Source organism: Acinetobacter boissieri (assembly GCF_900096955.1).
In the GTDB taxonomy this organism is placed as follows: Bacteria; Pseudomonadota; Gammaproteobacteria; order Pseudomonadales; family Moraxellaceae; genus Acinetobacter; species Acinetobacter boissieri.
On sequence record NZ_FMYL01000001.1, the window covers coordinates 288,358 to 346,028 of the forward strand.

Here is a 57,671-nt window from a genome sequence, read left to right on the forward strand (position 1 = left end):
AAAGCCATTATTAAAAAACAGTGTGCTCTTAAAAACGATAATCGAGCTTTAATGTCCCTTCATTACTGTGGCTTTGACTCGCAAACTGCCCTGCATAATTTAAACCAAAACTTAACTGGTTAGTCAGTTTTGTACTTACACCAACATCTACTTTTGCAAGATCTTGAGCAATTTCCGAGCCATTCACTTTATAGCTTGAAGCACGATTAAACTGTAAAGTGGTCTGACCTTGCGTATCTCCAAGGGCATGTTGCCAACCTAAACCGAATTGAGCAGTCACAGGTTTAGACCCCAAATTAAAATCGTAGTTTGCTTTCAAACCTAATGTAGTAAATGTCATGTTATTGGTTGACTTTGTACCATACAAGTTTGCAATGTCTGCACCTTGCTCTTGAAATGATTTTGTTTGCGTAACAACGTGAGCTAAGCGAGCATATGGGCTGATTGGCAATGCTGTTGGTTTAAACCCATATTCAGCAAATCCTTGCAAGCTATACACGTCTAGATTGGCATTTGCTTGGCTATTTAGGCCCGTACTATTGATTTGACGCTGAACAGATACATCACCCCAACGACCAAATAAGCCAAATATTGCATTCGAGTTTTCATCGGCATAACGACCATAAAGACCCAATTGACTATTGTTGTCTTTGGCCGTAAAGCCGTTATCTGCCACTTTAGCAGTACCTTTGCCCTGACCCAATACCAACCCAAGGCTGCTTTGATTGTTTAATGGTAATTCACCACCAACCACTGCACCATAGTTTTTATAACTTGAATCTGATACATCTACAGCGCGGTTATTAAACTGACGACCATAACTGTTCAGCCATAAATACGGCTGTGTCTGATACTTTTGTGCTGCCACAAAATCTGTAGTCGCTAACAAGTCTTGTGTTGCATTGACTGCTAAAGATGCATAACCTTCACCAGACAAGCGATTGTATGACTGCCGTGCTTGGTCACTGCTTTGTTTAGCCACAAGATTATATAAACTGTTGCCTAAACCTAGACTTTCTATGCTATTTGCCACTTGGTATTGGTTGGCTGTTTGTGCCACACTGTTAAAACGTTGATCATTTCTAAGCAATTGTAGTGTGACTGTATTTGCTGTATAGCCAATTTGAGGCGTCAGAAAACTATAGGCACTCTTCACTGTTGCAAAACGACCTGTCACCCCATTTGTGCTATTTAAAATGACATATTCAGACAGTAAGTTATATTCGCTACCTAAGCCCACTTGCAATACATTGGCTGCATTAATTTGAGTACGCCCGCTCACATCTATACCACTGCTTGTTGCACTATTGGCTTGTGTGAGTACTTTGAGTGTACCCTGATTTAAAGTCAAATCACCACTCACAGACAATCGGTTTAAAGACTGTGTTAAATCTATTGTACCACCTTGTAAAACCTGTAGGTTCTGTAGTTTCCCTGCACCTTGTAACGTACCAGAACTTTCAACAATGGTTGTACCATTCAAACGATTGGTCACATTTAACTGACCATTTTGCACGCGCGTTGTACCTGTAAACCCACTGCCATCGCCGGTATAATTCAATAACCCAGTACCTTGTTTATACAATGTACCTGACCCTGTCATGGTATTGGCCAAGCTTTCTGTAGTGTTATGGTTTAAAACTAAATTGGCCTGATTGAAAATGGCTCCCTGACCAAACGCACTGCCATTACTGCCAATAAGCGTACCAGCAAGTAATTGTGTACCACCAGACCACGTGTTACGACCTACCAAAGTAAGTGAGCCAGTGCCGGTTTTTTCAAGTTGTCCTTGACCTGAAATATCATTTAACCACACATCAGATGCAGACAAACCGCCATCTGTTGCATTCATATTGATCGTTGTTTTTTGATTAAATGCACCATAGCCATTGGCCGCTTTATATAAGTTTAACGTGTCATAACCCAAGCCATTATCTAACACACCCCCTCTTGCATTTGAGGTGGTTTGTAAAAGATCTCTACGTTGATTCGCCGTTAAATATGGGTAACGTGTTTCAATTAAGACTTCTGCATTGTCAGGAACTATAGGCGTTAGTGTTGTATCACCAATGGCAGTAAATGCATTGGCAAAGGTATATTTATCGTACAATGCTTTGTTTGTTTGATACTGTGTATAACGCTGATTTAAATCCGTTGAGTCATAACAGGCACTAACGGTACCACCACATTGCGTTGCAAAAAAAGATTGGGCTTGTTGGTAGGCATTACGTCTTAAGTCTGCATTATTAAGTAAGCCTTGAATCGTATAATACGTGGCATGCATACGACCACCAATCACATCGAGTGGTGAATGTATGCCAGCAAGTACACGGCTATAGCCCATTTCACCTGCACGTAATACTAAGTCTGCTTGTTGCTGTGGCACAACATAAGCCACGCTTAAAGCGGCAAGGTAACCTGCATTGGTATGGCCACTTGGGAAACCACCATCGCCTTGGCCTGTTGCAGGAACTCTCGCTACTAAAGATGGCTGTAAAATTGACTTTAAGTCTTGACCATCTAGCATTTGGCGAAATGGTCTTGGATAGTTATATGCATTTTTAGCAGGTGTGGTACTGGCAGGATAACGCACTGCATTCACAAGATTAACCAATTGCCCCAAATTATTATTGGTATTACCAAGCCCATTGCCTTTATCCGCTACAGACCCTGTATACGCTTCTTTAGGTATGCCATTGACGGTTGTAAATGCACCCGTTTCTTTTTTAAGTATCTGTTGTAATGGACCTAAAGCAGTAAGCACTGCATAGTTTGCGTCTTGCCGATCAATTTCATAGGCTTGTACTTCTTGTATGGCTGTTCTACTTCTTGCAACATCAACAGATAAGCGTACATTTTTATCTAATATTTGAGCACCTGTTGCAGTAGGCGTACCTGTATTCCAAGTTGCCCCTGGTTTCCACAGATTATTAAACCCAGACAATACATCTACCCCAGATTTCACAGATATTGTATCTGCAAAAAGTACTGTACTTTGTAAAGTAAGACCAATGGCAACAGTAAGTCGACTTAACTGAAATTTCATGTTTAAAGGCACATTGCAAAAGAAAGTGCCCTTAATATAAGCACCTTAAATGACATTACCTTTACTGAATATATATTTAAATCATATAAATTACTGTGCCAGTGCACCGAGTTGCGCATGTAATTTATCTTGCTCAAACTCACCTGTTAAGCGTAAATCTCTACGTTCTTGATGTGACGCATCTAAGAAAAGATAGGTTGGTGGCCCAAGTACCTGCCACTGGGTCAAAATATTTTGTTGCGATGTATTATATTTACTCAAGTCGAGCTTAATTAAATAATACGGCTGTAGGGCTTTTTGAATATTGGCTTGCTTTAAAATACCATGCTCTATGGGTTGGCATGCCACACACCAGTCTGCATAAACATCAATGACTATAGCTTGACCTTTTGGTGCACGGCTTAACAAGTCTTGAAAACTCTGCTCATCTGTTGCCACGTGCCAAACCACTTGACTACTGACTGCTTGTATTTGTTGCTGGTACTGCATTTGTTGTATGGCAAATGCAGTGACTACTGCAAATAACAATACGCCGTAACAAATTTTGAGTTTTAATGTGTATTTATAGATGGCATATAATGCATAAATTGCAAAAGCACCATATAACAGTTGAGTGAGCAAATGAAGCCAAAATACACTCAGTAAAGGTCTTAAAAAATACACTGCAAGACCAAGCATAATAAATGCAAAAATGATTTTGACTTGGTTCATCCATAAGCCAGCTTTAGGCAAAATTTTACTGCCTAAAATACTGACTAAAAGTAAAGGCATGCCCATGCCTAAACCCAATACAAATAACAGCAATGCCCCATGCCATTGATTTTGAGTTTGAGCAATAAAAAGGAGCGCACCTGCAAGTGGTGCAGTCATACATGGCCCGACAAGTAGTGCTGAAACACTTCCCATAACAATTGCACCAAGGTATGACCCCCCTTGTTGCTTAGCCTGTAATGTATCTAAACGTGCAGTTAAAAAACGAGGCAGTTGCAGTTCAAATAGACCAAATAAATTCAGCGCAAAGATCACAAATAACCCACTAAACGCCATTAAAGTTATGGGTTGCTGTAGCCAACGCTGAAAACCTAAACCTGCGTAAGACGCCAATACACCAAGCAAGGCATATATTGTGGCCATACTTAGTACAAATACCCCAGCAACCAACCATGCTCGTGCACCTTTTTTCTCTCGAATCACTAAAGAGCTCACAATTGGCAACATGGGTAATGAACACGGCGTAAAAGCCAATAAAAATCCAAGCCCTAAAAATAGCCCTAAGCCATAGCCTAATGAGTGATTTTCTAAACGAGAGGCCCAATGCTGATCAGATGCAGTATCTAATGTAGTAGTATTATTTGGATTTAATTGTGTTGTTGGCAGAGTGTTTTGTGGGGTAGGTTCATCATTTTGGCGAGTCAATGCTTGATCAAACACACTTCGCTGTGAAGCAATCTTATTTTCTGCCACCATCAAACCATCTGCATCAGTTTTGAACTGCATATGTTGTGGTGGATAACATAAACGATCTTTAGCACAGCCTTGCCAAGACACATCATAAACCGTATTCGGCTTAGCCTTTATGTTTAAATTGAGTCGATTAAAATAGACCCATGTTGTACCAAAATTTTCATCATGTTGTTGAGTGGCTTGCGGAAACTTGAGTAGAACATCTTGCTGATTGGCGTGTATCGTCACTTTATGTTGATATAAGTAATAATCAGGTGCAATTTGCCATGCCAATGCAATATGATTGCGATCTATTGCATCGCTACTAAAAACAAAAGCTTGATTGGCGGGTAATAAAGGTTCTTCTGCATGTAATGTGGCACTGATCCATGCCATCGTCAAAACCATCATGAACCACAGTATCTTACACAAACTACGAGACAGAAAAACCATAAATTACTCAAACATTTACTAGCTAAGGCTTAAAATAAAAATGACACACCTAAACCACCTTTATAATCTGGTACATCACCACCTAAACCTACGCCCACACTGGCATCGAGTTGCATGCGTGAGTTCACTGCATAAATGATTCCTGTTGCTAAAGAGGTTTGGCTGGCTTCACTCTCTTGCTTACGGTAAACAAATTCAGAGTATCCAGACCACTTTTTAGACAACTGATAACTTAAAGTCGGCACGGCAGTGACTGCAAAATCATGATTTTGCATTTCATAACGCATGGTAATACCGGTGGTTAAAATGTCATTTTGGGCATACTGTACGCTAGAAGACACTGCATAAATGTTATCTTCTGCTGTAAATTGGTCATTTCCTGTGGCAACCACCACCTGACCTAATAATGCCATGCTCATGCGGTTGTCATTTAAATCTACCGCATGCTTAATCCCCACACTCACATCACCTAAACCATGATCTGTGGTTTTTTTACCTTGTGATGTGGTTTTGATCCAACCTGGACCACCAAACCCCAATTGAAGCTCAGTATTTTTAGTTAAACCTGTACGAAACTCCATATCACCTTGTAGCGATACTATATTTTGTAAGCCGTTGTTAATTGTTGACTTACTATAGCTCACGGTAGGTAGACTTTGCTCCCAAGCTAAATGACCCACAGGAGTAATACTGGTACCAAAACCAGTACCAGGACGGTCAAAGGAAAAATCTTGGGCAAATACATGTGCACTTGTTAACGCCGAACAAATTACTGTGATTTTAAATATTTTTTTCATGGTCATACCCACTTTTAAAGACTCAATTCTTTAGACATTTTTGCACCATGCTCACGCAAGAGTTGCAGTGTTTGTTGCTCTTCTGGTAACGCTTGTGACCAATCTATTTCATCATAGTCACAGTCAAAAAAGAGTTGGCTAATCGATGACAAAATCGTAAGGTCTTCATCATCTTTAGTATTCGGATTAACTTTTAAGTCAAGTAGTCGTTGTACTGCAGGTACACAGGCTGCGCTTGAACAATCCCACAAAGGACCATAAAACTCTTCAGCATCCCACAAGTGAATATTTGCACCTGCTGCAATTAACGCATCTAAGATGTCTAAATGAATCTGTAATTTTTGCTGTTTTTGTTGTTCTGACCACGGTGTACCTTCAGTATAAGCTGTCGATACTGCTTCCCACCAAGCAAATATACCATCACACGCAATCGAAATGGGTAGACCTTTTTCAGGGGCAATAAAATTTACATCTAACCCTTGCGCTAAAGCCTGCTGTACGCCCTCTAAGTCTAAAGCTTCAATGGCTTCGATTAACTGTTGCTGTTGTGCTGTTAGCATCTTTACGCTCATGTCATATTTTTTTTAGTGTAACAAGAAAGCATGCTCTAGACGACAAAAAAGCACCGAAAAAGGTGCTTTTTTGTCGTACCACATGTAAATCAAATTAGAGTGGCTCAGGTGCAACGTCTAGTGGTTTCTGATCTCGTGGATTTTTTTGTTTTTCAAACAAATGTTCTAGGCTGTGTTTTAATCGCTCAACAGCACCATGAATTGCGGTATCAATGGTTGATGCTTTGTGCGAAACAGCGACTGGTTTTAAGCCTGCGGGACGTGCTTCAATCATACAACGCAGGTCGTTATCTCCGCCTTTTGCTGCATTTTCATCACTTAAATGTACTGAAAAATGGGTTATTTTCTCACCATGACGCTGAAATTTATCGCTAATTTCAGTCTGTACATAACTGATTAAACGCTCACTATTTTTAATGTTTTTATCTGTGCGGATTTCAATATTCATACATTATCCTCGCTTTTTGCTAATGTGGTGCAGAAAAAATACATCCATTTATTTGCACCTGGCTTTATTCACAAGATTCACCAAAATCGGTATAACTATAGAGCGCTATAACACTAAAGTTTTCTTGCTTTTAAAGTGTCCTTCTACTTTTAATATGATCTAACTTTTAAAATATGCAAGTATATTTTTAAAAAATTATCAAAAGGATAACAAATTGACAACTTCATATCTGCGTGGTCAAGCACTGGTTGACCATATTCAATCTGAGGCATATAGCCGTGACCTCATTGGCTATCATGGTGAAAATCCAAAGATTTCTTGGCCAAACAACGCCCGTGTGGCAGTACAGTTTGTACTTAATTATGAAGAAGGCAGTGAAAACCATGTAGAGCATGGAGATACAGGTTCAGAACAATTCTTATCTGACATCATTGGTGCCGCCAGTTTCCCAGATAAACATATGTCTATGGATTCAATGTATGAATATGGCTCACGTGCAGGGTTTTGGCGTATTCATCATGAATTTAAACAACGTGGCTTACCCATGACTATTTTTGGTGTAGGTATGGCTTTAGCCCGTAACCCCTACATTGTCGAAGCCATCAAAAATAGTAATTACGACATTGTGTCACACGGCCAACGTTGGATTCATTATCAAGACATGAGCATAGAGCAAGAACGTCAATATATGGACCAAGCCATTACTGTGATTGAAGCCTTATTTGGTCAAACACCGATGGGTTGGTACACAGGTAGAGATAGCCCAAACACCCGCAAGTTACTGGCAGAGTTTCCACAAATTAAATATGACTGTGATTACTATGGCGATGACCTGCCTTTTTGGACATCACTCCCAACCGAAAATAAGCAAACTCGCCCACATTTGGTGATTCCATACACTCTAGAAAGCAATGATATGAAGTTCTGTTCGCCAGGTGGCTTTAACAGCGGTGAACAGTTCTACCAATACCTGAAAGATGGTTTTGATGTGTTGTATGCAGAAGGTGAAACCGCGCCAAAAATGATGTCGATTGGTATGCATTGCCGTATTTTAGGTCGTCCGGGTCGGTTTCGTGCTTTACAACGTTTTTTAGACTATGTACAACAACATGAACAGGTCTGGGTTTGTCGCCGTAACGATATTGCAACGCATTGGTATGACCACTACAGCCAAACAAAGTAAGTAACAGCACCGATATTATTGTTTTTAAACTATTAGAGAATGTCATGCAACTTGTCGACTTTAACCAAGCTCGATCCACTGAAGTGGCACAGTTTTTACAAAGCTGTGTCAATATTGAATCATGGGTCGATCACATCCAACAAAAACGTCCATTTCCATCCAAACAGTCCTTAATATGCTGTGCTGAAAATCAAGCAAAAACATGGCAATGGGTAGAGATTGAATCTGCACTCAGTAAGCACCCACGTATTGGTGAAAAGCCTTCAACCACGCATTTATCTGCACAAGAACAGCAACATTCTCATGCAGAACAAGCCAATATTTCGCAAGATCAACGTACTCAAATGGCACTTCTTGCAGGCAATATTGCGTATGAAGAAAAGTTTGGTTTTATCTTTTTAATTAAAGCAGCAGGGTTGTCGAGTGAACAGGTACTCGAACAGTTAACAATCCGTTTAACACATGACACCAAAACCGAACAACACATTGTCAAACAACAACTGGCGCTTATTGCTTTACGCCGTTTAGATCAAAGAATTAACCCATGATTAGCACCCATATTTTAGATACCAACCGTGGCAAACCTGCCAGTGGCATACAGGTCAAATTATTTGATGCCAACAACCATACTCTGATTGGGCAAGGCATTACTGATACTGACGGCAGACTTAAAGATTTTAGTTTAGGTGAGCATGTGATCACTGAAGGTGCGTATCAACTTGAATACGATATCTTGCCATACTTTAAAGCACTCAAACAGGACACCTTTTTCCCAAAAGTGTGCTTACAGTTTTATATTGCCAATGCACATGAACACTATCATATTCCATTGCTAATGAGCCCCTATGCATACTCGACATATAGAGGAAGTTAGTACATATAAAAATTAAATAGTTAATAATAAAAGTTTTTTGTACGAATAATGGTTTTTTGTTTATTTTTTTTAATAAATTTTATAAAGTGTGGTGCATTTTTTGCTTGATAAGCCAATACGTGGCTTATCTCATTTTCTATCGTTCTGATATGAAAAATTTTGGGGTATTACTTAACTTGGTCAATATCAGACTACTTGGGGGCTTTACATGCTATTCAAACACCTGTCTAACTATAAAAAATCTGCAGTTGCCACCGCACTGTTATCTTCTGTATTGCTATCGACTTCTGCATCTGCACTTACTTGGAGCGACAACGCAATTGGTTGGCGCTATGGTACAGACTTTACAGAACCATTTAAAAATAACAGTGATGGTTCAAAAATTGACATCACTAAACAAATTTACTCGTTCACACATGCAAGTGGATACACTTACGGGACTAACTTTTTAAATGTAGATTTTTTACAATCTTCATCAGAGCCAAATTCAGCGCAATCAGGTGGTAAAGGCACTCAAGAAGCGTATTTGGTGTACCGTAATAGTATAGATATTGGTAAAGTATTTAAAACTGATCTTTCATCCCAGGGTATTCGTGGCTATGCATTAACTGCAGGCCTAGATTGGAATACTAAAAATGATGGCTATGCTTCTAAAAAACAAATGTGGGTGGTTGGGCCAACCATTAACTTCGATGTACCGGGCTTTTTAAGCTTAAGTGCATTAGTATTTTTTGAAAGCAACAAACCAGCAGCCATTAGTAGCCGTTATAGCTATGACCCACATGCTGCATTCCAACTGAGCTGGGGCATGCCAATTGGTAAAACACCATTATCTTTTGAAGGTTTTGCTTTATGGATTGATTCAAAAGGCAAAAATGAGTTTGGGGGTAAAACTGCACCTGAAACCAATATTGATGCAATGTTAATGTATGACTTATCTTCACTGTGGGGTAAAAATGACAAAACCTTCCGTGCAGGTTTTGAATACCAATACTGGCACAACAAATTTGGTAACCCAACTGCAGGTAACAAGGGTTCAACAGCAAGCACTCCAATGATCCGTTTAGATTACCACTTCTAATTAGCACTGACTGTTTTGGGGTCAACTGACCCCAAAATGGTTTCACCATTTCAGTACCCGATAGCTATTAAATAATACCATTAAATTTGTTTATTTTATTTTTCTATTTCTTATACTCAAGGCATTTACAAGACCTATTGTTTTTCATAGCAAAGCATGAGATAAATAATAAAAATTAAATATATAACCTCACTGAATTAAAAGTATTTTTAAATAAAAACGCCTAAATTTGAAACAGAACACCTTTATCTTTGCCCATTAGAACCCATCGATGCAGATCAGATCCAACTCAGTTTTCCTCAATGGGAAATTGTTCGCTATCTTGCCGCTAATTTCCCTTGGCCATACCCTAAAGATGGTGCATACCAATATGTCAATCACATTGCTCTTCCTGCATCAGAAAATGGAACAGCTTGGCATTGGACAATACGCCGTAAAGAAGAGTCAAGTATAATCATTGGAATGATTTCAGTCACAGACCGACAGGACGATCATCGAGGCTTTTGGCTCATGCCAAAATGGCAAGGCAACGGTTATATGACAGAAGCAAGTACAATAGTCACTGACTTTTGGTTCAATACACTCAATAGAAATATTTTACGCGTACCAAAAGCCACCATAAATGTTGCATCAAAAAAAATATCTATAAGCTCAGGAATGAGATTAATCGCAACCAGTAAAAAACAATATATAGAAGGTGAGCTTGACACCGAACTTTGGGAAATCACCAAAGAAGAATGGAATAAAAAACACGCATATTAAACATAATAAAAAGTTAAATAGAATGAGAGCCAATCGCTCTCATTTTTAGATGTGTCGTATGTGCTGTAATGTTAATTTTAGACATATCTAATACATGGTTTTACTCGGGCGAGAGTTTTGATCTATCAAGCCTTATCTGCCGTAGCGGCTCCAAATGGCATAAAACTCTTAATCAGCAAAAAGTCTTAGACATTGATTATAGTAACCAAATACTTTACACATAAAAAAATTGCACCCTATCTGATGCAATATAAATAAAGCAAATGTACTTTAAATTTAAGGATTAAAAGTTTTACCTAAAGATGCAGGCAAGTTCATTTTTAATAATTTTCTGTCACGTGAAATAATGACTAATACCACAATGGTCGCCACATAAGGCAGTGCTGAAAGAAACTCATTCGGTACATTCAGACCCAATGCCTGTGCATGGAATTGTAAAATCGTTACGCCACCAAACAGATATGCCCCCAACATTAAACGAGTAGGTTTCCACGTTGCAAAGACCACCAAAGCAATGGCAATCCAACCTCGACCTGCCACCATATTTTCAATCCACATTGGTGTATACACTGTTGACAAAAATGCACCACCAATGCCTGCCATTAAGCCACCAAATAACACAGCGCCATAACGAATAGCCAGCACGTTATAACCCATAGCATGCGCACTTTCAGGCGACTCACCGACTGCTTTAAGTAGTAGACCTAAACGAGTTTTTGCTAAAACCCACCACACCACTAAAAAAGCCAATATCGATAAATAAACCACATAGTTTTGTTGAAATAATATTGGCCCCAGTATAGGAATATCAGACAGAACTGGAATATTTAAATTATGTAGGCCCGGTAAAGCAGTACTCACATAGTTTTGCCCAATAAAAGCCGAAATTCCCATACCAAAAATGGTGAGTGCTAAACCACAAGCAGACTGATTGGTACTCATAGAGAGCGTAAAAAAAGCAAAAATGAGCGACATCGCCATGCCAGCAGCCCCTCCAACAAGAAGTGAGCTAAACACGCTGGCCTCATAATGTGAAGCAAAAGCAAACCCTGCAATTGCCCCCACTAACATCATGCCTTCGACACCCAGATTAATCACACCTGTTTTTTCGGCAACGAGCTCACCTAACCCTGCAAAAATTAACGGCGTTGCAGCTGCAATTGTACCTGCCAAAATTGCTGTAACTTCAATACTCATGCTGTTCTCCTGCCTGCATTTTTATCGGCATTAAATGACATATTAGGGTGTACTTACGGGTGTTGTTTTTATTTTTCTTTTGAAAAACCGATAGCGATTTTCAATAAATGCATCTGAAGCTAAAAGAAAAAAGAGCAATAAACCCTGAAAAACTCCAGTAATCGCAACAGGCAATTGCAGTTGCATTTGTGCCATTTCGCCACCAAGGTAAATCAATGCCATTAAGCACCCAGAAAGTACAATACCGATTGGATTTAAACGACCTAAATACGCCACAATAATGGCAGCATAACCATAGCCCGGAGAAATATTAGGGTTTAATTGACCAATTGGCCCTGCAACTTCACATAAGCCTGCAATACCTGCCATCAGTCCAGAAATACCCAAACTAAACCAAATGGCTTTTTTCGAAGAAAACCCTGCATACTTTGCAGCATGTGGCGCTTGGCCACTTACTTCAAGTTTAAATGCCGTCATACTTTTTCGTACAAATAGCCAAAACAGCACCACAGAAACACAGGTAATAAAAATAGAGATATTGATCCGTGTACCATCAATCACCAAAGGTAAAGTCGTGCTGTCACCGAACATGACTGATTGTGGAAAATTCATACCATCTGGGTCGCGCCATGGCCCACCCACTAAATACAGTAGAATAAACATTGCCACGTAATTCATCATAAGCGTTGTCAGCGTTTCTTCTGCATTAAAATGAGTTTTGAGTAATGCTGGAATTAAGCCCCAAAATGCACCGCCAATAGCACCCATCACAATCATGAGCGGTAAAATCCACCAACCGACTTGATCATGACATAAAATGGCAACGCCACCGCCAAAGATTGCACCCATGGTCAACTGACCTTCTGCACCAATATTAAAAAGTTTGGCACGAAAACCAACAGCAAGCCCTAATGCAATTAAAATAAGAGGACTCGCCTTGACAAACAGCTCACTTAAACTATACGTGCTGGTGAGTGGTTCAATAAAAAAGATATATAACGCTTGAGTTGGCTTTACACCCAGTGCTAAAAATAAAAAACTACCTACAATTAGCATTGCAATCAGTGCAATGACAGGAGAAAGCCACTTCATCACTTGAGAGGGATGTTCTCTTGGCTCTAATAAATGCATCTTTTCACCCTATTTCATCATTTCACTTTGCATGCTAAACATGAGCATTTTTATTAAGAGAAGAATTTACTGTTTTTGTTTCAGCGGTAATTCCCGACATGAGTAGACCAATTTGTTCGGCATTGGTTTCTGTTGTTGGCATTGGGTCAGACAATTGACCCGACGCTAACACACAAATTTTATCGCTAATTTCAAATAGCTCTTCTAGTTCTTCAGAAATCACCAAGATTGCAACGCCTTGGCGAGACAAATCAATCAGGGTTTGCCGAATAAACATGGATGCACCAACGTCTACACCCCATGTTGGTTGGGAAATAATAAGTACTTTAGGTTGCTGTAAGATCTCTCGCCCAACAATAAATTTCTGTAAATTACCACCTGACAATGAGCGTGCTTCAGCATTGACACCCGCAGCCTTTACTCCAAATTTTTCAATACACTGTGCAGTAAATTTTTTGGTTTTTTCAAATTGAATTAGACCAAATTTGGTTAAGCCTTGACGAAAAGCGGTCAGTAAACTGTTTTGTGCCAACGTCATATTGGGTACAGCACCACGCCCTAAACGCTCTTCTGGAACAAAACCAAGGCCTAAATCACGGCGTTGCCCTGCTGTCATTTTAGAGATATCTTGCCCTTCAAAAATAATCTGTCCTTGCTTTGTGGTGTCTTCACCAGAAAGCAAGGACAAGAGTTCAGCTTGGCCATTGCCTGAAATACCTGCAATACCTGTAATTTCACCACTATATATACTTAAATTAATCTGCTCTAAATGCGTACCAAATGGATCATCTGAACGATGACTGACCTGAGACAATTCAAAGCACTTCTTCTTTGTCCCTTCAAAATCTTGGTGTTGATACACAGGCAACTCACGTCCAATCATTAAGCGAGCCAAATCACTAGTACTGTTTTCACTTGGCAATACATACCCTGTTACTTTCCCATTGCGTAAAATGGTGGCTTCATCACACAACGCTTTAATTTCGTGTAACTTATGACTGATATAAAGAATAGACACTCCTTGCGATGCCAATAGTTTTAATGTTTTAAATAGTTGTTGTACGGCTTGTGGTGTCAGTACAGACGTGGGTTCGTCTAAAATAATTAAAGATGGGTTTTGTAGTAAACAACGAATAATTTCAACACGTTGTCGCTCTCCAACAGACAGCGAGTAGACTTCTCGTTGTGGATCTACTTTCAAGCCATATTGCTCTGAGACTTGAATGATTTTGTCATGTAAAGCTTTTGCTTCAATTTTCTGGTCAAGCCCAAGTAAAATGTTTTCTGCAACGGTCAGCGTTTCAAACAAAGAAAAGTGCTGATATACCATGCCAATGCCAAGCTTTCTCGCCATTGCAGGGTTATCAATACATACCTCTTTACCATTCCACAAAATTTGACCCTGATCGGCTTTGGTTGCACCATAAATAATTTTCATTAAGGTACTTTTACCGGCACCATTTTCACCTAAAATTGCATGAATTTGTCCTGCATTGACTTTCAAATCAATACAATCATTTGCTTTAAGCGTGTTATAGCTTTTACTAACATTGAGTAATTCAAGTCGAACTTGGTTATGCAATGGCTCTGATTGTGGCGAACGATTGCTCTTGTCATGAATGGAAGATTGTGTATGCATCACCTAAACTCTGTATGTAATTTAAGTCTTGATTAGACTTTTTTAAGACAATCCGATCTAGACCGTCATAACCCATGATTGACACGGCGTTGCAAAAACAATAAATGACCGAAAAAAATGGAATAAAAACAGTAGATTCAGCGAAGTCATTCGCCTCTAAACCAATAAAAGTTTTATGCAATCTAAAAGCTTAGACGCAGGCTCAGTTGACTCATTTCTGTCGCAGTCGATAACCGCTAAATAGATAATGATGGATAAAACGAGTTTATCCATCATATCGTCGAACATGAATGCAAATTATTTCGGTAGAGAACCTTCTACACCTTTCACGTAATAATTCATTTTGCTCAGAGTCGCATCTGATAAAACAGTTCCTTTCGCTGTCACCAATGCACCATCTTGTTTATAAATTGGACCAGCAAATGGATGTACAGTCCCTTTTAGAAGTTCGCCTTGTACTGCTAACGCTTTTGCTTTCATTGGTGCAGTCACTGCAGGGCCAAAGTTTTCAAGACCTACAGCACCTTGTTTTACCCCATACCAAATTGCACTTGGTTTCCACGTTTTATTGGCAACTTGCTCAAGTGCAGGCGTATATACTTTTTCCCAATGTAATACAGAAGCTGCTAAATGTGCATTCGGCCCAAATTTGGTCATGTCTGAATCCCAACCAAAGGCATATACACCCTTTTGTGCCGCAGCCTGCACGACAGCAGGTGAGTCAGTATTTTGCATTAAAATATCTGCTTTTTGTGAAATTAGCGCCAATGCTGCATCACGTTCTTTACCTGGGTTAAACCACGAATTGACCCAAACGACTTTAGTGGTGATTTTAGGGTTAACACTTTGTGCCCCTAAAGTATAAGCATTAATATTACGTACCACTTCAGGAATTGGGAAAGAGCCAACCACGCCCAAGACATTACTTTGTGTTTTTTGACCAGCAATCACACCTAATAAATACGCACCTTCATAAGTACGCAAGTCATAAACACCTACATTTTTAGCTTCTTTATAGCCAGTTGCATGCATGAAGGTGACGTTAGGAAATTGCTTTGCAACTTTTTCAACTTGGTTCATATAACCAAATGACGTTGCAAAAATAATTTTATTGCCTTGTTGCGCCAAATTGCGAATCACACGTTCTGCATCTGCAGTTTCTGATACATTTTCAATATAAGATGTTTTAAATTTACCTGCTAACGCTTTCTCGGCTTTAATACGGCCTTGGTCATGCGCATAGCTCCAACCATGGTCACTTGTTGGGCCAATATAAACAAAAGCTGCTTTATCTTCTGCATGTGCTTGAGCGAGTAAACCGCCACAAATAGATAAACTTGCCAATAGTTGAATTGTTATTTTTTTAAGACTAAAACTACGCTTAGAAAGATGAGATTTAACCGTATCTTGCATTACTTTACTCTCCTATTAAATATGATATTTAAACTTCAGCAAATATGTATGAAGGTTTAAACCTGTGTACCACACGATCTCTATAGAATTAAAAGCAAGTCTTATTCCAAGTTTTGAAAAAAACGTAAAAAACTTTAGTTTTTAAAAAAATATGGGCATACAAATTCTCATTTTTGTAAGACAGATCAAGTCATTTGTCACAATCGGTTCTCTCAACAGGCACATCAATTCATCTCATAGAAAATATGAAACAAAACCATCAATATGGGCATGTTTAAATTGAATAAATGTACCCATGACTTACCCCATTATTTACTTAAAATTAATCTAAAACATTACCAACAATATTGTTAATAATACCTTGCATAATGTGTTGCCCTTTCTCTTTTTTTAATGAGTCATACCAAGCTTGGGTAACAGCATCATCTTTCATGTGCGTCACATCACAACGTTTTCGAGCACGTAAAACCATTTCTTTAGTGCGCTCATTACGTTTGTCCTGATAACGCTGTAAAGCATCTTCTATGCCCAATGTATTGACCTGTAAAGAGCGTGCCAAATACACAGCATCTTCCATAGCCTGACACCCTCCCTGCCCAATATCTGGCGTGGTACTATGAGCTGCGTCCCCTAAAATGACGACGGAACCTTTGTAGAATTTTAAAAATGGCTCAATATCATGAATTTCAACACGATTCGTGGTTTGCTCATCCATTTGATCAATCAAATATTGTACTTGTGGGCACCATCCTTCAAAATACCCTTTTAAATCAGACTTATAGGTGTTGCGATTGTTTTCCAAACCCACAGATAATGGAACATCAAAGAAAAAGTAAAAGCGATTATCTGCAACAGGCATGACAGAAACACGTTTGCCTTCACCCACAAAAGTGGTCCATTGCTCAAGGGGTGCCACATTGTTTGATGCCTTAACCAAACCATTCCAATTCACATAGCCTGCGTAACGGCGACTGACTTGCTCGCCCAATACATAAGTACGTGTAATAGAATGTGTTCCGTCTGCACCAATAAGTAAAGGAGTACTTATCTCTGTGCCATCTGCAAACTTAACCTGTACGCTGTCATCTTGCTGTATGAGCTGTGTCATGCGTTTACCCAAATGAATATCTTCACGACCAAATTCATCCATGAGCATATTTTGAAGTTCTGCACGAGAAACAGGATATGGCTTTTGGCCTACCTCTTTGACCAAAGGTGCTAAACTAAAGGCTGTCATCGTGTCGCCTGAATGACCATCAATATAAGCAAGATCATTCATTTGCCCGCCTAGGCGTTTAATTTGCTCAGTCAGACCTAAATAGTTCATGCACTTTACGCCATTTGACCACAGTGAAATTGCTGCCCCTACAGGCAAAATTTTCTCAGTCTGTTCATAAATTGCGACCTCATGTCCGAACTTTTTTAGTGCAATACCCGCGGTCAATCCTGCCATACCCGCACCAATAATGACTATTTTCATCTTGATCTCTACTTATTCTTAAATTATCTGTTTTTATCTAGCCAAAAATGTGCCATTTCTCGAATATTCGCTGCAATTTACACCCATTTTGTGCAAAATTAAAATTTGGCGTGACATTTGCTTTTACTGAAAAAACCCTATAAATAATGAAGGAATCTATTATATGGCAACACTTCTTGCACCCATATTTGAACAGCCAGATGATCTAAAAATGCTCACAAATTTGGCAGATCTACGTATTGGCGCAGAAATTATTGACTGTTCTGATCAATTTTTTGCAGAAGCAAAACGTATGCTGGCCTTTGATGCCCCAATTTTTATAGAAGATGAATTTGATGATAATGGTAAATGGATGGACGGTTGGGAAACTCGCCGTAAACGCCATGCGGGCTATGACTGGTGTATTATCAAATTAGGCGTTGCAGGTCGTATTCAAGCTGTCGATATAGATACCACATTTTTTACAGGCAACTATCCTGCCTCTGCTTCACTTGAAGGGTGTTATGCACCTACGGGAGATTTAGCAGATGCCGTATGGCTGCCTGTATTAGGTAATAGTATTTTAGGACCAAGCCAACACCATGTGTTTTATACCCATACTCAAGCACAGGTCTTTACCCATATTCGTTTAAATATTTTTCCAGATGGTGGCGTTGCGCGCTTACGTATCTATGGGCAAGTTGAGCCAAACCAACACAGTAATGAAACCATAGACTTACTTGCACTTGAACATGGTGGACGTGTGATTGCATATAGCGATGCGCACTTTGGCCACCCTCGTAATCTTGTTAATCCTGGCCGTGGTGTTAACATGGGCGATGGTTGGGAAACCAAACGTCGCCGTGCACCTGGTTTTGACTGGTGTATTTTAGCATTGGGACAAGCAGGAAAAATTGAAAAAATTGATATTGATACTGCACATTTTAAAGGCAATTATCCTGCACAAGTCTCTATTCAAGCCACCTATATTGAAGATGCGACCGATCCACAATTGATTCCGCAAAGCATGTTTTGGCCATTTTTATTAGATGCACAAAACATGCAAATGGATCATGTTCACAGCTACATTGAGGAAATATTAGCCACAGGTGCAATATCACATATTCGTGTAAATATGATTCCAGATGGTGGCATTAGCCGTATTCGTCTGTGGGGTAAAGCCAAAGCCTAATAAGGAGCATGTATGCACATTGTTCATATTGAACCACTCACCATTGCGGGCTTCGCCCCTTTCGGTGACGTGATTAGCTGTGAAGGGCATGATTTTTTTCATATTAATGATGCTCATACTGAGCGCTACAATGCCATTGTAACAACACAAAAGCATGGTCAGGCAGACATTGGGATTAGTATTTTTCGTAATATTAAAACTACAAATGTGCCGTTTAACATTAAAATGTTAGAGAAACATCCACAGGGCTCACAGGCATTTATTCCTATGTCTGGGCAAGCATTTTTAATTGTGGTTGCCCCTGCACTGAATGATGACTGCCCTGATCTCTCTCAAATTCGAGCCTTTGTGTCTAACGGTAAACAAGGCATAAATTATAGCGTCAATACATGGCATCACCCCTTGCTGACTTTAGAAAGCCCAAGTGATTTTGCAGTGATTGACCGCATTGGTACAGGTCACAATTGTGATGTCTTTGAGTTTGATTTGGCAGTACACATTGCTGAATAAAGCATCATATGTAGCAGTCATCTTCATGATTGCTACATTTCACACCAACATCACTAAATTTCTTTACATGCAAGACCTATAAATTTCGCTATATTTTGCCAACATCTTGGTCAAATATCGAAGTTTCTATGAAAAAACGCTACTCTATAAGCACTTTAGTGATGTGTGGTTTAATTCTTTCAGCCTGCAGTCACTCACCTACAAAAAAAACATTACAGATGGCTAATCCAGCAAGCCAATACTGTATTGAACAAGGCGGCAAACTACACCCACTTAAAGACGCATTTGGCAATCAAACCAATAATTGCAAATTGCCTAAAGGCCTAGAAAAAGATGAGTGGGACTTATACAGAGAAACCCACCCTTAATCAAATACTGCACAGATTGTAAGTGCAGTAACAGCACTTACAATCATCTAATATATTATAAGGTTACATCTGCTAAATTGCCTTTTTGCTCTAACCATTGTTTACGGTCAGCTGAGCGTTTTTTAGCCAAGAGTTTATCTAGTAAACTGGCTGTGAACTGTGCATCATCTAAATCTAGCTGAACCAGACGGCGTGTGTCTGGGTCCATAGTGGTTTCACGCAGTTGCCCTGCATTCATTTCACCTAGGCCTTTAAAACGGGTAATTTGTGGTGATTTACTTTTGGCTTTTTTCAAGGTCGCTTCAAGCTCTGCATCATCTAAAGCATAGTAAACATCTTTGCCATCATCTATACGATACAACGGTGGCATCGCCACAAATAAATGCCCCTCATCGACCAAAGCACGGAAGTGGCGTACAAATAACGCACACAACAAAGTCGCAATGTGTAGACCATCTGAGTCGGCATCGGCCAAAATACAAATTCGGCCATAGCGTAGTTCAGATAAATCATCACTGCCAGGATCTACACCTATCGCAATGGCAATATCATGTACTTCTTGAGATGCAAGCACTTCGTCTGATGCCACTTCCCATGTATTTAAAATTTTTCCACGTATTGGCATAATCGCTTGGAAGTTTTTATCTCGTGCCTGCTTAGCACTGCCTCCTGCCGAATCACCTTCAACAATAAAGAGTTCACTTTCTTCGCGTGTAAGCCCTGAACAATCGGCCAACTTACCTGGCAGTGCAGGGCCAGAAGTAATTTTTTTACGCTCAACTTTTTTAGCGGCCTTTAATCTGCGACCTGCTTTGGCAATCACGGCTTCAGCAAGTTGTAACGCTAAGTCTGAGTGTTGGTTTAACCATAAAGTAAATGCATCTTTGGCCATATTGAGCACAACACTTGATGCTTCACGGCTAGATAAACGCTCTTTGGTTTGACCTGAAAATTGTGGCTCTTGAAATTTAAGTGACAAGATATAATTTACACCGTCCCACACATCTTCAGCAGAAAGTTTAAGTTGGCGTGGCAGTAAATTACGCAACTCACAAAACTCACGTAATGCTTCGGTAATGCCTGAACGCAAGCCATTTACGTGGGTACCACCTTGTGCTGTGGGTATCAGGTTGACATAGCTTTCTTGCGTTTGCTCACCACCTTCTAAATTCCAACTTAAAGCAAACTCACAACTGGCACGCTCTGCCTGACCTTGTGCCACAAATGCAGGGTTTGGCAATATGTCTCGGTCTTGCAATTCATCCATTAAATAATCAACTAAACCATTTTCAAACTGCCACTGTATGGTTTCGTTGTTGATCTGATCGATGTAATTAATTTCCAAACCCGCCGAAAGTACGGCTTTGGCTTTTAAGTTATGTTTTAATGCTTTTAAAGCAAATTTTGGGCTGTCAAAATACTTGGCTTCTGGCCAAAAATGTACTGTTGTTCCTGTATTTTTTTTTGCAACTTTACCTTCTAAAACAGCCAATGGTTCAACGGGTACGCCTTGCTCAAATGCCATACTGTACAGGTTACCCTGACGTTGTACCTCTACTTCTACACGCGTAGACAATGCATTCACAACTGAAATACCAACCCCATGCAAGCCCCCTGAAAACTCATAGTTATCGGTGCTAAATTTTCCGCCTGCATGCAATTTAGTTAAAATAATTTCAATACCACTTTGGCCATATTCGGGGTGTATGTCTACAGGCATACCACGCCCATTGTCTTGTACAGACAGTGAACCGTCTTTATATACAGTCACTGTAATTTTATTGGCATGGCCTGCAAGTGCTTCGTCTACTGCATTATCAATCACTTCTTGTGCCAAATGGTTTGGTCTAGTCGTGTCTGTATACATGCCAGGACGGCGGCGAACAGGGTCTAAACCAGAGAGTACTTCAAGCGATTGAGCCGTATATTGTGACACGTTTTATATTTTCCTTGCTGTAAAACACTGTAGTAGAAACATCATTATGATTGGAATTTTGTCTGCGAAATTGTTCATCACGTGATTACCATCATGCATGGTCATCATCATACACTGTGATGGACTCTGCATATAATAACGCTGTGCCTGTTGATAATCCAAGACTTCATCGCCTTGTTGTAACAATAGCAGTTTTTCACTGCGTTTTAGCACAATGCTTGTAAACATCTGTGCTAAATCATCTAAGTCTAGTTGTTGTAATGCCCATGATGAAGTGATGCTATAGGGCAAATTTGACATGCCTATCTGCTCTGCAAACACCAATGCAGGGTCAACTACAGGGTTAATCAACACTGATTTCAATCCATATAAACACGCAATGTAATTGGCATAAAAACCACCTAGACTACTCCCTACACAGAAAAACCGATGATTTGGGAACTGTGCCATATAAGAGTGTATATGTTCAATCACTTGACATGGTGGTCGGTTTAAGTCGGGTAAATACACCTTAACATCAGGAAAATATTGCGCACAATATTGGCGAAGCAACAACCCTTTTACCGAATGTGCTTGGCTTTGAAAACCATGAAAGTAGATGATTTTATGTTTCATGTACTTTCCTTGCAACCTAGTGTGCTAGATTTTGAGTGAGTTCTATACGTTCATCTAAGTGTTCCACTACATTTTTAATGACTACTTTTTGCATGGCCTTGATGAGTGTTTCCATATATATATGGGTAGTCTGGGGTGTGGTCTGCTTTAATGGGGAGTAATATACTCAACTCATCTGCATCACTCGCATAAAAATTTCTAGAATAATCAAATTGACCAGCATTAGATGATTTATGAATTGCCGTTGTTATAAATATCACTGCAAATTTTGGTAGATTTTGAGTATGCACCACTGCCACGTGATCATCTGCCCCGTACTCATAATTACGATATTTAGCAGAACCAAACATATCAATTGTAATTGTATTAGAGTTAAACACTTGTACGTCATTACTTACCAGTGCGGAAATGCCCATATTAGCTTCTCCCGCAGTTACAAAAGGTAAGTTACCACAAATACGATCAGCAGATTTTAAACGTCTTCCACGTTGAGATCTACCATACAATTGCTGTAAATTAAACTCCCCCCACTTTATATCTTCCAATTCATCTAAGGCTTTTTGCTCCGTTTGCGTCAACTGATAGTCTTTTAAGCCTGTTGTACAAAGGTAAGCGTTGAGCGTAGCGAAACGCTCTGCGTTGAGCGTAGCGATAAATTTCTCCATAAATTCATAAGAAATTTGATTATTGATGGTCGGGAGTTGGATTTTTATCCCATTATTTTTTAATTTTGAACTAGAAAGTTGATTACCATAAGAATAAACATCTTTGAATTTTTTATTTAAAGTCGTAGATAGGAATAAACCAGTCGCATGAGTAAGCTCCCTATCTTTTAACTTCAATGTATGTACTTTCATTTCCACACTTGCACGGTAAGGGTGATAAAAAGAAATTCCAAAAAAGTTTACACTCAAAAAATTTTTTAAGTACTTTGCATTTTCGATATGCTCGTTTAAGTAACCTATAATTCCATTATTGGTTACCTGAACAGATATTCTAGGTATCTCTCCTTTTTTCGCTTGTTGATTATCAATTAAACTACCAGTACCTACATCAAACAACTCACCAATTTCAAACTCTTGCCACTCAATGCCTGCATCTTTTTCCAACTGTTCAAGTTGTTGTTGCATTGAGTGGCGATTTACTTTCCCGCATCACCATTATTTTTAAGTAGTTGGTCTACTTCCCATGCTAAATAATCTGCAACTGTTTTTCTAAAATCATCAAAAGTTGGCTTAGTATCAATAATTTTATGTTGATCGAAGTTCCAGTCTGCACCAGATGCTGTAATAAAGTCTTCTACATATATGGCATCTAAATTCCAGTCTGCTTCTACTTTTGCTCGCTTACCTGCTTTATAAATTTTTATAATATCTGCATAACGCTTGGTTGGTTGGTCATTTTCTTGCAAAGCGCGACTAGTACGCTTGTAACCATCTTGCCTAAAGTCAATAAATTTTACCGTTTGATCGAAATCATGTGGTTTATGTGCTTCAAATACATAAATACTGGTTTGCACACCTGCCATAGGCTGAAATAAATCGGTTGGCATTTTCAGACTTGCCAAAAGTGTATGTTTTTTTAAAATGGCTTGATTGCTTTGTATTGCTTTTCCAGACCCTGCCGAGTCTTGAATAATAATTGCACCTAAGCCCCCTTTTTCCATTTTATCTAAACCAAAGGCAATAAATGGCATACCATTTTCGGTATAGCTAAACGGCGGGTTTAATAAAAGTTTATTGGCTTTAAAATGTGTATAAAGTTCATCGGGTGTTTTAAATGTGTTGCCTTTTTGAATGTTTGAGCTTCCATCACCACGCATAATCATATTGGTGGTTGCAAGGGTATACATTTCAGCGTTTAACTCTACCCCTAACAGTTGTTGTTGTTTTATTTGCTTTATTTTTTCTTCCGCTTGTGTTGTTTTTTTACCATAGCTTTGTTCTGCGTCATTAATCATCATTTCCATACAAGAGATAAGAAATCCAGCCGAACCTGTAGCCAAATCCATGACTTTTGAATGCTGATCTACGTTTAAAATAGTAGCCATCATTTTTGTAATATACGGTGGTGTAAGTACAATGCCTATTTCTTTACCATCACCTAGTGCATATTTTAAAAATTCAGAATACATTTCCCCCATAATATCTAAATGCCCTGCCATTGCATCTATAGATAAGAAAATATTTTCATAAATAAAGGTAAAAATTTGCTTGGTTGTACTGGCTTCTACAGTCGAAATTATCTTACTGACTTCTTTGTCTAGGGTCGTCAATTCATCTCTGTATGGGTCTTTAGAAATTTCACCAAAACTCGCTAACATGAGGGCTTGTTTTTTGGCATCAATCTCTCGTGCCGTAAGAAACTCGGTAATTTGGTTAAATACCAAAATACTATCTCTTCGACTCTCTGTTTGTAACCCTTTAAGCTCTTGTGGTATTAAACCTTCTTGAACTTTCTGACCATGTTTATCAACCACAGGTTGCATGGCAAGCAATGTACCAGACACATACAACACACGCTGTGGAGCTGTAATGTTGAGGTTGTGCATGAGTTTATTTAATTTTTTAGCGTAGCTTTGTAATTGGGCACGTGAAGAAATTAAAATATCGTGCTTTTCATCTTCCGTGAGTACAGCGTTGTCGTAAAATACTTTAAATGTGTCTTCATTTTCTAAAAAGTCTAACGTAGATACAGTATCTAATAACTTATATGAGTGTTCTCCAGAACCATACACATAATACACTTGTATTTTTATTGTTTCCGCACAATCTCCCGAAATGCCTATAGCAATAACATCACGGTATTTAGCAGAAGCAATAATACCTGTTGCATAATACAGTGCCCCATTTACGGCGTAACTCGTCACAGATTTAGGGTCAAACTTTATTTTCCCCTTATTTTCTGAAACAAGGTACTTAGAGCCTAGTTTATTTTCAATAACTACAGGAATACTCTGATTGTTTTTTAGTAAGCTAAAATCTGGTTTACCAAAGTTAGTTTTATTTTCTGTTTTAGCACGACCTTTTAGGGCGTCTTTTAAATGGTCTGGAATAGCAGATTCGGTATAATAATCTTGCTGATTTTTCAAATGAAGCTGTTTAAATTTATCTTTAACCCAATCATTTATGTGGTCTTCAAGTTGATATATCACTTGTGTTTGCACCATTTCATCAGCCTATCTGTGTTGTACCCAACCCAAAAAGTGGGCTAAGTCTATATTTTAATGGGCCTAAATATATCATTTTTTCTATATTTTTATAATCAATCCCTACCGTAAAGGGTAAGACTTTTTATTAGCGAGGAACACCGCCCCACCACGGATTAAATAACATACAACCTGACATACTCAGTACAGAAAGAACCAATACACTGGCTAGCATCATTTTGAGCGTTTTCATTGGGCGCACTCACTTTAAGAAAAGCGCTAGCTTAAATCTGCTTTATCAGTTTAGCCGTAAAACCCCGTCCTTTAGGTCGGGGATATAAGGCTGTGTGACATAACCCATAATTCAAAAAATATTAACAATATTTTTTGAATTATGGGTTATTAGGAATACCAAAAACAGTCAAGTAAGCACAATAATTTGCTATAATAAGCCTATGAAAACATTTAAATTACGCATAAAAGACAAACATTGTAAGGTACTAGACCAACTCGCATCTGAGGTGAACTTTGTTTGGAATTATGTGAATGATTTGTGTTTTAAGCATCTTAAAAAAACAGGTCAATTCTTCTCAGCCTATGATGTTGCCAAATACACTAAAGGCACATCAAAAGAGTGTGGCTTACATAGCCAAACTGTTCAGGCTGTGACAGAAGAACTCATTACAAGGCGTAAGCAATTTAAAAAAGCTAAGCTAAATTGGCGTGTAAGCAATAAGAAATCTGCAAGACGTTCACTCGGTTGGATTCCATTTAAAAAAGTTGCTGTCAAGTATGCTGATGGCTATGTTCAGTATGGTAAACATCAATTCAAACTATGGGACAGTTATGGACTCTCAAAATACAAAGTTAAGACAGGTGCATTTGTTGAAGATAGTCGTGGGCGTTGGTATGTCTGTTTAGTTGTAGAAGCACCAAAAATAGAGAAAACAACATCAACCACAGCCATTGGCATTGATCTAGGGCTAAAAGACCTTGCGACATGCTCAGATGGTGTAAAACTCAAAGCACCTAAAATCTATCGTCAGTATGAACAAAAACTTGGTATCGCCCAAAGAGCCAACAACAAAAAACGTGTCAAAGCGATTCATGCCAAGATTAAGAATATCAGACAGAATATGTTGCATCAATTCACACATAAACTTGTGAATAGCCATGCAATGATCATTGTTGGCAATGTAAATGCCAAAGCATTAGCACAGACAAAATTAGCAAAGTCTGTACTCGATGTAAGTTGGACAACCTTTCGAGCCATGCTCAAGTACAAATGCGAGAACGCAGGCGTATGGTTTGAGGAAGTCAACGAAGCGTATACCACTCAAACGTGTTCGTGCTGTAGCTCACGGCTCAGTAGTCCGAAAGGTAGAACAGGTCTTGGAATAAGAGAATGGCAGTGCATGGAGTGCGGTACGCTCCATGATCGAGATATAAACTCAGCACTGAATATTCTTGCGCTCGGACATGAGCGTCTCGCAGGAGGAATCCCTGTCTTGCGAAGCTAATCGCTTCTCAGGTCGGGGAGGATGTCAAGTAGCCACGATAAACGCTTGTAGCAATTATGTAACTTATCTGTATAACTATTTCACTAGACGCAATACACTAAATTTAAGCTTTACGCAAAAATTGAGTAAAACTAAAAAATAATAATACTGCAAAAAAGAGCAATGACCACACAGGCATAGACTGACCTAAAAATGTCCAATCAATTTTTGCACATTCACCAGAGCCTGTGAGTACTTGAGACAACACTTCTTTCATTGGCAATACATCAACCAAGTAATTCAATCCAGGGCCACAACTTGGTACTTCGCTCGCAGGGAGGTGTTGAATCCAAACATGTCGTGCTGCAACCGCAAAAGACCATAAGATACTTAAGGTTGCCAGAAACGCGTAAATGACTCTAAAAATGCGCAGTTTTGGATTATGTAACAATGCAATCAGTGCAAATAAACCCATAAAAATCAGGCCAACACGCTGAAAAACACACAAAGGGCATGGTTGTAACCCTTTAAAATGCTCTAGATATAAAGCAAATGCCATGCCTACAACAGAAGCGAATACTAAAAAAAGATTAACTAAACGATAGCTGAGTTTCATTTTGTACTCTCTAGTTTACTTATGAACGAAACCGACGTAAGTACTCGTCGAAACTAATTAAATTTGATTGCTCTAAAGCACGCTGTTGGTGTTTAGACATATAGACTAAATCATCGAAATAATGTTGTTTCTCTAAACTTAGTTCGTGCTTGTCATATACTTTCGCATGTTGCTCTGCTAAATGTGCCCCCAAAGCCCACGTGCCCCCTTGCTCTAGCATATCTTTAATCACATGTGCAGATAACGTCTGCTCAGGGTCTTGGACACGCGTATTCATTAAGGCGAGTGCATCTGTATATAGCGTTGAGTCTACACTTTGATCAAACATTTGTGCTAAGGCTTGCATTTGGCTTAAATGCTGATTTAGCCAGTCTCTTACACCCATTACACCGTGACCTGTATCAAACGTTGCATCGTCTGCACGACCATTGGCGACAATATTGGCTTGGTTTAATTCTATACGTGCTTGCTCTTGCTCAGAAATATATGGGCTTGGGCACAGTAAACAATAAAGTGCAAGCACTTCTAAAAATGCTGCGCTGTGTTCCGTAATACCAATCGCACAATAAGGGTCTACATCTACAGAACGTAATTCCACATAACCTACGCCACGATCTTTAAGTGCTTGAGATGGCGTTTCGTTCCCTTGAGGTGTTTGCTTTGGTCTAACAAGGCTATAGTACTCATTTTCAATTTGCAGTGTGTGATCATTCACTTGAATTGGCTCACCTTGTGCATTGTCTAAGCCCAATTTGGTAAATGGCTCATACGGTTGCTTCACTGCCTTTTCTAAGCCAGACAAATAGCCATTTAAGTCGTCATAACGAATACCTAATTGTTTTTGTGCCGAATTTTGATAACCATATTTACCCATACGCAAAGCAGTGGCATACGGTAAATGTAATGCACCTGCAACAAGACGCTGTAAATCATGCTCACGGTCTAAAACAAAACTACCGCACACCGTCGGACTTGCACCAAGTAGAAAAATCACCATAGGCGTATAACGAATAAAATTACGAATTAGCCCAAAATAGCGCTGACTACGATAGTCTTGAAAGCTCAGATTTTTTAGTGCTGGGTCTTGCTCATTTTGCTGTAGCTGTTCAAATAACGCATCTGAAAAAGATAAATTGTAATGTACCCCTGCAATGGTTTGCATACGGCGACCGTAACGCACTGCTAAACCATGTCGATATAAGGTTTTAAAACGTCCGATGTTAGACGTACCATATTGTGCTAAGGGAATATTTTGTTCTTCTTTATCTAACATACATGGCATAGACATCGGCCATAACCGCTCACCTTTAGGTAAATGCTCATGTGCCACGGCGTGAATGTCTGCTAAATCTGTCAGTGCTTTTTGAATACTTTGATGTGGCGGTGTAATAAACTCAAGTAAAGCCTCTGAATAGTCTGTTGTAATGTGAGGATGTGTGAGTGCTGCACCCAATGCAGGCGGATGCGGTTGCTTCGACAAGTAGCCATCGCTTTGCATTCGAAGACTCTCCCGCTCAATACCACGTAGTGTACCTTTTAATAACGATTCACTTAACCATGTTGGTACAACAAAGCCTGTATTGGCATGTGGCTGGCTCATAGAATTCACTCACTCATTTAATGCGGTTACAACACATATACGTATGCTATGTTAATTTATAGCGTATCTTTCGACTGTTTCATTTTGTGGTAAAACACTCAAATTTTAAGAAAATTATAGAAAGTATTTCTATGTTTTATATATACATCACAGCATAAAAAACATGTTGTGCTTAAAGATACACAATTTCAGCATAAAATTCATTTTTTAATAAAACATCTCACTCATGTTAAATATAAAAATGTAATTGTTACGTAAAAAAAGACATATCGCATCAAAAATTAAACAGTATTTAATCTACAACACCAATCATATTTAGGTATAAACAAAGATCACGATTTTTAAAGACGCAACTCTTTGCGGTTATAGCTCAACGTACATACTTTGGAGTCACCACATGAATACAAAAAAATACCTAAGTTCAGGTATATGCGCTCTGTTGCTGATCACTGCATCGGGCTGTAGTACTTTACAACCACAAACTTTTAACCAACTTGGAAAATTCTCAACCTATCAACTCAATGAGCAAACATTCCGTGTGAGTGTAAAAACCTCACCAAACATGAGTTATGGCACCACCCAAGAAATTACATTAGTCAAAGCAGCCCAAACTGCCATACAACATGGGTTTACTTATTTCAAAATACTCAATGACCCAAGCAGTAACAACCAACCACCAAGACAAGCGATTGTTTATACAGCCCCCCCACCCATGTTTAGACCTTACGGTTTTTACGGCCCCCGCTCTGCATTTTGGAACAGCCCATGGGATGATTCTACTCAAGTTGTAAATATTGAACCCAATGAAGTGGCGTATAGCATTACCTGCTATAAAAACACACAAAGTGCGCCTAACGATGCGTTTAATGCAACCTTGATTTTAAAATCACTCGGTGCAAAATATGGCGTGGCAGAAAATGGTGATATATTAAAACCAGAACCCCAAAAAATATCATAATCACTCGCCATTAGGACGCTGATATGACTTCAAGCCCCCAGACACCGGTCGTCAATAGTTTACATCGGAGCAAACACCTTGCCACAATTGCACTGATTATGGCCGTGGTTGCATGGGTGGCATTTATGATTAGCGCCAAGTTTTTCCCTCATTACAGTGGCATATTACACATACTTATGCTGTCTGCAGAAGCAGGAGTGGTCGGTGGACTTGCCGATTGGTATGCCATTACCGTGCTCTTTCGCAACCCTTTTGGTCACGTTCCAATTCCACGTTTTTTACGTGACCACACCGAAATTATTCCAAGAAACAAAGCCCGTATTGCTGAATCTATGGGGCATTTTGTACAAGAAAATTTTCTGTCACCGCAAGTGGTCGAAAAAAGTTTACAACAAACCAATGTGAGCCACAGCTTGGGACAATGGCTACAAAACCCCAAAAATAGTGGGCAAATTACCCAAATCATGCAACAAACGTTACCTAAAATATTTGATTTTATTGAACAAGAAAAAATTGCTCAGTTTATTCAAACCAACAGTTTACAGTGGATTGAAAACACCAAAGTAAACCAACTGGCCAGTGAAATGTTGCACTCTATTTTAGACAATGACTTTCACGAAGAACTCTTGCAACAAGGTTTAGACGGTGCACATGCGTGGATTTTAAAACATCCTGAACAAGTCCGAGAAATCACAACAACTCTATTTAAAGAACTTGGTATTTTAAAGCTGTCTAAAGGTGCTAGCCTGTTTGGAATAGACATGCAACAACGTACAGTAGACAGCTTTATGGAAAAGCTTGAACAAGTACTACAAGACCGTGAGCACCCATGGCGACAGTACGTTGAACAGTATGGAAAAAGTCTTATGCTCGATTTACAAAATGAGCACAGCAGCGCCAGTCAACGACTCAATGACAGCAAAAATGCATTATTGCAGAGTCCGCAATTGGTCAATTTTATGAGTAGTGCTGTGGTGATTTTGTTTAATGCCATTAAAAGTGACTTAGCGAAGACAGACTCTGGCATTGCTAAAAACCTCCAAGCAGCCATTGAAACCCTAGGCGACAACTTACTACAACATGAGGAAGTTGGTACATTACTCAATCAACGCTTAAGCACTTTGGCTGTACATTTTAGTGACCGCTATAGCGATAAAGTGATTCGATTTATTAGCGAACGTATTCATGAGTGGGATTCAACCGACATGATTGCTAAAATTGAAAATGAAGTAGGTGGTGACTTACATATGATTCGGGTCAATGGTGTAATTGTGGGTGCCTGTATTGGATTAGTACTCGGTGGAATTCGAGCAGTGGTTGATTATGCATTTTAAGATTAGGCATGCAATTTCATCACAACAGTCTGATTGCCCACGTTAAGACTGAAAAATACAAAGAGAGTCGATACAAAAAAATAAGGATGATGCATGTTTCAAATCAATCATAAAATACCACAAACAGGTACCACCATTTTTTCTACCATGTCTGCGCTTTCCCAACGTTTAAATGCACTGAATTTATCTCAAGGGTTTCCCGATTTTTCACCACCATCTGCGCTTATTCAAGCACTGCAAGATGCGACTGCACAAGGTCACAATCAGTATCCGCTCGGTGATGGCTTACCTGCCTTACGTGAGCAAGTATGTCAGATTTTCAAACAGCGAAATCCATTACTACAATTAGACCCAAAACAAGAAGTCACCATTACTGGCGGGGCAACCATTGCCCTACACTGCACCATACAATCTCTGCTTCAATCGGGCGATGAAGTCATTATTTTTGACCCAAGCTATGACAGCTATGGCCCATCTATTGCGCTAGTGGGTGCAAAAGCCATTCACATTCACTTAAAGACACCAGATTTTAGTGTCGATTGGCAACAGGTTGAAGATGCGATTACGCCTAAAACTCGCATGATCATTGTCAATACACCACATAACCCTACAGGGGCCATTTGGTCAAAGCAAGATTGGTTAAATCTCATAGAAATAATTGAAAAACATAATATTATGGTCTTGTCAGATGAAGTCTATGAACACTTGGTATTTGATCAAAAACAGCACTACAGTGCACTCGATTTTCCAGAATTACGTGAACGGAGCTTAGTCGTTGGTTCATTTGGAAAAAGTTTTCACGTCACAGGCTGGAAAACAGGATATTGCGTGGCTTGTCCTCAAATAATGCAGGCCTTTCGGCAAGTGTACCAATTCGCAAGCTTCTGTGGTGTTGCACCGGTACAAGTAGCACTTAGCCAATTTATGCAAGAGCATCCAGAGCATCTCGCCCGATTAGCAAGCTTTTACCAAGCAAAACGAGATCTATTTTTAGATGGGCTAAATAATGCACGTTTCACCTATACAGCAAGTCAAGGCACATATTTTCAAACGCTTGACTACAGTCAGATTCAGCCTCATTTAAATGATGTGGAAATGTGCCAATATTTGGCGGAGCAACATAAAATTGTCGCCATTCCACTGTCAGCATTTTATAAAAAACCACCATCATCACTTCGGCTACTGCGTTTTTGTTTTGCAAAACAAGATACGACATTATTAAACGCGACAGCAATTTTAGCCACATGCTAAATATCTGCATTTTACAACTTGGTATAAAAAATGAGTAAACCACTCGTAGCAAATAACAAACCACTCTTTCAAACCTTTATTTTGTTTGTACTGCCACTCATTGCGACCAATATTTTACAAAACCTCTCAGGCACCATGAACACCATTTTTGTGGGGCAGATGTTAGGTGTACATGCTGTTGCAGCGATTGCTGTATTTTTCCCCATTTTATTTAGCATGATGGCATTTATTATTGGGTTATCATCGGGTGCAAGTGTACTTGTAGGCCAAGCATGGGGGGCAAAGGACTTAGAAAAAGTGCGACAAGTGGTGGGAACAACACTATTCATGACCCTCATTTTAGGTACAGTTATTGCACTATTGGGTGGTACATTTACACCTCAAATTGTGCAATTTTTAGGGGTTTCAAATGATGTACAGCACTTGTCTATTCCCTACGTACGCACCATGTTATTTGCAAGTCCGCTCATTTTTATTTATATCATTTATACGTCTTTACTGCGCGGTGTCGGTGATAGCCTCACGCCCCTATTTGCTTTAATTATGACCTGCATGATTGGTTTAGTCGTCACTCCCACACTCATTAAAGGCTACTTTGGTTTACCACAGTTAGGAACAACTGCACCTGCTGTGGCCTCTATTTTAAGTAATATTGCAGTTTTACTCTTTTTAATTTTCTATTTGAATTATAAAAATCATGCACTCAAACCAAACTTTGCATTGATCAAAGATATTCGGTTTCACAAAATACTGGCACCTAAAGTTTTAAAATTAGGTATTCCTACGGGTATTCAAATGATTACCACCTCATTATCTGGCTTAGTTATTGTACGTTTAATTAATTCATTCGGTGCAGATGCGACAGCAGCTTATGGAGCAATTAATCAGGTCATGAACTACATTCAATTCCCAACATTATCTGTTGCAATCGCAGCTTCAATTTTTGCATCTCAAGCCATTGGTGCGGGAAAAAGTGATCAACTTGAACAAGTCACAAAAACTGCTGTACTCACTAGTTTAGGCATTACGGGCAGTTTGGTCATCATTGCTTATCTGATTGCAGATCATTTACTCCAGTTATTTTTGACTGACCCTCAAGTCATTATATTAGGTAAAACTTTACTTTATACCGTGTTATGGGCTGTTTTATTTTTTGGTATGAGTACTATTTTTGCCTCTATTATGCGTGCATCTGGCACAGTGAATGTACCCATGCTGATTAATATTGGTACGATTTTATGTATAGAGTTACCTTGTGCCTACCTATTTAGTCACTTCTGGGGATTACAAGGAATTTGGATCGCTTATGCATTGTCTTTTGTTTGCTTGAGTATATTACAATACGGTTACTACCGCTTAGTCTGGAAGAAAAAACCGATTCAACGCTTGGTATAGAATCGGTTCTTCAACATTAAATCTGTGCAATTAAGTCAACGACTTCACGTAAATATTTTTCGTCCACAGCATCAAATGTAGCCAAGTGTGCACTGTCTATATCAAGTACACCAATACATGTTTGGCCTGAAAAAATAGGTAATACAATTTCTGAACGAGCCTCAGAACTACATGCAATATGCCCTGCAAACTGCTCAACATCATCAACAAGAAGCACCTCTTGTTTTTTCCATGCTGTACCACACACCCCTCGACCATAAGCAATACGAGTGCATGCAATCGGGCCTTGAAATGGGCCGAGTACCAATTCTTCTGACTTGATCAAATAAAAACCAACCCATAACCAATCAAATTGAGACTTTAATGCAGCTGCAACATTTGCTAAGTTAGCAACTAAATCAGGTTCACCCTCTAGCAAACCACGAATTTGTGGCAAAATATTCTCATATTGTTCAATTTTATCGCCTTTTACTACATTTAATTGCTCAGCCATCACTTTTTCCTTTAAAAACTAATTTAAGTCATTTACATCTATATTAAAAAAATTAAAATATATATTTATCAAATATATAGAACATCATGTTCAAAAAACAAAATATAAATTTCACCTTAATTTCATCAAAACTACTTTATCTTGTCACAAAAAAATAGGCTAATATTTAAATGACAGATTTATTGCAATAATACTGTCACAATAAATCTTTGTAATAGCCAATAGTTCATAAAAGATTCACATAGGATGTTACAGCCGTGAAAGAGGATTATATTTTAATTGTCGATGATGAACTGCCCATTCGTGAGATGATTCATACCTCACTCGACATGGCTGGTTTTCAATGTCTACAAGCAGAAGATGCGAAACAAGCACACCAAATAATTGTTGATCGCAGACCATCTCTTATCTTACTCGATTGGATGTTGCCGGGTGGTTTAAGTGGTGTAGAGTTGTGTTATCGCTTGAAGCGAGATGAAACACTGTCTGAAATTCCTGTGATTATGCTGACTGCTCGTGGTGAAGAAGACCACAAAGTGCAAGGCTTAGATGCAGGCGCAGATGACTACATGACTAAACCGTTCTCAACCCGAGAACTCATTTCACGGATTAAAGCAGTACTCAGACGCTCAAATGCGCTCAGTGGCGATAAAGTGATTGATGCAAATGGTCTTATTTTAGACCCTGTGAGTCAACGTGTGAGTTTTAATGACAACATCATTGAAATGGGCCCCACTGAATACCGTTTACTGGCATTTTTTATGACACACTCAGAACGTGCCTATACCCGAGCACAATTACTCGATCACGTATGGGGCGGTAGCGTGTATATTGAAGACCGTACCATTGATGTACATATTCGTCGTTTACGTAAAATCTTAGAACCATTTGGCGTAGATAAATTTGTACAAACTGTGCGAGGTACGGGATATCGTTTTTCTACTCGCACAGATGCACTTAGCTAAGACTCAATACTATGTATGAACACTACCCAACGCCAGATATCAGCCGAGAGTATAAAAATTATCTTTACAGTAGTCTTTGGCACTATGCAAAACAAGACTTAAGACTACTGGGATTTTTTTTAGTCATTGCCGGTTTGATTGGCTTTGGTATAGGTTACCTTATACTTTGCTTAAGCTTAGCTGTGGTTTTATGCATCGCATTAAGACTACATGCATTATATTTGATCAATGAGTGGATTTCTCATAGACCCTATGACATGCCACCCAATGTACCCGGTTTATGTGGTGCGCTCGCATTTAATATTTATAGAGCACAACGTAAAGAACGTGTAGTGCAAGCCAATATGGTTACGCTAATAGACCGTGCACAATCTTCACTATTTGCCCTTGCCGAAGCAGTCGTCATTACCGATGAACTTCATCAAATTGAGTGGTGGAACCCTGCTTCAGAACACTTATTGGGAATCAAACAACAAGATAAACACAACAACCTGCTAGGTATTTTGCGCCAACCTGCATTTGTTGAATATTTCCATAATATGGAACAACATCCAGATGGTATTAAAATAAAATCATCTGTATTTGAAGGCCATCATGTACAAATCAAACTCACACGCTTTGGTACAGAAAGCCGTCTTTTAGTCGCATATGACATTACTCGAGTACATAACCTTGAGCAAATGCGTAAAGACTTTGTAGATAATATTTCGCACGAACTACGTACACCACTGACTGTACTGAGTGGTTATTTAGAAACATTTACAGACCAAGATAATTTCAATCCAAAATGGCAACGTGCCTTTGACCAAATGCAATCACAAACACGACGCATGAATGCATTAGTGAATGATTTACTGCTACTATCGAGGCTTGAAAATGATCGTAAAACGGCGAAAAATCAAATTGTAGATATGCCAGCACTTATGAATCAACTGTTTGATGATGCTCAAGCCTACAATTCAGAATATGGCCATATGCTCAATTTAGACATAGATAGCCACAGCGATCTGATTGGTTCAGATATGGAACTGGCCAGTGCATTTGGCAATTTAATTACCAATGCAATCAAATATACGCCTAAAGGCAGTGGTACAATTACCATTGGTTGGCATGACGACCAAGAAAATGGCTACTTTACTGTACAAGACAATGGCATTGGTATAGACCTGAAGCACTTACCTCGCCTGACTGAAAGATTTTATCGGGTCGACAGCGCACGCAGTCGACAAACAGGTGGCACAGGGCTAGGCTTAGCCATTGTAAAACATGTACTTATGCAACATGGGGCATATCTTGAAATTGAGTCCCAAGTGAATCAAGGGTCTTGTTTTAAAGCTATTTTCCCAAAAGATCGTCTTTGCCAAAATGAAAATTAGTCTATTTACAGGCAAAGATTATGTCTAAAAAACAATCCCTTATTTCAGCGCTGATCGCTCTCGCTTTACTGATTGTTGGTTTAATTTACTTTACCAATGCATACCCATCAGAAGAAGAAAAAGCATACCATCGTATTGCAATGTGTTATGTGATTGAACACCGAGAAATTCAAGCAAATAATAAAGAACTCATTGAATTTTTTAATAAAGTTGCGCAAGGTGGTGTACCAGACTATGCATTGAATAAACCTAAAATTTATGACAGCTTTGCTAATGAACTGATTGATTATTATTTAAAGTTATCTCCCGAGAAACAACAAGAAGTAAAATCAAGTCGTGAAAATTGTGATCGAATCTTACAAGGGTTATAAATTTACATTCTAGAAAATGAGTGAGCATTAAATTAGTTATTTTTTAGTGCATTTAAGCATAATTTATATATTGGCATAGGGTAATTCTGTTTATATACATCACTGAACAAAACTACCCTACACCTATACTTTTGTTACTATCAAATTTATGAGTAATATTAATATTTTACTCCACAATAAATATAAATTATTGAAAAATAATGTATTTATAAAAATAAGAATACTTCAATTTATACATTCAGTCTTGAAAATCAAAATATGAGCAACAGTATACAAAAACAAACATAAATTAATTATAATTTAACATTATATATACATTGTGATACAGTAATAACATTCGATTAAAAGCTTTTGCTAAAGTTTCACACATTTAACCCATATTACACTCTTGCTTAAAATTTAAGCCAAACTCCTAAAAGTAGCCAAGGTATTACAAGATGCCCCTAATAAATACACCGAAAATAGTATCAGCAATCATTATTTCTCTGACAATGACAGCGTGTAGTAGCGGTGGTAATCATGCCACTCAGAATGTAACAACTTCTCCTCAACAGAGTGATGCTGATAAAAAAGCTGCCGAAGATAAAGCAATTGCTGATAAAAAAGCCGCTGAAGACAAAGCAATCGCTGATAAAAAAGCTGCCGAAGATAAAGCTATCGCTGACAAAAAATCTGCCGAAGATAAAGCTATCGCTGACAAAAAAGCCGCTGAAGACAAAGCAACTGCTGATAAAAAAGCCGCTGAAGATAAAGCTATCGCTGATAAAGCTGCTGAAGACAAAGCAACTGCTGACAAAAAAGCCGCTGAAGATAAAGCTATCGCTGATAAAGCTGCTGCTGACAAAGCAATCGCTGATAAAAAAGCCGCTGAAGACAAAGTAATTGCTGACAATAAAACTGCTGAAAATAAAATAACAGTTGAACAAGCTTTAGCTGAAAAAATTGCGACACGCAAAGCATGGGTGTTAGCAGAAAATAATGGTCAAGCAGCACGTGCTGCTAGTGCTGATACTACTGCTGCTTATGCTATTATTGATGCTGCTGTTGAAAAAATGATTCTAGCAGAGGTAAATTACGAATTTGTTTTTTCACAATTTAATTATATAAATGCACTAGATGAAATAAGTAAGACTGATAAAAATGCATCGCCCGATGCATATAATTTTGCCCGTGACAAAGCAGATACTTATAAAAAACTATATGACAAAGCGACAGCGCTTAAAGATGCAGCAGATAAAGCACTTATTGCAGAAAAAATTGCCACTCAAGCAGATGAAAAAGCAAAAGCAAAAAATGCTACTGCTGAAGACATCGAAAATGCCAAGAAAGCCAATGCGAATATGGATATAGCTGACAATATAATGAATGCTGCAGCATTCGAATCAGCGGCTTACCAGCAAAGCTACTCTGTTGTTTTAGGTAATTACACAGGTGATCTGAATCATGAAACGAATAGAAAAGTTCCTCTTGGTAGAACTGGAGAAATATCTATTATCGGTATGAAAACACACTCGAATGCTTTACCAACATTAGGCTCAGCTACTTACGATGGTAAAGCTTTTCAAGATCTTCCAGAGAAAGTAGGTGGCGCTTGGACAAGTAAGATTAATGAAGGTCATTTAAGCTATAACGTAAACTTTACAGAACGCACAGGTTCCGGCTCTATTACTGGTTTAGGCGATGCCATTACCCTTGAAAAAGGTTCAATCTCTGGCACAGACATTAGTTCAACTGTAAAACAAGCAGATCTCGCAGGGAATTATTCGCTCGGTTTCTATGGTAAAAATGCTGAAGAAGTTGCCGGTAAAGTTGTATTCACCAACAATGACTCTATTGGTTTTGGTGGTACACGTGGCGATGTCAAATAACGTTATGATTATACCCTTCTGTTAAATTTTCAAAAAACCGTCTGTATAATTGATTCAGACGGTTTTTTCACTTTATTGGTCGCATGTCAGTGAATATTAAATACTACGTAATACTTGGAGCTTCTTTTTCTTCTTCTACATTTGCTCAAGAACTCCCGCCAGATCAAACCATATTCTTTGAGCAAAAAACACCTATTTACCCCAAAGTGTCTTTTATATCCAAGCAAGATAATATGGTTAAGATTGCGAATATACAAAATCTAAGCTTGGAACAAAGTATTAATCAAGCAATTATTCAAAAAGACTGGGTAACTTTAGAACGCTTATTACAAGAGTATCAACAAAATAAAACATACGATCATATACTCTATGACTATGGCTTAGGTGCACTGTATCGTTATCAGGGAAAATTAAATGATGCCATTATATGCTACCAACATATTGTCGAGCAGAATCCGGATTTACACTACCCACGTTTTGATTTAGCCATGATGCTGTTTGAAGATCAGCGCTATGCAGAAGCAAAATCTGAGTTTGAACATGCTAAGCCCTTTCTTTCCCCACAAATGCAAAAACTTGTTGAACAATTTTTAGTAAAAATTAAAAGATCGCAACAATGGCAACTCGACCTAAATTTAAGTTATGAAAAAACAAATAATGTAAATCAAGCTTCAAACCTCAAAGAAATCACAATAAAAGGGGCTAAATTTATACGCAGTGAAGAATCTCTTCCTCAAAAAGCACAAGGTATAGATTATAGTCTAGGCGTATCTCGTGAAAAAAATATTGTCGGACATCACTATGCATATATAGGCATGTCACTAGATGGTATTTATTATTGGGACAACAAAGACTACAGTGAACAAACATTAAGGGCAAGTACAGGTTATTTATATAAAAAGCTCAATCAATCTTGGGCAATTACACCCTTTGTACAACAAAATCTTCTAGGAAATAACCGCTATAGTCAAAATTATGGCTCAAGCTTAGAGTACTCTCGGCAATTATCAGAACAGTGGAAAATTTCAGCAAATACATCTCATATGAGAAAAAACTATAATCAATCCAATATTTCTTTGCATTACGATGGTTATAGTAATAGTCAAGCAGCTCTAATCATGTACCAGCCAAAAGCCAACTTTCTAGTCTATAGTGGAATTAACTTCATGCAAGACCATTTGGCAGATCGTAGTGAATCATCTACCCGTCAAGGTGTTCGTATTGGCTTTTTATATTTAGGTGATGCTCTTGGTCTTCGTACAAATGTGAATTATGCTCAACGAAACTTCCTTGCAAACAACACTTGGGATCTTAAATCTAGAAAAGATAATGAATATACATTTACAGCTACAACTTGGCATAAACAATTGCAATGGCACGGCTTCATACCTAAATTAAACTATAAATATCAAAAAATCGACAGTAATTTAGCATTGTATAAACGCCAAAATAGCACTTGGTTTATGACGATAGAGCGGTCATTTTAATGATTAAAAGTAGACCCTAAACAAATATACACGAGTTTAGGGTCTATCTAATTTCATTTTTTTCTAAAAAAATCAAGAAGTGATATGGTATAAAACATACCCAATCTGTTTATTTTTTGTTAAAGTATATTTACTTATAAATTTGAGTCAGAAATACAATGTATTTTAAAATCAAAAATTTAAATTACTTTATAATTTTGGGGTTATGTCATATTAGTTTTGCTTTTGCTGAACAAGTCACTCCCATTACGTCAGCTGAACAATCCGCGCTTCAAAGCGAAGACTTACAAGAAGTTCAAATTGAAAAAGAAGTTGAAGTGATTATTGCTCGGCAACCCAATACTGTTTCTTACGAAGATATTGAGTTTATTACTCCCAAACCTGCCGTCACATTTAGTATTACTCCATCTATACTTACAGGTGGCCAAGGTAAAGAGTTTTCCTTTACTAACAGCTACTCAGATAAAATAAGTATGTTAAATTGGGAAATCAAAAATGTACCTATTATTAAAACAGACTTCACGTGGAACATTTCACCGAATTTAAGTTTCAATATGAATGGTTGGACAACAGTTGGAAAAAAAACCGTGACCATGAATGACTATGACTGGCGTGACTTGTCGAATCGCTCACTACTCACAGACTGGTCAAACCATCCAGATACGTCCCTGAATGCAGCCAATAAACTGGACTTCAATTTTACTTATTGGTTATTACAAAAATCAAATTACAACATTGGTCTACTACTTGGCTATGAGCGAAGTCAGTTCAGCTGGACTGCGCGTGGTGGTCGTTATCAATATGGCTTAACTGACCAAAATGGTGACTATGTTGCTGATACAGCACAAATGTACCATGGTACATTTGCAGACGGTGCCATGGGTGTTGGCTACAAACAAAAGTTTAGTTTGTACTATTTAGGTCTCACTGCAAATTACAGATACAATAATTATGAAATGAGTGCAACGGCCAAAATGAGCCCTTGGGTAAAGTCTAACTCTCAAGATGAACACTATATGCGCGACTTAACCTTTTATGAAAAAGGTGAAGATTCTGAGTTTTATGCGGTCACACTCAATGCGGGTTACTATATTTCACCGAGAATCAAATTTTTCACAGAAATCACTTGGAACGAATATAGACTGGCTGGTGGAACAATGACCGTCAAAAATTACGATAATGAAAGCAAAGGTGGTATGTCTTCACGTTACTACAATCTAGGCATTGGCGCACAATACATTTTCTAACTTTATAACGGGTGAAATATATATCTTATGTTTCACTCGCATTTATTTATACATTAAAAATCATATAAAGCACCTGTAAAACAGCGTATTTCATGCAAGTTCAGTTATCATAACTTTGACTTCTCATTACTTATAATGCACATGAATAGCTGGCTAATTATTGCAATACTCATTCTTTATATTGTTTTCTTATTTTTATGTGCTTTTTTTGGTGAAAAATACGCCTCACATTTAAATTCAAAAGGGCGAGTATTACTATTTAGCTTAACTTTAGGTGTCTATTGCTCATCATGGACATTTTACGGCGCAACAGGCGATGCGGTACAAGAAGGTATTAACTACTTTGCCATTTATTTAGGCCCATTATTATTTATTGCTTTTGGCTACGATATTTGGCGACGTTTAGGCCATATTCGACAACATCATGCCATCGCCTCTATTTCTGATTTTATTTCAGCACGTTATGGTAAAAGTGCCACTTTAGCATCATTCATTACCATACTTTCAGTCGTTGGTACTGTGCCCTACTTAGCATTGCAATTACGTGCAATTGCTATGAGTACTGCCACTATTTTGCCTGAAACCCATACAATTCAAAATACCACAAATATTGTGCTCTTTCTGACTGCTATTTTAGTCATGCTCTCTATGTTATTTGGTACACGGCAAATTTCAAATACGGAGCAACACGGCGGTTTAATGCTTGCGGTGGCTGTTGAGTCTTTTGTAAAATTACTGGCATTGCTGTGTGTTGCCATATTTTTTATTGTACAGGACCCGCAAAGTATGGCCCAAATGAGCCATGACTTAAAACAACAATATACGCATATTCAAAATGTCGGATTACCCAGCACTTTTTGGATACAAACCATATTAGCAGCGCTTGCTATGTTTTGTTTACCACGCCAGTTTCATGTTGGTGTGGTTGAACTACGTGATGAAACACATATAAAAGGTGCACGAAAGTGGTTTTCAGCCTATCTAATTATTACCGCAATTGCGATTTTCCCCATTGCCAGTTGGGCACTACATAATCAATACCAACACATTGGCATTGGCGACTTAGCAGTATTAACCCTACCTTTAAGCTACCAAAATGAATGGCTCTCTTTATTGGCCTTTTTAGGTGGATTTTCAGCATCTACAGGCATGTTATTGGTCTCTTCAGTGGCCATTTCGACCATGCTCAGTAATGATTTGGTCATGCCTGCCCTTTGGCGATTTGGCATTATTTCTCGCCACAATAACAGACTGCCCTCTGTACTCAAAATGGCACGCCGCCTATGTATTGTGTTTGTCATGTTACTTGGTTTTGCATTTTATCATGTGTTTGATCATGTCACTCAACTGTCTATTTTAGGTCTATTGGCCTTTAGTGCTGTAGCACAATTTGCCCCGGCTTTAATTGGTGGCTTGTACTGGCGAGGTGGCAGTAAGCGAGGTGTTTATGCCGGTCTTGCGATTGGATTTCTACTCTGGACATATACGCTTTTCATTCCTACACTTATTAAATATGTATTTTTAAATACCCCTAATGACTACTCATTTCTGCTAAATAATGGCTTATTTGGTATATATTTACTTCGCCCTGAAGCACTCTTTGGCTTTGAATATTTATCGCCACTCACTCACGGCGTAATATGGTCTTTAGGATTAAATATTGTTTTTTATATTTGGATTTCGCGCATATACCGCCCGAGCGTTGCCGAACAAATTCAAGCAGAAAGCTTTTTTTATTACGACCAAAAACTACAAGCATCAACACAGCCTAGTGATTCTTTTTATACTCATCAAGATGGTGCACGGCTAAAAATAGGTGATTTACTCACACTTGCGAGTCGTATTACAGGTGAAGACAATAGCAAACGGGCTTTTCAACAATTCTGCAAACACAACACATTAATATTAAACACCAACCAAGTGGCCAACGGCATGTGGTGGAACTTTACTGAACAATATCTTGCCAGCAGTATAGGTGCAGCTTCAGCACGAACCTTATTAAAAACCGCACTTGCACATAATGGGCTTGGGGTAGCGCAAGTCGCTAATATTTTAGATCAGGCCTCACAGTGGCAACGCTTCCACCAAAACCTTCTCATGACCATGATTAATCACATGACGCAAGGCGTGAGTGTCGTTGATGAAAACATGTGCCTTGTCGCATGGAACAACCAATATATTAAACTGTTTGATTACCCCAAAGAACTGATTTATGTCGGCTGCCCAATTGCAGACCTGATTCGATACAATGCAATTCGAGGCGACTGTGGTCCCGGATCAATTGAAGAGCATGTAAGAAAGCGTATTCATTGGATGCAAGTGGGTAGTGCACACGAATTCGAACGGGTCAGAAAAGATGGTCGTGTCATTCAAATTCGAGGTAATGCCATTGAAGGCGGTGGTTTTGTAGCCACTTTTGCCGATATTACCGCCTTTCGTGAAAATGAAGCCGTACTCGAAGCCAGAGTACAAGAACGGACTCAGCAATTAGCAAATGCCTTGACAGAACAACAATTGGCAAGGCAACAAGCAGATACTGCAAACTTATCTAAAAGCCGATTTATTGCAGCAGCAAGCCATGACTTGTTACAACCAATGCATGCTGCACGCCTATTTAGTACTGCCCTTGAGCAAAGCATTCATAATGCTGAGGATCAACATACATTACAACAGCTTGACCGTGCCTTACACGGGGCGGAAAGCATGCTCTCTGCACTACTTGATATTGCTCGCTTAGAAGGTGAAAGCATTCAACCACAACGCCAAGCCTACCCACTACATGACTTGCTCAGTGACTTAGAAATGCAATTTAAATCGATTGCTGCTCAACGAAAAATACAATTTAAAGTCCATGATGCGCAGTTTTGGATTGACACAGATCAACAATGGATTCGCCGTATTATTCAAAATTTTGTCAGTAACGCTTTACGCTACACTGCAAGAGGTAAAGTCGTTGTCGGTGTATTACGTTCCGCTTCAAAAGCCAACCATATTCGGATTGGCGTGTGGGATACAGGGCCTGGAATTGCTGAAGCACAACGAATCAAGCTGTTTCAAGAATTTGAACGCTGTGGTCATACTTCACCATGGGGAGAGCAAGGCTTAGGGCTAGGGCTCGCAATTGTACAGCGTATGACCCGTATGCTCGACTACCCTGTGTATGTGTATTCTACGCTTGCACGTGGTTCATGTTTTATGGTTGAAGTACCCCTTATTGAACCACCAAAAGCCAATACACAACCAATGGTACGCACCATCACTCATAATGCTTGCTATAGTATTTTATGTTTAGACAATGATGAAGCCATTTTAGAGGGCATGCTCACCCTACTCACAAAATGGGGGCATACCGTATATAAAGCACGTGAGCCGGAAGAAGCAGCACAGTTGATTCAACAACACCAAATTCAAGTATGGCTCATTGACCAGCACTTAAATCAAAATAAGCGTGGCCTAGACTTTATTGAGCAAAATCGTAAAAATCATGTGCCTGTTGCGCTTATTACAGCAGACTCTGACCCAGATCTACCACAAAAGCTTAAAGAACAACAAATTACTTTGCTTAAAAAGCCACTCAAGCCCGCATCTATGCGTGCTTGGTTATCTGGTTTAAAACTTGACTAAAGTAATGTCACATTTTTTTATCTTGAATGTTCAACACACTAATGGCCAATACCGCTTGTGTACGGTTTTGAACATTCAACTTTCTAAAAATAGCAGTAACATGGGCTTTAATGGTGGCTTCTGAAACATCTAGATCATAGGCAATTTGTTTATTAAGTAGTCCTTCAGCCACCATCATTAATACTCTAAATTGCTGTGGTGTAAGTGACTGAATACGGGCAGCCAGTGCTGTTTCATCTGCAGTACAGACTTCTACATGATTGTGATGTGGTAAATTCGGTGGTAACCACAAATCACCCTCTGAAACTGCTTGTATGGCTTCACTAATTAAGTCAGGATTAGCCGACTTTGGAATATAGCCCATTGCACCATGTGTCATGGCACGTTGAATAATACTCACCTCTTCGTGTGCAGAAACCACAATAATTGGAATGCTCGGATACTGTGCACGAACATGTACCAATGCAGAAAACCCTGATGCACCTGGCAGATTTAAATCGAGTAATACCAAATCTGGTTCTGCACCACTTTCTAAGTAGGCATAAAACTCTTTCACTGTGGCCGCTTCTTTGATTTGCACCAACGGAAAGCCCTGACGCACCGCCTGAATGAGTGCATGGCGAAATAATGGGTGATCATCAACGATTAATATATTCATAAGCGCTTGGCCATACCTATTAAAAATGATCAGTCATCTCTTTTTCTGATCAAAAAGTTTACGTAATGCATTGAATATTACATTTTTTTCTCATGCTGTATTTATTTTTTTAATTTTTTTTACTGATCCATGTCAATTTCATGACTTCATCTCATAAAAATGTGACGTATGCGTAGAAAATACAAAGAGTAGATCATCATATTGACTTTAAAAAGTAATGATCTATTTTGCCATCATACTTCATTATTATTTTTATATTGGTTTTTAGCTACCCTTTTATTTACAGTTCTTGTTGTTATTGACCTACTCACACAAAAGAAAAACTGAGCAATCAATACTAGTAATAGGCTCTAGGCAATATATATCACACAACAATACAACAAAAAATAAAGTGGCATTTTTTAGAATTTTCTTTATTTTTATCTTCTTACAAATGATTCGCATTTTAATAGGGTTTATGTAATTAATCGTTTAAATTTCTTTCGATTTTAAGGCACAATGTTACTTTAATTTCTTGAGAACTTGACCGTGGCAGAAGAAAAAACAAATTCGATGGCAAATTTAGCCCACAATGTCAGTACACAGACACAAGCCATATTCAATGAAAATAGTAAATATCATGATGCTTACCAAACAATAGATAAAATTGTGGCTGGTTTTTGGGAGCGTGTACCCTATCTATGTATTGCCATTATTGTATTCGTTATTTTTTGGTTCTTATCTAAGTTTTTTAAATTATTTGTGATTAGAGCTTTATCTAACAGACCCTATGCCAAACAAAATCTCGTCTTAGTACTTAATCGTGTTGGTAGTACTTTTATTGTATTTTTTGGATTTTTAATTGCACTTGTGATTGCTATTCCTGGTTTTTCACCAGGCCAACTGATGAGCGCACTCGGAATTGGTTCTGTTGCAATTGGTTTTGCATTTAAAGATATTTTTCAAAACTTACTCTCTGGTATTTTAATTTTACTTGGCGAACCGTTCCGAATTGGCGATGCAATTATTTGTAATAATCTCGAAGGAACTGTTGAAGACATTCAAATTCGTGCAACAACATTACGTTCTTACGATGGTCGTCGTATTGTAATTCCAAATGCAACCGTCTATACCAGCTCAATTACTGTTGTTACTGCATATACCCAGCGCAGATGTGAAATTAATGTTGGGATTGGCTATGAAGATGATGTACAAAAAGCCAAAGAAGTGGTTACAGGGATATTAGAAAATCATAAAGATGTGCTTAATCAACCTTCTATTTTAGTCAATGTCACAGCACTGGGTGATTTTTCAATTAACCTTAACATTCGTTGGTGGATTGATACCAATAAAACAAACACTTTAAGCTCTGCGAGTGCGATTCAAGAAGAAATCGTGGTTGCTTTTAACAAACACGGTATCAGTATTCCGTATCCAATTCAGGAGCAAATTACACAAGCCCCACCTGCTCAAATAGATAACGCACCTAAAATATAAGGAATTGCTGTTTCAGTACGTAAAATACGGTTGCCTAAACTCACAGTTTGGCAACCGTTTGTTTTAAAAAGTTCAATTTCATAGGCAATAAAACCACCTTCAGGGCCAATGACTAGACAACATGGCTCAACCATATGGTGCTGCGTTGTATTTACATACGGATGCGCCACATATACCGGCCGTCTTGGCTGAACCATCGCCGACAATATATCTTCGACAAAAGGTTTAAAGCGTTTATAAAGCGTCACTTGCGGTGCAATCGTATCGCCTGCTTGCTCTAAACCAAGCGTAATATAATCCTCTATTTGCGCCAGCAGTGGACTTTGCCAATAGCTTTTATCTACACGGTAACTGTGTATTAAAATAAGTTCTTCTACCCCCAAGGTCACTGCATCCATGACAATACGGCGTAGCACTTTAGGCCGTGGCAATGCCAAAACCAATGTCACCGCACGTTTAGAGGGTATATTTTCTGTCTTTAAAATTTTTACATCAATCGCATGCGCATGTAGGGCAATAATTTCAGTTAAATAGCGCTCTCCATCTCGAATACCCACTTTTAACGTATCACCCACACCGAGCTTGAGCTGATGTTGGATATGTTGAATTTGACGACATTCAGTAATACTCAATATCGGTTGAACAGGTGTATTCTTAGGTAAAAGTACAATATTCATGGCATTGCTAAAAACTGATCAATCAATGCAATATGGCGTTGTAACGAACCTTGATTTCGCTTAAAGACTGTATTGGCCTGTACCACCATGGTATGGCGTTCAATGGGGTATTGTAATAAATATATACAACGTTCTATAGCCTGTAATGCAGTATCAACTACATCTACAGCCTGTTGCTCAATGAATTCATCAACAACACTCTGAAAGTTAAAATAATTTTTCCCTAATACTGTCGCTACACTTAAAGCAATGGGCTCTAAAATATTATGCCCACCGCCGGGTTCATTGAGCGACCCACCTACATATGCGACATGTGCTAGAGCATACCATAGCCATAATTCACCCATGCTGTCTGCCAAATAAACCTGTGTGTGTGCATCTACATTCTCTTGTAAACTACGTCTTTTCACCAACAGACCCAATTGCTGTATCTCTGCATATACAGTATCAAAACGTTCTGGATGACGTGGTACAACAATACACAGTAAGCTTGGATCTTTCTTTAAATGTTCAAGCAAGGCATTTAAAAGCTGTTGCTCTTCAGGAGCATGGGTACTGGCAAGCACAAGTACTTTTCGTTGTTGTAATTGCCATGTGCTATATAAATCTTGCGCTTTTTTTGTAACCCATGTCGGTGCGTGTATATCAAATTTAATATTACCCAACACCTGCATGTATTGAGCATCTTTACCCAAAGTTTGGAAACGTTGCAGTGTGGCTTGGTCTTGAGCTGCAATCCAGTTCAACTGCTGTAACATGGGCACAGTCAAACGCTTAAAACGTGCATAACCTTGAGCAGATTTTGCAGATAATCTTGCATTAAGTAATAGCGTTGCAATCCCTTTTTCATGAAGGCAAGATAATAAATTTGGCCACAGTTCAGTTTCCATGAGCAGAACCAGTTTAGGTTGGTAACATGCTAGAAACTGTAAAATATTGGCACGTAAATCGGCAGGTAAAAAAACGGCTTGAAATAATTCGGGGTATTTGTGTTCAAATAAAGCTTTGGCTCTGGCCTGACCTGTTTTAGTGGTATTGGTGACAAGTACAGCTTGCCCTTGCGCTAAGTAATGCTCAATGAGCGGTTGAGCTGCATTGGTTTCACCCACAGATACCGCATGAAACCATAAACTATGCCTATGTTTTGGTGTCACAAAAGGTCCGAAGCGTTCAGATAATTCTTGTTGTAGTGCATGCGTATCTGTTGAACGTTTACGTATGCGGGAACGATATAACGGCTGAATGACTTTTAGGGCAAGCTGATACCAAAACGGAGGGCGCAAGTGAAGTCCTGCAACAATAAAAATTGTCTGTATTATAAAACAATCTTACCAAATAAAGGGGTGTTTTTTTATGTACAGATGGCGCAAGTACCTCTAGATGAAGTACTTGCATTTATGATTTTTAGTGATGACTTAAACTTGGGTAATCGGTATAGCCTTTATGTAAATCAGAACCATCAGATGGATACAACGTATTGTAATCTACACTGTTTAAAGGCAAGTCATGCTCTAAACGCTCCAGTAAATCTGGGTTAGCAATAAACAACTGACCAAATGCTACTGCATCAGCTTTATTTTCAGCCAACAATGCTTTTGCTGATGTTGCTGTTAGTTTTTCATTGGCAATCCAAGCACCACTAAATTGCTCACGTAATTCAGAGCCAATGCTGTCTTCTGCTTCATACTCACGTGAAAATACAAATGCAATATGACTTTGGCTCAGCTGTTGCATGACATAACCAAAAGTTTGCGCTGGATGATCATCACTCATATCATGAGAATCTCCACGTGGTGCAATATGAACACCTACACGCCCTGCACCCCAGACGTCAATCAATACATCAACGACTTCAAGTAACAAACGTGCTCGATTTTCTAATGTGCCCCCATAAATATCAGTACGTTGGTTAGTGCCACTTTGTAAAAACTGATCCACCAAGTAACCATTGGCAGCATGCAACTCAACACCATCAAAACCTGCATCTTTAGCATGTATTGCCGCCTGTTTATATTGGGCAATAATTTCTTTAATTTCTTCAATAGACAAGGCTTTTGGTGTTACGTATGGGCGAATTGGGCGAAGTAAACTCACATGACCTTCAGGCTGTATTGCACTTGGTGCAACAGGGGTTTTTCCTTTTAAAAACTCAGGATCAGAGATTCGACCTACATGCCATAATTGTGTGACAATTTTAGCACCTTGCTCATGTACCGCTTCAATAATTGGCTTCCATGCGGTCACTTGTTCATGATTCCATAAACCGGGTGTATTGTGATAACCCACAGCATCTTCAGAAATCACTGTGGCTTCAGTTAAAATTAAACCTGCATTGGCACGTTGGCGATAATACTCCACCATCACCTCTGTTGGAATACGTGCACTCGTGCTTCGAGAACGTGTGAGTGGTGCTAAAACTAAACGGTTTTTGAGCTCTAGATCGCCCATCTTTAACGGTGAATTTAGTGTTGGCATGATTATCTCTTTTAATGAATGTATGGTTTAACGACTTTTATAGTGTCTCTTGTAAATAGTGTATATATTGTTCAATAAGAATTTCATTTCTAGAAAAGTAAGACCACTGACCGTATTTTCTCACCTCAACCAAATTTGAGCTTTGCAATACAGCCAAATGGTTAGACATGGTTGATTGTGCGACATTACCGCGTTTTTCAATACGGCCTGCACAAATACCCACGGCCCCGCTATCAGCAGAAGGGTTCAACTCTGAAAAATACTGCTCAGGGTACTTTAACCACAGTAAAATTTGTCGGCGTAAAGGGTTAGCCAATGCCTTGCTGATTAAGTCTATATCCATCACAATCTTTTCAGTCATGTTGAAGCTCTTTTTGAATAAATCCAATATATCGTATTTAATCGATATTTAAATCGAATAATTACGATAAACATACACAAATAAATTATTAAACCAAATAACCACACGCACACATACCACTCATATTTAAAAAATAGAATCATTCATTTATAAAAATATAAATATTAAACCAATCAAGATTAGATATATATGATGGTAAAAATCCCGCTATAAAAATGGGCATGTGATTTACATGCCCAGATCTACAGTGAAATTTTGCTCATTTTAAGGCAGTAAAGCACCTAATTTCTCACCCATAACGACAGATGACTGCGCTTTAAATACTGTATCCCATGCCATTTTGTTATGTTCAAATAAAACAATAGCCGTCGAACCCAAATAAAAACGACCCAACTCATCACCTTTTTTCAAAGCAATATCATGCTTTTGTAACTCAAGACGACCTGAGGGTTTCACTTTACCTGTCGCTACTGTTTCAATCCCTGCAACAATCATTGCCCCAACCAACACGACAGCCATACGACCAATTTCAGTATCAAACAGACAGACCATACGTTCATTACGTGCAAATAAACCCGGTACATTTTCAGCCGTTACCTGATTGACCGAAAACAATTCACCCGGCACATAAAGTGTTTCGGTTAATACACCATCAAATGGCATATGTACTCGGTGATAGTCTTTAGGTGACAAATAGATGGTGCTAAAGCAACCTTGCTTAAACGGTGCAGCTAACACAGGGTCAGCCACCAACTGCTCTACAGTAAATTTCTGTCCTTTCGCTTGAAACACATCACCATCGACAATAGCGCCAATTTGCGAAATTGCACCATCGGCAGGGCAAACAATATGCTTTGGATTGTCATCAATAGGGCGAATATTATTTTGTAATGCACGGGTAAAAAATGCATTAAATGAGCGATATTTCGTGGCATTGCTTTCTTCAGCAATAGATAAATCTATGCCATATTTGGCTTTAAAAGCATGAATCACCAAGTTTTTTACCACTGGGTTTTCACTGGCTGCAACTTTACCCACCACTCGGCTCAGTTTATGTTGCGGTAATAAACGTTGTGCTTTTAAAAACACGGTTTTCTTTAATGCGTTGATGCTCAAAGTGGCTTCTCTCCCATAACAATCGGACTATTGGTCATGTTGCCCCATTCGCTCCATGCACCGTCATATGCTTTCACTTGCCATTGCAACATACGTGCAACAAAATATGCCAAGCCTGAGCGATGATGAGACTGGCAATAGACAACCACTGGCTGATCTAAATCAAAACCAATATCTTGTAAATTTTGCCGAATTTTGGCTAAAGGGTGTAATTTTAAATGATTTTCACGGTCTAAAGCACGATCAAATGCATAATGTATTGCATTTGGTATATGTCCACCTTTGCGAGCAGCACGTTGCTCACCGGTATACTCTTCGAATGAACGACAATCCCATACTTGAAGCTGTTTTTTTTCAATGGCTTGTTCAAGCACGTCATAATCAATCTGATATGTCTGGGCATATTCTAAACAGACCTGATAAAAATGACTCACGGGTTCAATTTTTGGTACAGTGGAGCTAACAGCATATTTTTTAGCCAACCAAGCATGTATACCACCATTGAGTAAACTGGTACGGCTAAAGCCAGCACAGTGTAAATTCCACAATAGCCGACTTGCCCATGCTCCCCCCTCATCATCATATGCCACCACATGATGTTCTGAAGAGATATTCAAATACTCGACCAAGGCTTGCAACTTGGCTTGATCAGGTAACTTACCTGTTGCAAAATCATGCTGTGACACTAACTGTTTAGGCAACACATGTATCGCATTGGGTATATGCAACTGCCGATATACCGACGCACGTGTGAGGTCAACAATTCGTAATCGCGAATCGTCTAAGTACGGTAAAAGCTGGTCAGCATCTACCAATAAATTTAAAGAAAGGTTTTCACATGTCATGGGAAATCAATTTTTATAAAATGTTATTCTATTACTCATATAACATAATCATATTTGAGCAATAGCATTACTGTGAATGATGGCGTGGCTTATCAAAGACCTGCTGTAAATAGGCTAAAAAGGTATTGTTATCGGTCATGGTTTTACCCGGGCTATCCGAAATTTTAGCCACAGATTGACCATTACACTCAACCAATTTGAGTACCACATTCAGTGGGGTAACGCCCAAATCATTGGTGAGATTGGTGCCAATACCAAAACTGACTTTAAAACGGTCTTTAAAATATTGATACAAGTTCCATGCCATGTCTAAATTCAAACCATCACTAAATGTCAGCATTTTTGTTTTACTGTCAATTTTTAATGTTTCATAATGTGCATACGCTTTGTCACCCCATACATATGGGTCACCACTGTCATGGCGTAAACCATCAAACAATTTAGCAAAATACAAATCAAAGTCATCTAAAAAAGCATCCATGCCCACAACATCGGTCAAAGCAATTCCGAGATCTCCACGATACTCTTGTACCCAAGCTTCGAGGGCTGCTTTTTGAAAGTTACGTAAACGTACATCTAGGGCTTGAAAGGCTTGTAAAAACTCATGTGCCATTGTACCAATTGGAATAATATCGAGCTCTTTCGCTAAAAGGACATTACTGGTCCCTCTAAAAATTTGCGGTACATGCGTTTTAAATTGTTCCACCACATGACGATGCCATGCCAAGCTATAACGGCGTCTTGTACCAAAGTCAGAAATTAAAAACGGCTCTTCTTCAAAATCATGTTGTTGTTGCAGTGCTTTTAATGTGGCTATTTTTTGTTGTAAGCGTTTTTCACCTTCTTTAAGCACAGCATCTGAATGCAACCGAGTAAAATACAATTCATTGACGATGGCAAGTACAAATATTTCAAACATCATGGCCTGTACCATTGGCCCTTCAATATGAATATCCAAACGCCCTTCAGAGTCTATACTCGCGACAATAAAACGGCGTTTAAGCTGAAATAATTCTAAATAGTCTACAAAATCACTTTTAATAAAACGTAAGCCACGTAAATACTGCAATTCATCTTGGCTAAAGCGCAATGTACACAATAAATCTAGCTGCTGATTGAGATCTGCTAAAATATCTGGCAATGGATAAACCGTGTCTTGCAAATTACGGCAACGAAATTGGTATACGCTATGGGTTTGTGGAAACTTATGTAGCACCACTTGTAGCATAGTAAATTTATATAAATCTGTATCGAGCAATGAGCGTATTATTGGTTTCATATCAGTCGAAATATTTTAGCCTGATGCATTAAAGCATAGTTTTTGTGATTTAAGCCGTTACAATCAATGAAAAATGTAGAAAAGTCTTTTTAAAATTTATTTAATATCACGTAAAAATCATACGGAATCAATATATGCGCGCATTAATTCAACGTGTTCAACAGGCTAAAGTTGTAGTCAATGAGCAAACTGTTGCAGAAATTCAACATGGCTTATTGGTCTTTATTGGTATTGCAAAGACCGACTCTTTAGACATTGCGCAAAAATTATTAGATAAAGTATTTAAGTATCGAATATTTGAAGACCAAAATGGAAAAATGGGTTGGAATGTCAGCCAAGCTCAAGGCAATGTCTTATTGGTTTCCCAGTTCACCCTCATGGCGAATACACAAAAAGGTTTACGCCCTGATTTTGGCCCCGCTATGCCACCGAGTGAGGCCAAACAACTATACGATGCGTTGGTTAATTATGCCCATCAAAATTACAGCGGTGTTCAAACAGGCATTTTTGGTGCAGATATGAAAGTGCACTTAATTAATGATGGGCCTGTAACCTTTAATTTAGAATACAACGAATTATAAAAAATTAACGACCAAACTTACGACGGATAAATACACGCGCTTGATTCATTTTTTGTTCGACAGACTTAGGGAGTTTTGGCGGTAGTAATTGCATAATTTTGCTAAATAAGACTAACATTTTCAGGTCACCCTCTACTGCAATACTGTTATCTTTTAACCCTGCCATAAATGCACTTGGGTCTCCTTTCATCATTGTTTTTACACCGTGGTCACTGTCTTTAAAAATAAGATTAAAATCAGCTTCAACTTTGTGCCCAGATACTGTATCTACTTTACCTTGGTCTATAATAATTTGTCGTGCTAGCCCTTGCTGTGTACTTATTTGAATACGGACTTGGCGGTCATGCGTAAGCTCTATAAACTTTGGGCTGGTTTTAGCAAGTTGTTTCATGCGTAACACAATACCTGCAACCGCAAGATCTAAAGGATCTGTGCTCACGTCAAGCAACGGTAATTTTACGACAGGAATTGAAGAAAGATTCATGAAAAGGCCTATGCTTAATATAAAAATTAACCACATATCCTACCACAGCTCAGCCTAGAGCTTACGACCTAAGATGGCAGAGTTTGTAACTTTTTTTAATAGCAATTAAAAAAGGCATACATTTCGTATGCCTTTTTTCAAAGATCTGTTTATGCGCAATGTTTAACGTTCGTCATCGTATATCGGCGTATGTTCAATCAATGAGCGACTCGAGATATCACGCTGTTCTACCGCATCTAAACGTAATAAAACATAGATAAGTCCAACCATCATGATACTCATTGCAGTCAGGTAAGAATACAACGTAGGCCATTCGGCAAGTTGCTGTACGACTAAACGTAAAATTTCTACACTGCCCCAAAACACAATACCCGCAAACATAAAACCAAGCCACTGACGGTACGGTGAAAAGAATACTGCCACTAAAGCGGTCATAATTAACCCGACACCAAGCATCATGGCAAAATTTGCTGTTAGCATATAACCTCCACAAAGCACTCTATGCGAGTGATCTATCTAAATCGAGTAATCAAGCAATTTGCTGTTTACACAATCTTTCAGGCCTTAAAATAAGATCTGCATTCAGCACTTGATGCCATTATGCAAAAAAAAAATAAAAAAAACAGTGCCTTTTTTTTGTAAAACGACACAGCTTGTCGCAATAGTATTTTGTCATTACATATTTTTTTTTGCTCTTTGGTACAAAAGCATGATGCATCATGGCTTGGCGTGTCATTACAAAAACCTACCACAACAAAAATAGGAGTAATTATTTTTTATGAGAAAAAGTGTTTATTTTAATCGGTTTTTGACAATGCAAGATGATGGTGCATAAAATCGCATTTTTGGCATCTCACCATTCATACATCATCAAGTCCATTAAACGTCACTATGCCCCAACAAGTACAACACACCATCTAAACCAACATGCGAAATCGCCTGTTGAGCAGCTTCACGGACTTTAGGTTTCGCATGAAATGCAACACCCAGCCCTGCCAGTGACAACATAGGTAAATCATTGGCACCATCGCCCACAGCTATTGTTTGTGCCATGTTTAAACCATGCTGTGCTGCCAACTGTTGGAGCAACACTGCTTTACGCTGTGCATCAACGACTGTACCGACAACATTTCCTGTGACGACACCATCTGCCACATCTAAAACATTGGCATGTATTTCATGTAACCCAAGTTTGTTTTTTAAATAATTTGCAAAAAAGATAAAACCACCTGAAAAAATAGCAGTGTGATACCCTTTTGCTTTTAATGTGTCAATTAAGCGAGCAGCGCCTTCATTAAGGGTAAGTCGGTCTGCAATCTGATCAAGCACATTGGCATCTAAACCTTTAAGTAATGCCACACGTGCCTGAAAACTTTGCTGAAAATCAAGCTCACCTTGCATCGCACGTTCAGTAATTTCAGCCACTTGCTCGCCAATACCCGCCTCAATTGCAAGCTCATCAATCACTTCTTGACCAATCAATGTTGAATCCATATCAAAACAAATCAGCTTACGATTGACTTGCATTGCATCAAAATCTTGCACGGTTACATCGATACCCAACTGTACCGATAGATTAAGGCAAGCTTGACGCAATGGCTCAATCGCATGAGACTCATTAGAGACAAGGGTTAATTGCTGCACATAATACGGTGTTCCTTCAGACAACGTACGACATGTAAGTGTCGTTACATCAAGCCCTTGTTGCATGAGCATGTGCGTTACCGCATCGACATGCGTGCTGAGTGGTTTACGACCCAATAACGTCACCACATAGCGTGGGTTGTACTCTGAATTTGTCATTTATCTATCTTCTGCGTTACAAATTGGTTTCAATCAAACAATCACGTTGATTTCTTATGTTAAAATTAGCCTGATTTATGGGTAGATACAACCTGATGTTGCAGTAAAACTAAAGGCCATGTATATAAATCAAGCATATGCGTATGATTGGCTGTAAAAACACGCTGTACTACGGCTGTAATAGGCACACGCTATTGTAGTCATAAAATGAGCATAAAATAAACGACTCTGATTTGGAAATATATCTTGAACGCACCTAGACAAGGGCTTTTTGCCAGCTTACTTATCGTATGTTTTGTATTGCAAACACTATTATTGGTGATTGCAACAACCCACCAATTAAAAGAAAACCGTGCGAGTCAAGGCCAACTCATGACCAGTCAGCTCATTACCGACAGTCTGCCTGAAATGGTCCCCGCCAATACTGTGTCTTTAGCGCTGATTAGTAATCGTTATGCCACCAACCCAAGTGTCGCTTCTTTACGTATTTTAGATGCAAACCAACAAGTCTTAGCCACTGCAGGCTTAGAGAGAACGCGTACAGGTGAAGTATTTTCAAGAGATA

52 protein-coding genes and 1 pseudogene (1 of these 53 running past the window's edge) are annotated in these 57,671 nt (G+C 38.8%); 23 read left to right on the plus strand and 30 right to left on the minus strand.

The features are described 5' to 3' along the window. Positions 1-28: 28 nt before the first annotated feature. The 5 genes from BLS38_RS01325 to BLS38_RS01345 all read right to left on the minus strand — a co-directional run bounded on the left by BLS38_RS01325 (position 29) and on the right by BLS38_RS01345 (position 6,759). Entirely contained in the window at positions 29-3,046 is a 3,018-nt protein-coding gene (locus BLS38_RS01325; RefSeq protein WP_092746528.1) for an autotransporter domain-containing protein, read from the minus strand. Between the two features lie 90 nt (positions 3,047-3,136). Beyond that, positions 3,137-4,900, minus strand: coding sequence for a protein-disulfide reductase DsbD (gene dsbD, locus BLS38_RS01330; protein WP_244518111.1), 1,764 nt, complete (start codon positions 4,898-4,900; stop codon positions 3,137-3,139). A gap of 71 nt (positions 4,901-4,971) precedes the next feature. Continuing rightward, a complete protein-coding gene (locus BLS38_RS01335) occupies positions 4,972-5,739 on the minus strand; it encodes a transporter (RefSeq protein WP_092746694.1) in 768 nt (255 codons plus the stop codon). Positions 5,740-5,753: 14 nt separating this feature from the next. Then, the gene (locus BLS38_RS01340) at positions 5,754-6,299 is read right to left on the minus strand and encodes an ankyrin repeat domain-containing protein (RefSeq protein WP_092746530.1); all 546 of its coding nucleotides are present in this window, start codon (positions 6,297-6,299) and stop codon (positions 5,754-5,756) included. Positions 6,300-6,405: 106 nt separating this feature from the next. Further along, positions 6,406-6,759, minus strand: a complete 354-nt coding sequence (locus BLS38_RS01345; protein WP_092746531.1) for an HPF/RaiA family ribosome-associated protein — start codon at positions 6,757-6,759, stop codon at positions 6,406-6,408. A 214-nt stretch (positions 6,760-6,973) separates the two neighbouring features. Between BLS38_RS01345 and puuE the strand changes: the two genes are divergently transcribed. The 5 genes from puuE (at position 6,974) to BLS38_RS01370 (ending at position 10,659) form a co-directional block, all read left to right on the plus strand. Beyond that, a complete protein-coding gene (gene puuE / locus BLS38_RS01350; protein ID WP_092746532.1) occupies positions 6,974-7,942 on the plus strand; it encodes an allantoinase PuuE in 969 nt (322 codons plus the stop codon). A 44-nt stretch (positions 7,943-7,986) separates the two neighbouring features. After that, complete coding sequence (gene uraD / locus BLS38_RS01355) at positions 7,987-8,490, plus strand: 2-oxo-4-hydroxy-4-carboxy-5-ureidoimidazoline decarboxylase (protein WP_092746533.1); 504 nt, start codon at positions 7,987-7,989, stop codon at positions 8,488-8,490. Then, positions 8,487-8,816: a hydroxyisourate hydrolase gene (gene uraH, locus BLS38_RS01360; RefSeq protein ID WP_092746534.1), complete on the plus strand. Its 330-nt coding sequence runs from the start codon at positions 8,487-8,489 to the stop codon at positions 8,814-8,816. The genes uraD and uraH overlap by 4 nt, the downstream gene beginning before the upstream one ends. Positions 8,817-9,024: 208 nt before the next feature. Then, complete coding sequence (locus tag BLS38_RS01365) at positions 9,025-9,897, plus strand: outer envelope protein (RefSeq protein ID WP_092746535.1); 873 nt, start codon at positions 9,025-9,027, stop codon at positions 9,895-9,897. Between the two features lie 213 nt (positions 9,898-10,110). After that, entirely contained in the window at positions 10,111-10,659 is a 549-nt protein-coding gene (locus BLS38_RS01370; protein ID WP_092746536.1) for a GNAT family N-acetyltransferase, read from the plus strand. A 276-nt stretch (positions 10,660-10,935) separates the two neighbouring features. On the opposite strand, the gene BLS38_RS01375 is transcribed toward BLS38_RS01370, so the two are convergent. The 5 genes from BLS38_RS01375 to hpxO form a co-directional block, all read right to left on the minus strand. Continuing rightward, positions 10,936-11,856 carry an ABC transporter permease gene (locus tag BLS38_RS01375; protein ID WP_092746537.1) on the minus strand — a complete coding sequence of 307 codons (921 nt, stop codon included), beginning with the start codon at positions 11,854-11,856 and terminating at the stop codon, positions 10,936-10,938. Between the two features lie 42 nt (positions 11,857-11,898). Next, a complete protein-coding gene (locus BLS38_RS01380) occupies positions 11,899-12,987 on the minus strand; it encodes an ABC transporter permease (RefSeq protein ID WP_092746538.1) in 1,089 nt (362 codons plus the stop codon). Positions 12,988-13,021: 34 nt separating this feature from the next. Continuing rightward, entirely contained in the window at positions 13,022-14,626 is a 1,605-nt protein-coding gene (locus tag BLS38_RS01385; protein ID WP_092746539.1) for an ABC transporter ATP-binding protein, read from the minus strand. Positions 14,627-14,923: 297 nt separating this feature from the next. Continuing rightward, positions 14,924-16,039 carry a BMP family ABC transporter substrate-binding protein gene (locus BLS38_RS01390; RefSeq protein ID WP_092746540.1) on the minus strand — a complete coding sequence of 372 codons (1,116 nt, stop codon included), beginning with the start codon at positions 16,037-16,039 and terminating at the stop codon, positions 14,924-14,926. A 322-nt stretch (positions 16,040-16,361) separates the two neighbouring features. After that, the gene (gene hpxO, locus BLS38_RS01395; protein ID WP_092746541.1) at positions 16,362-17,519 is read right to left on the minus strand and encodes an FAD-dependent urate hydroxylase HpxO; all 1,158 of its coding nucleotides are present in this window, start codon (positions 17,517-17,519) and stop codon (positions 16,362-16,364) included. Positions 17,520-17,682: 163 nt separating this feature from the next. Between hpxO and alc the strand changes: the two genes are divergently transcribed. From alc to BLS38_RS01410, 3 genes are all read left to right on the plus strand, one after another. Beyond that, positions 17,683-18,690 carry an allantoicase gene (gene alc / locus BLS38_RS01400; RefSeq protein WP_092746542.1) on the plus strand — a complete coding sequence of 336 codons (1,008 nt, stop codon included), beginning with the start codon at positions 17,683-17,685 and terminating at the stop codon, positions 18,688-18,690. Between the two features lie 12 nt (positions 18,691-18,702). Continuing rightward, complete coding sequence (locus BLS38_RS01405) at positions 18,703-19,200, plus strand: ureidoglycolate lyase (RefSeq protein ID WP_092746543.1); 498 nt, start codon at positions 18,703-18,705, stop codon at positions 19,198-19,200. 128 nt (positions 19,201-19,328) lie between these two features. Further along, entirely contained in the window at positions 19,329-19,568 is a 240-nt protein-coding gene (locus tag BLS38_RS01410) for a putative hemolysin (protein ID WP_092746544.1), read from the plus strand. A gap of 55 nt (positions 19,569-19,623) precedes the next feature. On the opposite strand, the gene parE is transcribed toward BLS38_RS01410, so the two are convergent. The 5 genes from parE to BLS38_RS13095 all read right to left on the minus strand — a co-directional run bounded on the left by parE (position 19,624) and on the right by BLS38_RS13095 (position 25,520). Continuing rightward, positions 19,624-21,504, minus strand: a complete 1,881-nt coding sequence (parE, locus tag BLS38_RS01415) for a DNA topoisomerase IV subunit B (protein WP_092746545.1) — start codon at positions 21,502-21,504, stop codon at positions 19,624-19,626. Positions 21,505-21,507: 3 nt separating this feature from the next. Next, on the minus strand, positions 21,508-22,119 hold the full coding sequence (locus BLS38_RS01420) for a YqiA/YcfP family alpha/beta fold hydrolase (protein ID WP_092746546.1): 612 nt from the start codon (positions 22,117-22,119) through the stop codon (positions 21,508-21,510). A 74-nt stretch (positions 22,120-22,193) separates the two neighbouring features. Further along, positions 22,194-23,249, minus strand: a complete 1,056-nt coding sequence (locus BLS38_RS01425; protein ID WP_213030489.1) for a restriction endonuclease subunit S — start codon at positions 23,247-23,249, stop codon at positions 22,194-22,196. 11 nt (positions 23,250-23,260) lie between these two features. Next, positions 23,261-25,288, minus strand: coding sequence for an HsdM family class I SAM-dependent methyltransferase (locus BLS38_RS01430; protein WP_092746547.1), 2,028 nt, complete (start codon positions 25,286-25,288; stop codon positions 23,261-23,263). 127 nt (positions 25,289-25,415) lie between these two features. Continuing rightward, the gene (locus BLS38_RS13095) at positions 25,416-25,520 is read right to left on the minus strand and encodes a DUF5052 family protein (RefSeq protein ID WP_244518113.1); all 105 of its coding nucleotides are present in this window, start codon (positions 25,518-25,520) and stop codon (positions 25,416-25,418) included. Between the two features lie 202 nt (positions 25,521-25,722). Between BLS38_RS13095 and BLS38_RS01435 the strand changes: the two genes are divergently transcribed. Then, entirely contained in the window at positions 25,723-26,787 is a 1,065-nt protein-coding gene (locus BLS38_RS01435; protein WP_092746548.1) for an RNA-guided endonuclease InsQ/TnpB family protein, read from the plus strand. Between the two features lie 103 nt (positions 26,788-26,890). Here the strand turns inward: BLS38_RS01435 and BLS38_RS01440 are convergent, their stop codons facing one another. Next, positions 26,891-27,382, minus strand: a complete 492-nt coding sequence (locus BLS38_RS01440; protein ID WP_092746549.1) for a disulfide bond formation protein B — start codon at positions 27,380-27,382, stop codon at positions 26,891-26,893. Between the two features lie 19 nt (positions 27,383-27,401). Further along, positions 27,402-28,982: a glutamate--cysteine ligase gene (gshA, locus tag BLS38_RS01445; RefSeq protein WP_092746550.1), complete on the minus strand. Its 1,581-nt coding sequence runs from the start codon at positions 28,980-28,982 to the stop codon at positions 27,402-27,404. A 397-nt stretch (positions 28,983-29,379) separates the two neighbouring features. Here gshA and BLS38_RS01450 point away from each other — a divergent pair, with 397 nt between their 5' ends. The 4 genes from BLS38_RS01450 to BLS38_RS01465 all read left to right on the plus strand — a co-directional run bounded on the left by BLS38_RS01450 (position 29,380) and on the right by BLS38_RS01465 (position 33,920). After that, on the plus strand, positions 29,380-29,940 hold the full coding sequence (locus BLS38_RS01450; RefSeq protein ID WP_092746551.1) for a CC0125/CC1285 family lipoprotein: 561 nt from the start codon (positions 29,380-29,382) through the stop codon (positions 29,938-29,940). A 23-nt stretch (positions 29,941-29,963) separates the two neighbouring features. Next, the gene (locus BLS38_RS01455; protein WP_092746552.1) at positions 29,964-31,274 is read left to right on the plus strand and encodes a DUF445 domain-containing protein; all 1,311 of its coding nucleotides are present in this window, start codon (positions 29,964-29,966) and stop codon (positions 31,272-31,274) included. A 93-nt stretch (positions 31,275-31,367) separates the two neighbouring features. After that, positions 31,368-32,525 carry a methionine aminotransferase gene (locus BLS38_RS01460; RefSeq protein WP_092746553.1) on the plus strand — a complete coding sequence of 386 codons (1,158 nt, stop codon included), beginning with the start codon at positions 31,368-31,370 and terminating at the stop codon, positions 32,523-32,525. A gap of 30 nt (positions 32,526-32,555) precedes the next feature. Continuing rightward, on the plus strand, positions 32,556-33,920 hold the full coding sequence (locus tag BLS38_RS01465; RefSeq protein ID WP_092746554.1) for an MATE family efflux transporter: 1,365 nt from the start codon (positions 32,556-32,558) through the stop codon (positions 33,918-33,920). A gap of 16 nt (positions 33,921-33,936) precedes the next feature. On the opposite strand, the gene BLS38_RS01470 is transcribed toward BLS38_RS01465, so the two are convergent. Then, on the minus strand, positions 33,937-34,413 hold the full coding sequence (locus BLS38_RS01470; RefSeq protein WP_092746555.1) for a GAF domain-containing protein: 477 nt from the start codon (positions 34,411-34,413) through the stop codon (positions 33,937-33,939). A 257-nt stretch (positions 34,414-34,670) separates the two neighbouring features. Between BLS38_RS01470 and phoB the strand changes: the two genes are divergently transcribed. The 7 genes from phoB to BLS38_RS01505 all read left to right on the plus strand — a co-directional run bounded on the left by phoB (position 34,671) and on the right by BLS38_RS01505 (position 45,351). Next, positions 34,671-35,378 carry a phosphate regulon transcriptional regulator PhoB gene (phoB, locus tag BLS38_RS01475; protein WP_092746556.1) on the plus strand — a complete coding sequence of 236 codons (708 nt, stop codon included), beginning with the start codon at positions 34,671-34,673 and terminating at the stop codon, positions 35,376-35,378. Positions 35,379-35,389: 11 nt separating this feature from the next. Further along, positions 35,390-36,754: a phosphate regulon sensor histidine kinase PhoR gene (gene phoR, locus BLS38_RS01480; RefSeq protein WP_092746557.1), complete on the plus strand. Its 1,365-nt coding sequence runs from the start codon at positions 35,390-35,392 to the stop codon at positions 36,752-36,754. 20 nt (positions 36,755-36,774) lie between these two features. After that, positions 36,775-37,125 carry a hypothetical protein gene (locus BLS38_RS01485; protein WP_092746558.1) on the plus strand — a complete coding sequence of 117 codons (351 nt, stop codon included), beginning with the start codon at positions 36,775-36,777 and terminating at the stop codon, positions 37,123-37,125. Positions 37,126-37,562: 437 nt separating this feature from the next. Next, positions 37,563-38,993, plus strand: a complete 1,431-nt coding sequence (locus BLS38_RS01490; protein WP_092746559.1) for a Slam-dependent surface lipoprotein — start codon at positions 37,563-37,565, stop codon at positions 38,991-38,993. 89 nt (positions 38,994-39,082) lie between these two features. Further along, positions 39,083-40,480, plus strand: coding sequence for a surface lipoprotein assembly modifier (locus BLS38_RS01495; protein ID WP_092746560.1), 1,398 nt, complete (start codon positions 39,083-39,085; stop codon positions 40,478-40,480). 158 nt (positions 40,481-40,638) lie between these two features. Next, the gene (locus BLS38_RS01500; RefSeq protein ID WP_092746561.1) at positions 40,639-41,727 is read left to right on the plus strand and encodes an omptin family outer membrane protease; all 1,089 of its coding nucleotides are present in this window, start codon (positions 40,639-40,641) and stop codon (positions 41,725-41,727) included. A 141-nt stretch (positions 41,728-41,868) separates the two neighbouring features. Beyond that, positions 41,869-45,351, plus strand: coding sequence for a PAS domain-containing hybrid sensor histidine kinase/response regulator (locus BLS38_RS01505; protein ID WP_092746695.1), 3,483 nt, complete (start codon positions 41,869-41,871; stop codon positions 45,349-45,351). A gap of 7 nt (positions 45,352-45,358) precedes the next feature. On the opposite strand, the gene BLS38_RS01510 is transcribed toward BLS38_RS01505, so the two are convergent. Further along, positions 45,359-46,009, minus strand: coding sequence for a response regulator (locus tag BLS38_RS01510; protein ID WP_092746562.1), 651 nt, complete (start codon positions 46,007-46,009; stop codon positions 45,359-45,361). Positions 46,010-46,561: 552 nt separating this feature from the next. On the opposite strand from BLS38_RS01510, the gene BLS38_RS01515 reads away from it, so the two are divergent. Beyond that, positions 46,562-47,485, plus strand: coding sequence for a mechanosensitive ion channel family protein (locus BLS38_RS01515; RefSeq protein WP_092746696.1), 924 nt, complete (start codon positions 46,562-46,564; stop codon positions 47,483-47,485). Here BLS38_RS01515 and BLS38_RS01520 read toward each other — a convergent pair. The 7 genes from BLS38_RS01520 to pncB form a co-directional block, all read right to left on the minus strand. Further along, positions 47,458-48,162, minus strand: a complete 705-nt coding sequence (locus BLS38_RS01520; protein ID WP_092746563.1) for a 16S rRNA (uracil(1498)-N(3))-methyltransferase — start codon at positions 48,160-48,162, stop codon at positions 47,458-47,460. The genes BLS38_RS01515 and BLS38_RS01520 overlap by 28 nt on opposite strands. Next, entirely contained in the window at positions 48,159-49,445 is a 1,287-nt protein-coding gene (locus tag BLS38_RS01525; RefSeq protein ID WP_092746564.1) for a 3-deoxy-D-manno-octulosonic acid transferase, read from the minus strand. The genes BLS38_RS01520 and BLS38_RS01525 overlap by 4 nt, the downstream gene beginning before the upstream one ends. Positions 49,446-49,566: 121 nt before the next feature. After that, positions 49,567-50,637 (minus strand): alkene reductase, encoded by a 1,071-nt coding sequence (locus BLS38_RS01530; protein ID WP_092746565.1) that lies wholly within the window; start codon positions 50,635-50,637, stop codon positions 49,567-49,569. A 37-nt stretch (positions 50,638-50,674) separates the two neighbouring features. After that, positions 50,675-50,980, minus strand: coding sequence for an ArsR/SmtB family transcription factor (locus BLS38_RS01535; protein ID WP_092746697.1), 306 nt, complete (start codon positions 50,978-50,980; stop codon positions 50,675-50,677). 282 nt (positions 50,981-51,262) lie between these two features. Then, entirely contained in the window at positions 51,263-52,114 is an 852-nt protein-coding gene (gene asd, locus BLS38_RS01540; protein WP_092746566.1) for an archaetidylserine decarboxylase, read from the minus strand. Then, entirely contained in the window at positions 52,111-52,959 is an 849-nt protein-coding gene (locus BLS38_RS01545; RefSeq protein WP_092746567.1) for a sulfurtransferase, read from the minus strand. Before BLS38_RS01545 ends, asd begins: the two co-directional genes overlap by 4 nt. 67 nt (positions 52,960-53,026) lie before the next feature. Then, entirely contained in the window at positions 53,027-54,238 is a 1,212-nt protein-coding gene (gene pncB, locus BLS38_RS01550) for a nicotinate phosphoribosyltransferase (RefSeq protein ID WP_092746568.1), read from the minus strand. Positions 54,239-54,372: 134 nt separating this feature from the next. On the opposite strand from pncB, the gene dtd reads away from it, so the two are divergent. Beyond that, the gene (dtd, locus tag BLS38_RS01555) at positions 54,373-54,819 is read left to right on the plus strand and encodes a D-aminoacyl-tRNA deacylase (RefSeq protein WP_092746569.1); all 447 of its coding nucleotides are present in this window, start codon (positions 54,373-54,375) and stop codon (positions 54,817-54,819) included. Positions 54,820-54,823: 4 nt separating this feature from the next. Here the strand turns inward: dtd and BLS38_RS01560 are convergent, their stop codons facing one another. The 4 genes and pseudogenes from BLS38_RS01560 to BLS38_RS13260 form a co-directional block, all read right to left on the minus strand. After that, entirely contained in the window at positions 54,824-55,303 is a 480-nt protein-coding gene (locus tag BLS38_RS01560) for an SCP-2 sterol transfer family protein (protein ID WP_092746570.1), read from the minus strand. Positions 55,304-55,465: 162 nt separating this feature from the next. Continuing rightward, positions 55,466-55,783 (minus strand): AciT family ciprofloxacin tolerance protein, encoded by a 318-nt coding sequence (gene aciT, locus BLS38_RS01565; protein ID WP_092746571.1) that lies wholly within the window; start codon positions 55,781-55,783, stop codon positions 55,466-55,468. Between the two features lie 399 nt (positions 55,784-56,182). Beyond that, positions 56,183-57,082 (minus strand): annotated as a pseudogene (gene serB, locus BLS38_RS01570) (phosphoserine phosphatase SerB); the annotation flags it as partial. An 89-nt stretch (positions 57,083-57,171) separates the two neighbouring features. Continuing rightward, positions 57,172-57,294, minus strand: coding sequence for a hypothetical protein (locus BLS38_RS13260; RefSeq protein WP_280137740.1), 123 nt, complete (start codon positions 57,292-57,294; stop codon positions 57,172-57,174). Positions 57,295-57,352: 58 nt separating this feature from the next. On the opposite strand from BLS38_RS13260, the gene BLS38_RS01575 reads away from it, so the two are divergent. Then, positions 57,353-57,671 carry the 5' end (the start) of a hypothetical protein gene (locus BLS38_RS01575; RefSeq protein WP_092746573.1) on the plus strand. It continues 905 nt past the right edge of the window, so 319 of the gene's 1,224 nt are visible here — the first part of the coding sequence; its start codon is at positions 57,353-57,355; its stop codon lies beyond the right edge, outside the window.

What these genes read in the sequence shown, in the direction of transcription:
- BLS38_RS01530 (WP_092746565.1), bottom strand. Translation starts at nt 50,637, where the DNA reads ATGCCAACACTAAATTCACCGTTAAAGATGGGCGATCTAGAGCTCAAA.
- BLS38_RS01375 (WP_092746537.1), bottom strand. Translation starts at nt 11,856, where the DNA reads ATGAGTATTGAAGTTACAGCAATTTTGGCAGGTACAATTGCAGCTGCA.
- BLS38_RS01455 (WP_092746552.1), top strand. Translation starts at nt 29,964, where the DNA reads ATGACTTCAAGCCCCCAGACACCGGTCGTCAATAGTTTACATCGGAGC.
- BLS38_RS01500 (WP_092746561.1), top strand. Translation starts at nt 40,639, where the DNA reads ATGTATTTTAAAATCAAAAATTTAAATTACTTTATAATTTTGGGGTTA.
- BLS38_RS01485 (WP_092746558.1), top strand. Translation starts at nt 36,775, where the DNA reads ATGTCTAAAAAACAATCCCTTATTTCAGCGCTGATCGCTCTCGCTTTA.
- hpxO (WP_092746541.1), bottom strand. Translation starts at nt 17,519, where the DNA reads ATGAAAATAGTCATTATTGGTGCGGGTATGGCAGGATTGACCGCGGGT.
- BLS38_RS01340 (WP_092746530.1), bottom strand. Translation starts at nt 6,299, where the DNA reads ATGCTAACAGCACAACAGCAACAGTTAATCGAAGCCATTGAAGCTTTA.
- BLS38_RS01390 (WP_092746540.1), bottom strand. Translation starts at nt 16,039, where the DNA reads ATGCAAGATACGGTTAAATCTCATCTTTCTAAGCGTAGTTTTAGTCTT.
- BLS38_RS01385 (WP_092746539.1), bottom strand. Translation starts at nt 14,626, where the DNA reads ATGCATACACAATCTTCCATTCATGACAAGAGCAATCGTTCGCCACAA.
- BLS38_RS13095 (WP_244518113.1), bottom strand. Translation starts at nt 25,520, where the DNA reads ATGAAAACGCTCAAAATGATGCTAGCCAGTGTATTGGTTCTTTCTGTA.
- BLS38_RS01505 (WP_092746695.1), top strand. Translation starts at nt 41,869, where the DNA reads ATGAATAGCTGGCTAATTATTGCAATACTCATTCTTTATATTGTTTTC.
- BLS38_RS01380 (WP_092746538.1), bottom strand. Translation starts at nt 12,987, where the DNA reads ATGCATTTATTAGAGCCAAGAGAACATCCCTCTCAAGTGATGAAGTGG.
- BLS38_RS01325 (WP_092746528.1), bottom strand. Translation starts at nt 3,046, where the DNA reads ATGAAATTTCAGTTAAGTCGACTTACTGTTGCCATTGGTCTTACTTTA.
- BLS38_RS01410 (WP_092746544.1), top strand. Translation starts at nt 19,329, where the DNA reads ATGAAAAAACGCTACTCTATAAGCACTTTAGTGATGTGTGGTTTAATT.
- BLS38_RS01405 (WP_092746543.1), top strand. Translation starts at nt 18,703, where the DNA reads ATGCACATTGTTCATATTGAACCACTCACCATTGCGGGCTTCGCCCCT.
- pncB (WP_092746568.1), bottom strand. Translation starts at nt 54,238, where the DNA reads ATGAAACCAATAATACGCTCATTGCTCGATACAGATTTATATAAATTT.
- BLS38_RS01510 (WP_092746562.1), bottom strand. Translation starts at nt 46,009, where the DNA reads ATGAATATATTAATCGTTGATGATCACCCATTATTTCGCCATGCACTC.
- BLS38_RS01515 (WP_092746696.1), top strand. Translation starts at nt 46,562, where the DNA reads ATGGCAAATTTAGCCCACAATGTCAGTACACAGACACAAGCCATATTC.
- BLS38_RS01535 (WP_092746697.1), bottom strand. Translation starts at nt 50,980, where the DNA reads ATGGATATAGACTTAATCAGCAAGGCATTGGCTAACCCTTTACGCCGA.
- BLS38_RS01430 (WP_092746547.1), bottom strand. Translation starts at nt 25,288, where the DNA reads ATGGTGCAAACACAAGTGATATATCAACTTGAAGACCACATAAATGAT.
- dtd (WP_092746569.1), top strand. Translation starts at nt 54,373, where the DNA reads ATGCGCGCATTAATTCAACGTGTTCAACAGGCTAAAGTTGTAGTCAAT.
- BLS38_RS01545 (WP_092746567.1), bottom strand. Translation starts at nt 52,959, where the DNA reads ATGACATGTGAAAACCTTTCTTTAAATTTATTGGTAGATGCTGACCAG.
- phoR (WP_092746557.1), top strand. Translation starts at nt 35,390, where the DNA reads ATGTATGAACACTACCCAACGCCAGATATCAGCCGAGAGTATAAAAAT.
- gshA (WP_092746550.1), bottom strand. Translation starts at nt 28,982, where the DNA reads ATGAGCCAGCCACATGCCAATACAGGCTTTGTTGTACCAACATGGTTA.
- BLS38_RS01560 (WP_092746570.1), bottom strand. Translation starts at nt 55,303, where the DNA reads ATGAATCTTTCTTCAATTCCTGTCGTAAAATTACCGTTGCTTGACGTG.
- dsbD (WP_244518111.1), bottom strand. Translation starts at nt 4,900, where the DNA reads ATGATGGTTTTGACGATGGCATGGATCAGTGCCACATTACATGCAGAA.
- BLS38_RS01450 (WP_092746551.1), top strand. Translation starts at nt 29,380, where the DNA reads ATGAATACAAAAAAATACCTAAGTTCAGGTATATGCGCTCTGTTGCTG.
- BLS38_RS01440 (WP_092746549.1), bottom strand. Translation starts at nt 27,382, where the DNA reads ATGAAACTCAGCTATCGTTTAGTTAATCTTTTTTTAGTATTCGCTTCT.
- BLS38_RS01490 (WP_092746559.1), top strand. Translation starts at nt 37,563, where the DNA reads ATGCCCCTAATAAATACACCGAAAATAGTATCAGCAATCATTATTTCT.
- BLS38_RS01465 (WP_092746554.1), top strand. Translation starts at nt 32,556, where the DNA reads ATGAGTAAACCACTCGTAGCAAATAACAAACCACTCTTTCAAACCTTT.
- BLS38_RS01345 (WP_092746531.1), bottom strand. Translation starts at nt 6,759, where the DNA reads ATGAATATTGAAATCCGCACAGATAAAAACATTAAAAATAGTGAGCGT.
- BLS38_RS01425 (WP_213030489.1), bottom strand. Translation starts at nt 23,249, where the DNA reads ATGCAACAACAACTTGAACAGTTGGAAAAAGATGCAGGCATTGAGTGG.
- BLS38_RS01365 (WP_092746535.1), top strand. Translation starts at nt 9,025, where the DNA reads ATGCTATTCAAACACCTGTCTAACTATAAAAAATCTGCAGTTGCCACC.
- uraD (WP_092746533.1), top strand. Translation starts at nt 7,987, where the DNA reads ATGCAACTTGTCGACTTTAACCAAGCTCGATCCACTGAAGTGGCACAG.
- BLS38_RS01520 (WP_092746563.1), bottom strand. Translation starts at nt 48,162, where the DNA reads ATGAATATTGTACTTTTACCTAAGAATACACCTGTTCAACCGATATTG.
- BLS38_RS01460 (WP_092746553.1), top strand. Translation starts at nt 31,368, where the DNA reads ATGTTTCAAATCAATCATAAAATACCACAAACAGGTACCACCATTTTT.
- BLS38_RS01470 (WP_092746555.1), bottom strand. Translation starts at nt 34,413, where the DNA reads ATGGCTGAGCAATTAAATGTAGTAAAAGGCGATAAAATTGAACAATAT.
- aciT (WP_092746571.1), bottom strand. Translation starts at nt 55,783, where the DNA reads ATGCTAACAGCAAATTTTGCCATGATGCTTGGTGTCGGGTTAATTATG.
- BLS38_RS01335 (WP_092746694.1), bottom strand. Translation starts at nt 5,739, where the DNA reads ATGAAAAAAATATTTAAAATCACAGTAATTTGTTCGGCGTTAACAAGT.
- BLS38_RS01420 (WP_092746546.1), bottom strand. Translation starts at nt 22,119, where the DNA reads ATGAAACATAAAATCATCTACTTTCATGGTTTTCAAAGCCAAGCACAT.
- uraH (WP_092746534.1), top strand. Translation starts at nt 8,487, where the DNA reads ATGATTAGCACCCATATTTTAGATACCAACCGTGGCAAACCTGCCAGT.
- BLS38_RS01435 (WP_092746548.1), top strand. Translation starts at nt 25,723, where the DNA reads ATGAAAACATTTAAATTACGCATAAAAGACAAACATTGTAAGGTACTA.
- alc (WP_092746542.1), top strand. Translation starts at nt 17,683, where the DNA reads ATGGCAACACTTCTTGCACCCATATTTGAACAGCCAGATGATCTAAAA.